The following is a 55,602-nucleotide window of genomic DNA, read 5'->3' as shown; positions in this document are numbered from 1 at the left end:
AATTAATTTAATATTCAGTCAATTTTGTTTTTCGGAAAATTCAACCCGCAAATAGTATCCTGAGACGGAAATATTGCCGATGAGAGCCGATGAAAGAGAAATATCTCCCCATGAAACCGTTTACACTCACTAATTGGCTCTTATAGGCATGACTTGCAGAAAAGCTGTTGATAAAGATTTTTCCAGTGTTATGATGGATAACGTCTTGCAAAGAGCGAACAAAAAAGCGAACAACAAAAATAAAAACGGGAGAGATGAACCCACATGATCAACAAAACGATTGCTTTTCTAGGTGCCGGCTCAATGGCAGAAGCGATGATTTCTGGAATGGCTGAATCAGGAACCATTGCAAAAGAAAACATCATCGTAACGAATAGAAGTAATCAAGATCGCCTCAATTCCATCCACGAAAAATACGGCGTACGCACAGTATTAAAAGATAATCTTGACTTTTCTGAAGTCGACCAGTTCATTCTGGCGATGAAGCCGAAAGATATCGACACGGTGCTAGCCGATCTCAAAGATAAAATCCAACCGAACCAAGTTCTTGTATCTGTATTGGCCGGAATTTCTACGTCCTATATGGAAGAACGCCTGAACGAAAACCAACAAGTGATTCGAGTGATGCCGAATACGTCCAGCATGCTGAGAGAATCAGCCACGGCCGTCTGCCCGGGTCGATATGCAGATATGGAGAAAGTGGAAGTAGCGAAAGAGCTTCTACAATCCATCGGAGAAGTATTCGTCATTGAAGAAGATAAAATGGATGTCTTCACGGGCATCGCTGGAAGCGGACCTGCTTATTTCTATTATTTAATGGAACACATCGAAGAAACAGGTCTTCAAGAAGGAATGGACAGCGAAACACTTCGCGAAATCGGAGCACAGACACTGCTGGGTGCAGCGAAGATGATGCTTGAGCGTGATGAAAGTCCAACAGAATTAAGAGAAAACGTAACGTCACCAAACGGTACAACGGCAGCAGGTCTTGACGCACTGAACGCAAACGGCGGAGGAAGAGCGATTTCCGAAGCAGTAAAAGGTGCAGCAAGCCGTTCGAAAGAATTAAGTAAAGAAATCGAAGGACTCCTCGTCGGAGCCAAATAAATAAATTAACGTCGCAAATATGTCTATTTCAGGAGTGATATGTTGACTAAAGAAACAAAACGAATCGTAATTAAAATTGGTAGTAGTTCCCTTACAAGCTTGCACGGTGAAATCAGCCGCCGTAAGCTCGAAAAACTAGTTGATGAAGTCGTCCGCTTGAAAGACGACGGCCACGAAGTTCTACTTGTATCCTCAGGAGCTGTCGCGGCTGGGTATCGTAAACTCGGATGCCTGGAACGCCCTAGCTCTCTTCCAGAAAAACAAGCCGCTGCATCCATCGGCCAAGGGCTGTTAATGGAGTCGTATTCCGACCTATTCCTGTCTCACGGTTACAATGGATCACAAATCCTAATCACACGCAGTGACTTTTCGGATGAAAATCGTTATAACAATGCTCGTAACACCATCAACGTATTACTTGAACGAGGCATTATTCCGATCGTAAACGAAAATGACACGATTACAATCGACCGTCTGAAGTTCGGAGACAACGATACCCTATCTGCTAAGGTAGCCGGTCTTGTTGACGCGGACCAGCTCATCATCCTTTCCGACATTGACGGACTATATGATGATGATCCACGTAAAAATCAAAATGCCGAGCTTCTTGAAACCGTTCATGACATCACACCAGAAATTGAAGCCGTTGCAGGTGAACCTGGAAGTGACGTCGGAACAGGCGGCATGAAGTCTAAAATCGACGCCTTCAAAATCACAATGGCATCCGGTATCTCTTCCTTCCTAGGTAAAGCCGGAGTCGAGGATATCGTATACGACGCCGTATACGGAGATGCGAGAGGAACGTACTTTGAAGCAAATCAAGATAGTGAAAACCTTGATCAGAAGAAACAGTGGATTGCCTTCAACTCTGGACCTGAAGGTGAGGTCATTATCGACCACCGTGCGAAAGAATCGGTCGTTGACATGAAGAAGAGCCTTCTGGCTATGAACATCCACCATGTGAAGGGGCGCTTCAAAAAAGGAGCGGTTGTACGCATCCATGACCTGCACGGAGAAGAAATCGGTCTAGGAGTCGTCAACTATTCTTCTGAACAACTGAAAGAAATGATTGAACTGACTGAACCTGAACTTGAATCGTATGAAAAAGCTGCAATCGACCGTAAAGATTTTGTTTGTCATTTAGAAGTTTCTATGCCCGTAGGTGTGTAAAACAATACTAACAGGAGGTCTTTGATGACTGTAAAAACAAATGTGAACGTTGAAGCACAAGCAATTGAAGCGAAGAAAGCATCTAAGAAACTGATGGTACTTTCCACAGAGGAACGAAACGAAGCACTTCTTCACCTTGCCGATGTACTTGAGCGTGAATACGAAACGATTTTAGCGGCAAACGAGAAGGACTTGGAGGCTGGACGTGAAAAAGGATTCACGGAAGCCTTCATGGACCGCTTGTCTCTATCCAAAGAGCGAATCTCAGACTTCGCTCAAGGACTGCGCGATGTATCCAAACTGGAAGATCCAACAGGTCAGGTACTGTCTGACTGGACATTAGAAAACGATCTTCGTGTAGAAAAAGTGACTGTACCACTCGGCGTAATCGGTATGATCTATGAAGCACGACCGAACGTAACGGTGGATGCAACAGGTCTTGCACTGAAATCAGGTAACGCCATTGTATTAAAAGGCGGATCCAACGCCATCAATTCAAACGCAGCAATCGTTGAAGTAATGCACAAAGGTCTGGCAGAGACGAAGGTGCCGAAAGAAGCGGTACAGTTCATTGCTTCGACAGACCGTGCAGCAACGAACGAACTATTTACAATGAAAGAACACATCGACGTCTTGATCCCACGTGGGGGCGGCAAACTGATCCAAGCCGTTGTGGAAAACGCAACAGTACCTGTGCTTGAAACAGGTGTCGGAAACTGCCACATCTATATCGACAAGGCAGCAGATGTTGAAAAAGCAATCAACATCCTGGTCAATGCGAAAACAGACCGCCCGGCTGTATGTAACGCAGCGGAAACGCTGATCGTGCACAAAGACTGGCTGGCAGAAAACCGCGAGGCTCTTGTCAAAGCCCTACAAGAAAACGATATCCAAGTTCACGGTGACGAGCACGTACTGGATGTCCTGCCAGGTTCTGTACCAGCTGGAGAAGAAGACTGGGCAAACGAATACTTGAGCACAGACATCGCTGTGAAGTCCGTTGACGATGTACTAGAAGCGATTGAACACATCGAAACGTACGGCACGAAGCACTCAGAAGCCATTGTTACGGAAGACGAAGAAGCAGCACAGAAATTCTTCGCACTTGTTGATGCGGCTGCCCTTTACCACAATGCTTCCACTCGTTTCACAGACGGTGGTGCACTAGGATTCGGAGCTGAGATTGGAATCTCCACTCAAAAGCTTCACGCACGTGGTCCTATGGGACTGCCTGCATTGACTACAATCAAGTTCCTTATGAAAGGTACTGGCCAAATCCGATAAAAGATACAAAAAAGGAAACTCTCTTTTGAGGGTTTCCTTTTCTGGCTGTTGAAAAAGTATTGAGAACGGTTCTGTTACAAATGGGGTGGGCAGCGGGGTGGAAAATAACTCGCTTTCCGCGGCGGACGCCGAGCTAACTCAGGCTATGCCTGAGTGGATCTCGCCGTGGTCCGTGCATCCCGCAGGAGTCTCGCCATTTTCCACCCCACTGTACGAAAGTAGTGGGAGCAGAACCGAACGAGGTTCTGGAAAGACAACGTTGTGCTGTGCAATCATCGCCTTTTCAGATGTTAAGAAAAAGAGGTTTCGCCACACTGCTTCTCTACTGAAAATGAACCGACATGACTTTCACCAAACAAAAAAGGAAACTCTCTTTTGAGGGTTTCCTTTTTTGGTTAAAGATGAATGGTAGACCCTTCTCGAAGTAGAAACAAAAAAACCCCTCGAAAATGAGGGGTTATTTGTTGTAGATTGGGTCTTGCGCGAAAGCGGTGGCTAATGTATTGGTAATCGAAATTCGCCCAAAGTCGATCCCAAGCTGAGTGGCCATCTGCGCCATTTCCGGGCGGATGCCTGACAGTGTGCTGGTAACTCCGATCAGTTCCAAGCCTTTTAGCAGTTGGAAGATTTGCTGAGCGACGAGCGTATCGACTAAATAGACACCCGATAGGTCGATGAACAAATGATCAATCGACTTGTTTGTGCACCCTTGCAGCGTATTTTCCAAAATGGCTTCCGCTCTTTCTGAACTAATGTCCCCGACCAAAGGAAGTAATGCACGACCTTCTGGTAAGAGGATAAGAGGAGAGCTCAATTCGTTAATGGTCTGCTGCTGTTTCTCGATTTGGTCGTTCAGTTCGTTCGATTTTTCCTCGACAACACGCATGGTTATGGTATCGATGGCTTCGACTAAAGCTCTGCGCCACTCTTTCGTAACCTCTGAACCTTCCGCGTGCGCATGATGCTCAATGTATTCCTCCAGAAAAGTTAAGTACTGTTCGCGTGTCCGGAAAAACTCTCTCATAATAAGGTGGGTAGGAGTTTCTAAATGTTCAGGGTCACTACCTACTTCATTGATCCATCCTTCAAATTGTTCATAGAAAGCCTCTCTGTCCATAACGAATATCTTGCAAAGGCGTCTGTGGAACTTGAAATTCTGACTCTTCAAGTTTTCAATGACGGCAGGATTTTTTGAGGCATACACCCCGGAACCGGTTTTATCCAGACTTTCATACCATTCTTCGGTGAGCTGCTCGGCTTTGTTTAATAGAAAATCATGTAAGGATTTATTGATCTGCATTGTAAAACTCCTCTCAAACTCCCTGTTTAACCGAATTTATGAAATTGTAAACCTATTTCCTGTGTCAAAATTCGAGCTTTGGGGTAATAGAAGAAAAGGGGTGAAAATCATGAGGCAATGGGTGCTGGAACAGTTTGCTGCAATATATGATCGTGATCAGTATTTTGCTTGTTTCTTAACAGCGGTCGATCAGCTTAATGACTACGAGGCGCACTTCAAGGCAGAGGTCGGGCAAGCCAACTCGATTGCAGAAATCATCCACCATCTGGATTTTTACAATGACCGTTTTTTGTCGAGGTTCAGAGGAGAAGAAGTAGCGTCTTTGCCAAGCTCATACAACACATTCATTCTCGAACATAAGGATTGGAGGAGAATGGTAAAGGAAGCAGACCAGACGTATCGGCAATTCCGGAATTCTCTCAGAACCTGCAGTGATGAAAAACTTCAGAAATGGACAGCCGATTTAGGTCAGTTATGGCTTCATAACGCTTATCATATCGGTCAGATTGTCCATGTTCGAAAAGAATTCGGTGCGTGGAGTAAACGTGCAGTGGTAAAAGGGTAGGAGTTGATTCGTTGAAGCAGTTGGGTTCCGCCGCGGCTGCACTAGCTGTTGTTCTATTGTGCAGCCTTTGGTTTGGCAGAGACGAAGTGAAAGAGTACGCATTGAACGAAGACCATCTGCAAAATACGGTATTGAAAAAAGGGGCGCAGGTCTACCCACTTGTTCCCGGCTTCAGTTGTGTGCGAGAAGCCTCCTGTGACTTGAATGGCTTTTTCAGAATGTCGGAGGACCGGGCTGAAGAATTGGGAGCACCGACCATCGATGTGGAACAAGGGGATCGGGTTCAGTTTGAATTCGATACAGAAACCCCTGGGAGCTTCACCTATTCAAAAATTGATTTGTTGGCTCTTGAGGGTGGAAGAATCGAGGATCCTAACGAATTCGAGATTGAAGGAGCACGAGGGACAACCATGTATTATACATTCAGAGCTACGTGGGAGAACAGTGCCGGGCTTCAGACGTATGTCATGTATCCTGTATTCTTTCAAATAAAATAAAGCCTGCGTCATCAGACACAGGCTAACTTATTACATATACGATTCAGATTCGTCTAGATCCGTGCGAGCCGCAGTCGGGCTGAACGGTTCTGGTGTGGTCGCATCGAGGCAAGTGATGCCGCAGAAGCAGCTGACATCGACAGTTGTGCAGATTCCAGTAGATTGGAAGCTTACTACATCGTCCAGTACGGAACAGACGCTCTTCTTGTCACATTTGTGCCAAGAGTGTCCGCCGTGGTGGTGGACAGGCTTCAGCAATTCCAGCTTCACACAGTTATCATCCACGAATTTTTTCGCTTTGAAGACTGGTGTTTCGATGCAGTGGTATCCGTGGGAGGAAGCTTTCTTTTTCAGTCCGCTTGCGAAGAAAGGTTTGCAGTCTTTGCAGTATAGAACGAATGGAACAGTTGTATTTCCGTTGCCTGTAGAAGGTGAGATCAAGTCGCGGATTGATTGTTCGCAGCTTGTGTCACAGCAGTGGTCGGCCACCTCATTTTGTGCACGAATAATCTCCTTAAGAATGTTTCTTACGCAATGGCTATCTTTCGAATGACATGAACCCATTTGTTATCCATCTCCTTTATTATTTGGTCATTCCATATCATTCTATGGAAATAGAAGAAAGAGGTCTGTATATCTGTCTATGTAGTATAAAAATAGGTTTTTAGATTATGTCCATCAGCCAATGCAAATGGCGGAGTTCATACATAAGATACACTATCTATAACAATAGCGTTATAGAACATGGCGGACCACACCATGAAATTTCCCTGCTTCGAACGACAGAAGGATGCAACATTTGGATAGAAGTTTTGTCAGAGAGGAACAGAGGGAGAGGGTTCTTTCACTTCTGTGAGTTGAACAACAGAATCAATTCTTCCAGATAGAAGAGCTGCCCCGTATGAACGCGGGCAGCTCTTTGTTTCGTATTACTTCTTCCGTTTGAACGTTTTATCCTTCAGGTTCCGGAACGTCTTCGATGAAGCATCTACTGTTTTTCCTATCGCTTCATTTCCTTTGTCCGAGATATTCTTCACGACCTTACCGGATGAGTCCACCGTTTTGCCAACGAGTCCGCCTTCTCCTGAAATGGACTTCACGATTTTCCCGGAAGCATCCACCGTGTTGTGGATGATGTTGTTCGCTTCCTTCGATACCCCTTTGACAAGACCTTCGTCTTTCGAGGAATCGTGTTGATCTTTTGCCATAGATGATCTCCTCCTTGTGTATGGTCACTCATATCATCTCTACGCAACAAAAAGAAAAAAATGACAAATGAATAATCGTTCATTTTTTATTGAATTTTCAGATAATCAGGGTTAAAATGTAAATTACATACTAACCGGTCGGTATGTTCGGCCGTGGAGGAGGTGCCCTGTGCATTTCGACAAGAGTGAAAAGGTGAAGCGCTTGGAGCAGCGTGTCATAGCGTTTATGGATGAACATGTCTATCCGAACGAAAGAGCATTCGAGCACCAGCTGAATCAGCAGGAAAGCCGCTGGTCTGAGGTTCCTTCCATCATGGAAGAGATGAAGGCGAAAGCGAAGGAAGAAGGATTGTGGAATTTATTCTTACCTGATGAGGAGTATGGCGCTGGATTGACGAACCTGGAATACGCTCCGTTGTGTGAATTGATGGGACGGTCGATGATCGGTCCTGAAGTGTTCAACTGCAATGCTCCTGATACAGGGAACATGGAACTGTTGGCGCGCTACGGAACAAAGAAGCAGAAGGAGGAGTGGCTCGTTCCCTTGTTGAATGGAGAGATCCGGTCCTGCTTCTCTATGACGGAACCTGAAGTGGCATCCTCCGATGCGACAAACATTGAGGGGGAGATTCGCAGGGAGGCTGATGAATATATCATCAACGGGACGAAGTGGTGGTCATCAGGAGCAGGGGATCCGAGGTGCAAGGTCGCCATCTTTATGGGAAAAACAGATCCTGATGCCCCACGGCATGAACAGCAGTCGATGATTTTAGTTCCGCTCGACACTCCAGGAGTACATATCAAGAGGATGCTGCCCGTATTCGGATATGACCATGCCCCGCATGGTCACGCCGAGATTGACTTTCGAAATGTCAGGGTGCCGGCAGATCACATCATCTGGGGCGAAGGAAAAGGGTTTGCCATTGCTCAAGGGCGCCTGGGTCCCGGGCGGATTCATCACTGTATGCGGCTGATTGGAGCAGCAGAGCGTGCGCTTGAAGATTTATGTAAGCGTGTTCAAAACAGAGAAGCCTTTCATCGTCCACTCGCCGAGCAGGGTGTGATCAGGGAATGGATTGCCGATTCGAGAATTGAAATCGAACAGGCCCGCCTGCTCACGCTAAAAGCAGCCTACATGATGGATACCGTAGGCAGCAAAATGGCGAAGACGGAAATTGCGATGATTAAAGTCGTCGCTCCGAATATAGCGCTCAAAGTCATTGACAGGGCCATCCAGGCTCATGGGGCGGCAGGAGTGAGTGATGACTTTACGCTGGCGGCCCAATGGGCGAACAGTCGAACGCTAAGGCTTGCGGATGGGCCGGATGAAGTTCACCGGAGGCAAGTGGCGAAGCTCGAACTATCAAAATATAAGGAGTGACAGCATGCACGTACAACAATTATTCGATCTGACCGGCAGGACCGCGATCATCACCGGAGGCGGAAGAGGACTGGGTGAGCAGATGGCCGAGGGACTGGCCGAAGCGGGGGCGAACCTCGTCCTTTGTTCAAGGAAAAAGGAAGCCTGCGAGGAAGTGGCGTTGAGGCTCAAGGAGGCACATGGGGTCAAAACGATGGCGTTAAGCTGTGATGTTACACAGGAGGAGCAGGTGGACGCCGTAGTAGAACAAGCGATGAATGCATTCGGGCAGATTGATATTTTGATTAATAACAGTGGAGCTACCTGGGGTGCGCCGACCCTGGAGATGCCGGTTGAAGCCTTTCAAAAGGTGATGAACGTCAATGTAACAGGCACCTTTCTCATGTCACAGAAGGTAGGGGCCGTCATGAACAAACAGAAGTCCGGAAAAATCATCAACATCGCTTCCGTGGCAGGACTTGGAGGGGCGGATCCTCGTTTTATGGAAACGGTCGGCTACAACGCAAGTAAAGGAGCCGTCATCACCCTTACGAAAGACCTGGCAGTGAAGTGGGGAGCGAACAATGTCCAAGTGAATGCTCTGGCTCCGGGCTTTTTCCCGACGAAAATGTCGAAGGTCGTGCTGGAAGAAGGAGGCGATTTCATCCTTGACCGCACGCCACTTGGGCGATTCGGAAGTGCAGAAGATCTGAAAGGGGCGGCTTTGTTCCTGGCATCCAGGGCGTCGGATTACGTGACGGGGGATGTGCTGGTTGTCGATGGGGGCATGCACGCATCCTGCTGAGGAGGATGTGGAATGAAGGAGAAGATTTTGACGACAAGTACAGAGCTGTTTGGAAGACACGGGTTTCCTGAAACCTCGATCCAGGATATCGTCTCGTCCAATGACCTGACAAAGGGCACCTTCTATTATTATTTCAAAAACAAAGAGGATGTCCTCGTCCAGATTCACGAGCAGTTTATCGATCTGCTGCTAGCGGGTCAGAGAGAGATTATGGAAAGCGGGCGGACGTATCGGGAACAGCTCGCGGGGATTGTAGGAATGTTGATTCAGAACATCCGCACCAATGCGAACAGTGCCATGGTGTTTTTCAGGGAAATGCGGCACTTGAGTGAAGAGAAAACGAAGACCATCCTGCCGAAGCGGCACGAATTTCAAAGGAACATAGCCCACGTCTTAGAAGAGGGGATGAAGGCAGGCGAGTTCAGATCCGATTTGAGGGCCGATATGCTTTCTTTCGGTGTCCTCGGCATCGCGAACTGGAGCTATTTCTGGTATGACCCGGACGGAGACGTATCGGAAGAAGAGTTGACGCACATTTTTATGGAATTGATATTCAAAGGAATCGAGGGGGATCATCATGACCGTTAAACGAATAGCAGTGGTCGGTGCAGGAGCGATGGGACATCAGATTGCGATGTTAAGTGCTCTCGCAGGGTATGAGACGTATTTACAGGATATCAGTGAGGATTCGCTTGAGGCAGCTGATCGTAAGCTTAAGGACATTTTGAACAGATGGATCGAGAAAGAAAAGCTGACGGCGGAAGCGTATGAAGAGGCTTTTCATCATCTCCACATGACGACGAGTCTCGAGGAAGCGGCAGGGCAGGCGGATCTTGTGGTTGAGGCGGTTGTGGAAAAGCTGGACCTGAAGCGGGAAGTGTTCTCCAAGTTGGATGAGATCACACCACGCCATGCGGTGCTTGCGACGAATTCCTCGACCATAGTCAGCTCCCTCATAGCGGATGCTACGACAAAGCCCGAGAAGGTGTGCAACATGCACTTCTTTTTCCCGGCGCTTGTGATGGATTGTGTCGAGGTCGTAAAAGGCGAGCATACTTCGGATGAGACAGCTCAGACGGTGATGGACGTCTGCCATCAGATGGGACGGACCGCCATTCTTCTTCATAAAGAAATTTCAGGTTTTGTCGCCAACAGGATTTTGTTTGCCATCCAAAAAGAAGCGATGCATCTGTATGAAGGAGGATACGCTGACTTTGAGGATATCGATAAGATTGTACGTAATGCGTTGAACCATCCGATTGGCCCGTTTGAATTGATGGATCTGTCAGGTCTTGATGTCGGGTATTACGTGATGGAGCAGCACTATCAGGAAACCGGAGATCCGGATGACCGGCCGTCCCAGACGCTTGTCGAAAAGGTAGAGGCTGGTGAACTCGGAAGAAAGACCGGCAAAGGGTTTTACACGTACGACCGTAAAGTGAAAAGTTGAATGGAGGAAAGCAGCATGCATGAAATAGAAGTGAACGTTCGGTTTTGTGAAACAGATTTACTTGGACACGTAAACAATAATAACTATTTTGTCTATATGGAGGATTCCAGGATTCAATTTTTCAATGAACTCGGGGTAGCGGGAGACAACTGGAGCTTCATTCTAGCCTCTACGTCCTGTGATTTCCTGAAGCAGGTCTATTTCAATCAAACGCTGATGATCAAAAGCCATGTCGTCAAAATCGGCAACTCAAGCTTTCATCTTGAGCAGGATATGTACGAAAAAGAATCCGGAGATCTCGTTGCAAAGGGGAAATCCGTTATTGTGCAGTTCGATTTTGAAGAGCAGAAGAGTAAACCGATGTCTGACGAAATGAAGCGAATACTTGAAAGTCACCAACTGACGGTCAAGGAGGGATAAGGGTGACCAAAACCGATACAAGGTCCGTCCGACAAGGGGAAGAACTTGATCTTCAGGTCATTGAACCTTTTCTGAGAAGCCATATGGAAGTTCCGGATGGAGCGATGCAGGTCCGTCAATTCGGAGCCGGCCACTCCAACCTGACGTATGAGCTGTCGGTTGGGGATTGGGAGGTGGTACTGAGAAGGCCGCCACTTGGACCAGTGGCTCCGAAAGCGCATGACATGCAAAGGGAATTCAAGGTATTACAAGCACTCCACCCGGTCTTCCCGTCAGCTCCGAACCCCCTTCTTGTAGAGGAGGGAGACTTGATCGGAGCCCCCTTTTTCATCATGGAGAGACGAGAGGGGCTGGTGTACGATACAGCCTTCCCGGAAGGTGTGGAGGAGACGGCGGAGCTTGGTCGGGCGCTCTCCGAAGAAATGGTCGACCGGTTAGTCGAGCTTCATGCAATAGATTACAAGGAGACTCCGTTGAAAGAAATGGTCCGACCTGATGGATTCATGGAGCGGCAGGTGCATGGGTGGATCCATCGATTTGACCGGGCGAGAACCGACGATGTCGTAAGCGGGGACCGGCTCAAGCGATGGCTGGTCGAACATATTCCAAAATCAAGGGATGCCTCCATCATCCACTACGATTATAAATTGAACAATGCGATGTTCAATGCCGAGAACCCACATGAGATGGTCGGGTTGTTCGACTGGGAAATGACGACCGTCGGCGACCCGCTCGCAGACCTCGGAGCGGCGATGAGCTATTGGATTCAAGCCGATGATCCCGAGATTTTGAAAAACGGGTTGGGTCAACCGCCTGTCACCGTTAAAGAAGGATTCTACACGAGAGAGGCATTCATCAGCCGTTATGCAGAGAAAAGTGGTCGTGACGTTTCAGACATCCACATCTACGTCACATTCGCTTATTTCAAACTTGCAGGCATTGTGCAGCAGATTTACGCCCGTTATAAAAAAGGGCAGACGAACGACCCACGCTTTGCTGGCATGCATGAATTTGTGAATCACTTGATTCAGCACGCAGAGGAAACCGCCGGCCTGTCTGATTGAAGAAAAATAAAGGAGTGGACAGATGAACCGACTCAAGCATTTTGTAGAAGGTGGAGACTTTCTCATTGAAGAAATTACGCCCGAAGCTGTATTCACACCGGAAGACCGGACAGATGAACATAAGATGATGGCGGACACCGCTCGACAATTTATTTCCCGGGAAATTCACCCGAATATCAAGCGGCTCGAAGAAGGAGATTTCTCCTTCGTAGCGGAGAAAATGAAAAAGGCGGGAAATTTGGGGCTGCTGGCGCACAGCATACCGGAACGATATGGCGGGCTTGGTCTAGACAAGATGAGTAAGGGGATTGTCGGGGAAGCGTTGGGGAATGCCAGTGGCTACAGTGTAGCGCATTCAAACCATACATGTATTGCGACCCTGCCGATTACGTACTTCGGCTCCCCTTTTCAGAAACAGAAATATCTGCCGAAACTCGCTTCCGGCGAATACTTAGGAGCATACTGCCTCACTGAACCGGAAGCGGGTTCCGATGCGCTTGCGGCTCAGACGACCGCAGCGCTCGATTCATCCGGAGAATTCTACCTGCTGAATGGTACGAAAATTTATATCACCAACGCCTCCTTTGCAGACACATTCATCGTCTACGCCAAAGTGGACGGACAGCACTTCACCGCTTTTATTGTGGAAAAAGATTTCCTGGGATTATCGATCGGACCGGAAGAAGACAAGCTCGGCATTAAGGGATCTTCGACGTGCTCTGTTCACATGGAAGACTGCCAGGTTCCAATCGAGAATGTCATTGGAGAGGTAGGAAAAGGTCACTTGATTGCCTTGAATGTGCTGAACCTCGGACGCTTCAACTTAGGGTTTGCCACAATCGGAGCGGCGAAGCACAGCTTTCAGCTCGCTCTTGAACACAGTACCGAACGGAAGCAGTTCAATAAGACCATCTCGGAATTCAACGCCAGCAAAGAGAAAATTGCGGACATGGCAGCGAAGCTATATGCTGCTGAATCGTTGGTATATCGAACGGCAGGGCACATTGAATCGGCGCTTGCGCCTTATGAAAACTCGGAAGATTTCATGTCTACCGCGAAGGCGATGAATGAGCATGCACTTGAGTCCGCCATTTGTAAGATCGTTGGTTCTGAGACATTGGATCAAGTCGTAGACGAGTCGCTTCAGCTTCACGGAGGAGCGGGCTACATCAAAGGGTATCCCGTCGAACTCGCTTACCGCGATGCCAGAATCAACCGAATCTTTGAAGGCACCAATGAAATCAACCGTCTCTTGATTCCCGGCGCCTTCTTCAAAAAGCTTGCCAAAGGATCATTTGATGCGGAAAGCCTGATTGAAAAAGCCCAGCAGTCCTTGCGGTCAGGCTCATTCAAGCAACAGACGGGTCCTCTGAAGGAGCTGAGGGAACCACTCGCTTTATATAAAGACTTATATCTCGTTTGTGCTGGGCTTGCTTTCAGTAAGTATGGAGACAAGATTAAGGACGAGCAGGAGATGCTGTTGAGGATGGCAGATCTGGCCATTGCAATTTATGCAGTGGAGTCCGTTATCGTTCGGACGGAGAAAGCGGGAGAACGGGAGTGGAAAGAGTCGTTAGCCTATACCTGCGTAGAACAAAGCGTGTTCGATGTCCAAAAAGCCGTTCTTCCGCTGTTGTCCAACCTGATGAATGGAGAAGAGAGGGCGAAGACATTGGGTCAGGTTTCACAGCTTCTGGCAGGGTACCATTGGCCGGATGCAGTAGAGCGGAAGCGGAATCTCGCAGACTATTATCGTGAGCGTAAACAATACCAATCATAAAGGGAGATGGAAAAATGCGTTTAGGAAATGAACATGTTGTTGTCCAAGTAAGTGGTCCTGTGATGTCCTGTGTACTGAACCGTCCTGATTCATTGAATGCCTTTTCGGATCAAATGATTCTCGGTCTGCACGAAGCGCTTGGTGAAGCAAAAAAGAACGATGACATTAAAGTTGTCATGCTTTCAGGAGCCGGAAGAGCCTTTTCCGCAGGTGGCGATGTGAAGAATATGGGAGAAGCATCCGCGCAGGATATTTATGACCATGTTGGCCTGCTGAACGAGCTGATTCTGATGATCAAGCAGCTTCCGAAACCCGTCATTGCCGTCGTTCATGGCTACGCAGCAGGAGCTGGATTCAACTTGGCTTTAGCCTGTGATCAGATTTTGGCAGGGGAAGAGAGTAAGTTCGTGTTGAGCTTCGCGCAAGTCGGGTTAGTCGCAGATGGCGGCGGTCACTATTTCTTAAGCCGTATGCTTGGACCGTACCGAGCGAAGGAGCTGTTGTTCCGTGCAGAGCCGATTCCTGTTGAAACGGCCGTCGAGTGGGGATTGATCAACCGCATTTTCCCATTGGATCGTTTGGAAGATGAAGCGATGAACTATGCCCTTTCCTTATCGAAAGGTCCCGGACGTGCAATGGGGATGATGAAGCGGATTGTCGATGAAGCGGAGAAGGCGGATCTCGCTGCCATCCTCGAGCAGGAACGAGTGACGCAGACGATGATGGTGACAACCAATGACCACCTGGAAGGCGTCCAAGCGTTCAAGGAAAAAAGAAAACCTGTGTTTGCAGGTAAATAAGGAGTGCCTAGAATGAGAGCGATTCAATTCAAACAGTACGGCGGTCCGAGTGTCTTGGAGGAAGTCGATGTAGAGAGGCCTTTTATAGAAGAGGATGAAACGTTAATTAAAGTGACCGCAATCGGCGTGAATTATGCCGATACGGCAAGGCGGGAAGGCGCCTACGTTGTGCCGACGCCTCTCCCTTTCATACCTGGTGCCGAAGTGGCAGGTATCGTCGAAGAGACAGGTGAAGACTCACGGTTTAAGAAAGGGGACCGCGTCGTTACGCTTGTCGGAGAAGGTGGCTACGCAGAATACGTAGCGGCCAAAACACAGACGCTTATTCCGATACCCGATCACATCGATGAGCAGACGGCCGTCTCCCTCCCTCTTCAAGGACTGACAGCCTATCACATCCTCTTGACGATGGGCCGTATGGAAAAAGGGGAAACCGTCCTCATCCATGCCGCGGCGGGTGGAGTCGGATCCCTAGCTGTACAATTGGCAAAGCACTACGGAGCAGGGACGATCATCGCGACAGCAAGTTCTAACGAAAAACTCGCCCTCGCGAAAGAATTAGGCGCCGATTATGCGATCAACTATACAGAAGAGCATTGGCGGGAAGCCGTGCTCGAAGCAAGCCAAGGAAGAGGAGTGGATGTTGCGCTTGAGATGGCGGGCGGTGATGTATTTAATGAGACCATCAAGTGTATGCGGTCGTTCGGACGCGTCGTCACTTATGGCGTCGCCAGCGGAGAACCGCCGACACTCCATGCCGCAGGCTTAATGAACCGCAACTTATCCGTCATCGGATTCTTTCTGCCGCAAATTATGAAGAAGCCGGTCCTTTTCGAAAAAAGTCTACAGGATCTACTTCTCCTTGTGAAAAACGGGGATTTGAAGCTGACGGTTGGCGGCGTGTATGGTCTGGAAAAAGCAGCCCACGTCCATGAGATCATGCAGGCTAGGAAAACAAAAGGGAAATTGGTGCTGACTCCCTGATTTTGCTTGTAACAGAGCTTCCTTATAGGAGGTTCTGTTTTTTATTGGGACTATACCCAAACAGGAGGCGGACATCAAGTCCCGATAAAATCGGATTGGGACAAGGTTGACTCGCACATAGAGTCTGAGAGTCCCAATAGAGGTAGGATTGGGACACAGGTGCATCTCAGGTAGAGTCCGTGAGTTCCATTAAAGGTTAATTGGAACACGGGGTGCTCGAAGGTAATGGCTGAGAGTCCCGATTAAAGAAAAATGGGACTCTCAGGTGGCCGGTAAGAAGATTACAGTCCCATAACGAGTCGAGCAGAAAAATAATGAAGAAGTCGTTGTCCAGGCAGGAATCGCTCTATTTTTTATGGAAAATGATAGAGTTCGACACTTATAGAGGAGGGACGAATTTTGTTTGTACATAAAGTAGATGAAGAAATTACGCTCAAAATCATAGGCATGGAGGATGCGGAAGAGCTTTATACTCTGGCCGATCAATCGAGGGAGCATTTAAGCACTTGGCTCCCCTGGATCCATTTTACGAATTCACCTGACGATACCAGACAGTTTATTAAGTCTGCGATGAAACGTTACGGGGAGGCGGATGGCCTGACCGTATGTATCCTTTATAAGGGGAAGGTTGCTGGAACCATCGACCTTCATGCGATCGACTGGAAAAATAAAAAGACGAGCATCGGGTACTGGATGGGGGCAGGGTTTAAAGGGAAAGGGCTGCTTACGCGTTCCTGCGACTCGCTGTTCACGTATGTTTTTGAAGAGATGGGCTTGAACCGGATTGAAATCAGAGCAGATGTAAACAACGTGAAAAGCCGGGCTGTACCGGAGCGTCTTGGATTTGTCCAGGAGGGCATCATTCGAGAAGCGGCGATGCTGTATGATCAACCATCCGACCATGCCGTGTACGGGATGCTTCGGAAAGAGTGGAAGCGTGATTAGAATAGAAACCTTGCAGCGGACATCTCCATACAAACGTGAATGTGAGGATGCACTCGTTATAAATGAGCGCGCTTCTGTCTACGCAGTACTCGATGGTGCGACGCCATTGGTTCCATTTAAAGATGAGGATGGTCATAACGGAGCTTATCTTGCCGCTAATCTGTTCAAGGAAACGCTCGGATCTATGTCGGAGAACGATACGTTGAAAGACACGATTCAAGAAGCAAACCAAGCGTTACACTGCCAAATGAAAGCATACAATGTCGATGTCTTAAAAGGGTATGAGCGCTGGACGACTTGCGTGGCTGCTGTTCAACTCGATGGGGACGATCTTCATTTTGCCCAGCTCGGAGATAGTATGATCGTCGTGACACATCATGACGATTCAGTTCAAATTCTCACGAAGGATACGGTAAAAGGGATAAACGTCAGAGCGAAAAAGAGGAGGGGAGAGGACCGGAAGAAGGGGATCTCCGTTCCGGATGAAGCGTATTTCGAAGACCGTCTGAATGCCCTTAAGTACAATCGGACGCTATCCAATGAAAAAGACGGCTACACGGTTGCGGATGGAAGACCGGAAGCCATCAAAAGGTTGCAGGTAGGGCGGATTCCAAAGGGTGACATCAAAGAAGTTATCATTTTGTCAGACGGCTTATTTCACCCGGAGTGGTCTCTTCACGATGTCATCCAGCACATTCAGAGTGTAGGACTCGCCTCTTACATCGAAGGGCTGACAGAGCTTTTACAAGAGAGCGGAGCTCATATTGACGACCGGACAGCCATAAGATTAAACATCTAAGAAACGCTTGATGGAATCATCCACCAAGCGTTTCCTCGCTATCTATTTGACTATCGCTAATAGAAAGCCGTCATATCCTTTGCTGCCGACCGTTTGAATAGCGGTGGCATCAAGGCTTTCATGACCAGAAAGAAAATCAAACATGCTTCTGATTCCCTGAACATCTGAATCGTCACTATTTTTTTCGAGGACTTTTCCGTCCCGAACGATGTTATCGACGACGATGCAGGTGCCGGGATGAGACAGCTTCAGGGCTTCTTTAATGTAATGAGGATTGTTCTTTTTGTCCGCATCGATAAACACAAAATCGAAGTCATGAAACCCCTTCTCCGGAAGCTTCGGAAACGAGTCGAGCGCTGGGCCTACAATGACATCCACTTTATCATGAAGACCGGTATTCTTGAGGTTTCTCCTTGCCACTTCAGCGTGCTTCTCAGAATACTCCAAAGAAACCAGCTGGCCGTCTTCCGGTAGCGCGCGAGATAGCCAAATCGTGCTGTAGCCACCCAGCGTGCCGATCTCCAAGATATTTTTGGCTCTGGAGAGTGAAGCGAGCAGATGAAGCATTTTTCCTTCTGCAGGGGAAACATCTATGGAAGGAAGTCCTTCCTCCGCGTTTGTTTTTAATACCTCGTTCAAAACAGGATCTTCTGAGAACAATTGGTCAAAAGCATACTGGTCGAATGCTTTCCATGTATGATCAGTGCTCAAGTGAATCTTCCTCCTTTTATGCTCGTTCTATTACTACTTATACACGGAGGAGTAGATTCCTGCATGATGAAGTGGAATGTGTTCTTTAGAAAAAAGCATCGGTATATAGAGGAAAGGAATGGTGACATGCTGACAGGTACGTTCATTATTTTGTTGCAGTGGGTATTGTTGTTCGCGGGGATTATGGTCTCTGCCCTTGGGTTATGGGAGTTTAGAAAAGGGACGGATAAGCGCCGCTTCCTTGCTTTTGTTGCAGGGGGAGCGCTGCTCATTATTACAAGTCAGGCCCTGCTTCAGTTCATCGGACTCGTAAGCTTTGGATCCTTTGGCGGACAGTGATCTACTAAAAACGTGTTTACTTGTGTAAGTTCTGCGGTAAATAATAACCAGGAATTTCAAATAGAGGAGTGAAGGAAATGCCCTGGGACACGAATGATTATCCAAGCTCGTTCAAAAACTTGGATACCGCTGTGCGAAAGAAAGCGATCGATATTGCGAATGCTATGATTGATGAAGGGTATGATGAAGGAAGTGCCATTCCCATTGCGACAGAGCAGGCAAAAGAGTGGTATGAAAATGCCGATCAAAAAGAAAGACGTGCCATGAAGCAGGCGGGAGATCAGCAGCTTCGTGACCATGAAGAGGACGAGTATGAAAGTCGCCCTGAACTGTTGGAAAAAGGGGAACATGTCGTGGCTCATGAAGACGGATGGGCTGTGAAAGCAGAAGACGCCAAGCAGCCTTCAGATGTAAAAGACAACAAGCAGGATGCAATTGAACGAGCAAAGGAAATCGCGAAGAATAAAGAAACCCAAGTGATCATTCATAAAAAAGATGGATCCATTCAGGATAAAAAAACGTACTCAGATTGATAAAAAAGTGGTTTGGTAAATTTATCCATGTGGTATATAGTAAGTAAATCTTAAAAGGAGGCATTACATTGGCACAAACTCGTAATCAGTCTGAACATGTTGTGGCGCACGAAGAAGGATGGGCAGTAAAGGCAGAGGGAGCCGATCAGCCGACAAAGGTTTACGAAAATAAGCAGGATGCGATTGACCGGGCTAAAGAAATTGCTGAGAACAAAGGGACGATTGCTGTCATTCATAAGAAAGACGGAAGCATTCAGAACCAGTTTTCTTATGAAAATTAAGTCGTCACGCACTTCTTCTCTACTTATGGTATGATGTGAGAAGAATTGAGGTGGACGTAGAATGGATGGACAAACACGAAAGAACATTCAATCTGGTCAGGAAGTCGATATTGTACTGAAAAAAGATCAGCGCACGGGCACGTTGACCCGTGGAACAGTAAAAGACATTTTGACCAAATCTCCTTCGCATCCTCACGGAATCAAAGTGAGACTTGAGGATGGACAGGTAGGCAGAGTGAAACATATCATTGAATAATGATCAGCCTGACGGGAATATCCGTCAGGCTTTTTTTATGCTAAAGGAAAACGTAAGGTGAAGGTTGTGCCAGATTCAGATGTTTCGGTGACGAGCAGCTCTCCCTCCTGCGCTTTAGCGAGGAGGGAACTGATGGAAAGCCCGAGCCCAAGTCCTCGTACCCTTAACTTTTTATTAGATCCTCTGTAGAAGCGTTCGAAAATAAAAGGGAGGTCCTGATCCGGAATACCCGATCCTTCGTCTTGTACATGAATGAGAGCCATTCCCTCTTTCGCTTCCAGCACAACCGTAATGCCACCATCATCATCCTTCATGGCCTGTTTCGCATTCAACAGTAAATTCATGAGGATTTGTTTCAGTCTGTTTTCGTCGACAGAAACGATGATCGAATCCTGCGGAAGGACTATGTTTAGAGGAGTAGATTCTTCCGTTCGTACCCATTGCTGTTCAATCTCTTTTAAGACATCATTCATCGCCTGCCGTTTAGGGTAGACGGGTAAAGAACCTGCAACGAACGTATTGAATGTCAACAAGTCTTGGATCATGATCTTCAGTCGCTCCGTCTCTTTCAAGGATAGATTCAGAAACTCCTGCGCTTCCTCCTCGGATACGACTTCATCGCGAATGGCTTGCAGTAACCCGCTGATTGACGTTACGGGTGTTTTTAAATCGTGGGTTACGCCAGCGAGTAATTCAGAGCGTACCCGCTCTAAATTTTGCAGCTTCTCAGCCATGTCTTGAAACGTTTCAGTCAGTTCAGCCAGTTCTTTTTCCTTAGGGTGCTGAGTAATCGTCACTTCGTATTCGCCTTTACTGACCTTCCTTGCAGCCTCAACGGTCTCTTTAAGGGGTTTTGTCAATTGTTTCGTCAGGTAGTAAATAACGAGCCACCCTAGGAGTCCGAGTGTGAGTAATAGGATAAAGAGGAGACGGTACTCCTGGTTGCTCTCAGCGAGAACCGATTTGTATTGTACAAGGACGACATAACCGACGGTCTCTTCATTATTCAAAATAGGCTCACTGATGATGAAAGCTGTCCGCCCATCGAGGCTTATGGTCGATTCCTTTTCTTCATAGAGAGAGGAGGGGACTTGCTCTCCTAGCCGTAGGTCTCTACCTGGTCTTCTGTTGCTTGTGAGGATTCTTCCTTCTGCATCCACTACGACAGCAGTCGGAGCCTCAGGGAAATTAAGAATCTGGCTGCGGTCGTTAAGAATGGTCTCGAATAGAGGTCCTTCCAGTATGCGTCCGTTACTGCTTACAATCCTGTCTGCTATTTCCTGTGCCACCAGATGCGTGATGTTGAGTCGGTTCTCTATTGTGGTCTGCCGAATCCATAGTGTTGAAACAGTTCCTATAATCACCAGACCAATAAGAAGGGTGAGTAAGTACCTTTGGGACCAGAATCTTAAAATGGAACGACGCTTCTTATTGCTCAACATGGAATTGATACCCCAATCCTCTGATCGTCTTGATTGCACCGTTAGGTAGGCCGTTCGCTTTTAGTGCTTTTCGAATACGTTTGACAGCCAAGTCGACAGCTCGGTCACTTCCTTCGTAGTCCATCCCCCATACATGATCTAGTAATTGGTCACGGGTGAAATTCTGGTTAGGGTGATGCCCTAAGAATAGAAGAAGGCTTTTGTCTTTCGGTGTAAGATCTATTTCTTTTCCATTCAGCGTAACGTAATGCGAGTTTGGGTATAGGTGTAGAGGGCCATATTTCAGAATATCTTCCTCTTGATACACGGTTTGAGGTCTTCTTAATACAGCTCTCACACGAGCCACTACCTCTTCCCCGATAAAGGGTTTCGTAATGTAATCATCTGCCCCGGTTTTGAAGCCTTTTAAGCGATGATCGACTTCACCTAGCGCTGTCAACATAATAACGGGACATGTGCTTTGTGAGCGTATCGTTTTTAAGATCGACCATCCATCAAGATCGGGCAGCATAATATCGAGGAGAACGAGATCGGGAGGGGACTGTGTGAAGGAGGAAAGAGCCTGTTCTCCGATTTCAGCTTCGGCTATAGCATATCCATTTTTAGTTAAGTAGGCCTTCAGAACACGCATAATGGTGGGTTCATCTTCTACGATCAGTATCTTTTTCATTGAAAGGCTCCTTCCATGAATCTCTGTCCATTATATAGGAAAATAGAGAAGAACCGCCATAGTGGATAGCGGTTCTTCTACTATTACAGATCCGTTTCGATGTCTGATTGCTCGCCTGTTTCGGTTGGAGCCTCAAAGTGATGTCTATGATGGTGATGTGGCCCTTTGAAGTTGATCCCCAGTTCTGTTAGTTGTTGTCTCGCTTCTTCTTTTGTCAGCTCTCCTGCTTCAACTTGGGAGCGGATCTCTTCCAATTGTTGTTTCTGTTCCTCAGTTAATTCCTCATGAAAGGGAGGTGGGGTGATTCCGATCTCTTCCATTTGTGTCTTTGCTTCCTCTACGGTTAATTCACCGTCTTCAACTTTTTGTTTGATTTCTTCAAGTTTCGTGCGTGTTTCCTCATCAAGATTAGCTGAATGACGATGAGGACCATGTTCCGGCCGCATATCACGAAATTTCTCTAACAGCTCGTCTGCTGTAAGGTCACCGTTTTTGAAGTCTTCCAGCAATTCGTAGCGTTTGTCCTGCAGTTCTTGTAGCTGATTTTGTACTGAGCTCTCTTCTGTTGTGGGTTCTGTAGAAGCAGCGAACGAGATGGTGGGGATGGCTAGTGCCATTGCCACAGCTCCTACAATCGTTTTCTTTGACCAAGTATTCATTTGCATGACCTCCTGTTATTGGTTGGTACATTTGTATCTTACAAAGGAAATGTGTCAGGCAAATGTCAAAAATAAAAAGCCCAGGCAGTAGTCTGGGCTTTTGGTTAATGCTGCTCTTTTTCTTCAACGTAGAAGCGGTATGGCATTTCAATGGTGAAGAACGGGCCATCAGCGTCGTTTGTTGCGCTTGCGATCGTGTATTCCGGACCGAAGATTTCCTCCATGGCATAGTCACCATTATCAAAGGGTTCGCGGTCAATAGAGAAGCCGGAATTTAGAATGAGGTGGCGCTGTTCCTCGTTCAATTTGCTGATTTCTCGAAGCTTGACCATAGGACGGATGATTTCAGCACCCGTAAAGTCTTCCATCTGATCGTAACTGATCTCGATGGTGACCAGGTCTTTCGCCTCTCCGAGCATCTCGACGACCAATTTCTCAAGTTCGGTAAAGTCTAGTAAAAATCGGACCTCTTCAGGTTCGATGCGTTGTAAGTAACGGGACATACAGGTTCCTCCTCTATTGCTTCTAAGACTTATATTACCATGATGAAGGGAGCCTAAACGTCTGATCCATTGAAAAAGCGAGTCGGACTAATCGTCCAACTCGCTTTTTATGAAGGGTTGTCTCACTGTATGTGGTTCATATTCGTGCCTTCTGTTCCACTGTTCTCTTGCGCAACCCTATGAACAAGAGAAGGGTTATATTCGTCGGAAACACTTGTTTCTTTATCAAGTGGGGGTTCTGATCCCCATTTTGCCGCGGTTCATTAAACTTCTACATGGTAGTTTTATCAACTTAAACGACGCAATCCCTACCTCTATTGCATCCTTACAGCTCCGAAGCTGATCCAGTGTGATTAAGTTGTATCAAAACGTAGCAGAATGCCAGTCTCATACAATCACTCTTTTCTTTTCCGATTACCTTCTAAAAGGCACAATAACTAATTATATCCCAAAAGTGTTAGTGAGTCAAGGTTTCATCCTGCTTATCCAAATTTCACAATCGTTCTTCCCCGCGTTTGTCCGGCAAGAATCTGATTCAGGGTTTCCGGTAATTCCTCTAAGCCAATGACGACTTTTATGTCATCGAATAGTTCCTTCGTCTTCAGGTCGTTGGCAAGTCGATGCCACACTTTCTTCCGCTCATCCATTGGAAACTGCACGGAATCGATGCCTATCAGACTGATTCCCCGCAATATGAACGGATAAACCTGTGTAGGTATGTTTGTTCCGCCTGTCAGTCCACTGACGGCGGCTGCACCATTGTACTGAAGTTGACTCAGGACAGAGGCAAGCTGTTCACCGCCTACTGGGTCGACTGCGGAAGCCCAGCGCGCACTTTTTACCGGTTTCAGATTCCCGTCATATACATCTTCGCGTGAAATGACGCTCTCCGCTCCTAACCGTTTTAAGAATTCGGTGTGTTCTGCGCTTCCGGTGCTCGCTTCAACGTGGTAACCTCTCTTGGCCAGCATAGCGACGGCCATACTTCCGACTCCGCCTGACGCTCCTGTAACGAGGACAGGACCATCCTCCGGCTTCAGCCCGTTCTGTTCTAAACGATGAATGGATAATCCTGCTGTGAAACCGGCTGTGCCGTAAATCATCGATTCTTCAAGGGTCAGACCATCAGGTAAAGGTACGACCCACTCAGCTGGCATTCTTGCGTACTCACTGAAGCCGCCGTGGTGATTGACTCCGATTTCATAGCTTGTCGCAATAACGCGATCTCCCTTTTTGAAAGAATCATGATCGGACTCCACGACTTCACCCGCAAGGTCAATCCCGGGAACAATCGGGTATTCCTTCACCATCGGGTTATCCGGCTGTGAAACGATTCCATCTTTAAAATTGACACTTGAGTAATGGACTTTGATCAGGACGTCGCCTTCTGGAAGGTCTTTAAAGGATAACGTTTCGATTCCGGCTTGCTGCTGACCCTCATTTTTATCGATTCGATAGGCTTGAAAAGTTGTCATCTTATCACCTCACTATGGTCGTAGGTCTTCGTCATACTGCTGTTCAGTCAACGAGTCATTTTTCGAATGGGTACCATCTTTCTGTTCTTTTTCTTCCTTACGAATTTCTGCGTCAGGCATGCCATCTTGTAACTTTTCTTTCTTTAACTTTTCTTCAAAGTCTTCTCGCTTCTTCTTTTCGTTACTCATCGATGCACCTCCCTGTCATACGTACAGGAGAAATATTCCTTTTTTTAATGCATCTTAAACACATGAATTTGCAGAAAAAAACCCTTTTCCGATGTGGAAAAGGGTTCAACGATTCAAACGCTGCTTCATTCTTTCAGCGATGGATGACTGAAGGAGGTAATCGACAGCTGTGCTGAGGATGAGTCCGTGCAGAATGACACCGAGGATGGTGAAAAGGACGATGATGACCTGTCCGACCGCTGTTTCAGGCTCGAATCCACTCCGTCCGAAAAACGTCAGAGAGAGGAGGGCGCTGATCCACGCTTCCCCGTAGGATTCCAATTCGGTCTCCGCAAGATGTAAAGGAATGATCAATAGGAAGACAAGCCCGAATGTTATGCCGGATACGAGGAGGAGGTGCTGTTTTTTCAAAAACCGGATGAACGGCATCGTATAGTACTTGGTCATCGACTTCAATCGCAGGAGGTGCAGGATACGTGCGACACGTGCGAATTGAAAGACGGCATCAAGCGGAATGGCTGCGATGACGATAAAGGGATTCTTCTTCACGAATTCCCACTTGCTTTCGCTTTGGAAAAGACGGTATAGGAAGTCGAGGAAAAAGATCGACCAGGTTCCCCAGACGATGTAGCTGTTGTATCCAGTTTGTTTCCATATCGTTGCGACAGAGAATCCTGCAAGTACAATCATCAGGATTTCATAGATCGTTCGGGTCGGTTTTTGTCGAAAGCGTCTCACTAGGTGCCACTCCAATTCTCTTAATCTATTCCTATTATATCATGCTGATAGGAAGAGAGTAGGAGTCCTTACCACAGTCCTTCGTCACTCTGCCTTTCTGACAGAGTGGAATAGACTCTTCAACCGGTGGATTTTATTGGATATGAGAATTTTCTTAGGTTTTACAAATCCGTCTCTGAATTGGTACGTTCGTCCCTCTTCTTCATAAATCCCCAGCACCTCAGACTTCACTTGCTGCTTCATATATTTTCGGAAAGGGAAGGAACGGTATTTTTTCGGCTGATACCACGAGTAAGAATGAAGGAAAGGATACTCGTATAGAGGCCCTTCATAAATCATCACTAAATCTTCGTGTCGCCTGAAGTCATCGGGTGTGACGAGGGCGCTGTTTTTTTCGAATAGACGAACCCCGCTCCGGTTCAACACCTCTGCAACGAATTGAGAACAGAAATAGCTTGCCGGCACATCGATCGGCTGATTCACAGGGACGCCGAGAAGGCCGATATAGTTGTAGAAAAGGGTTTTGTAATTACGGCTGAAAGCCTTGATGATTCTCTCGAGCTTTTGATACGTGCGTCTTGTTACCCTCAATTCATAGACAGCACACGTACTGTACGGGTACCAGCTGAACGTACCCTGGACAAAATCCTCCTCTACAAAGCCTCCCCAGAAAGGATTGGTCGGTCTGCGCCTGCCGAAACTGTAGATGCGTTTCATGTCTTGGTCAAGCGCAAGGGATGCATGGTTATAAGGAGCGGATGTGACAGCTTTTATGGCTCTGGTCGGTAAAGAACCGGTGTTTGATAATAGAATATAAATAGATTTCATAGAATCGCCTCAGTTTTTGTTGGTATATTTTACATTTTATAGGATGGATTTTTCAGTCACAACAATTTCTATCAATCTTTTTATATGGTATTCTTAATCATAGAGACTACATCATAGAAAGGACTGTGTGCGTGAGGATTCTCTCGAACATTGTAGCATTCGCCGTATTTATCGGCTGTGTAGCCTTGCTTCTATTATTCATGTTCCCCAGAATAGACCCGAACCCTGCACCCGTCGTTCAAACGAATACAGAGAACTCAGAAGAAACGCCCCTGCCGACGATGCTTCATCCGTTGGTGGAAAAATATAAAGATGACCTTGTCGCTCAAGCAGAGCAGAAGGGCATCGATGTCGTCATCACGGAAGGACATCGAACGGAAGAGAGACAGAAAAAATTGTATGCCCAGGGCAGATCGACAGAAGGAAATATCGTCACCTATGCGAAAGCGGGGGAGTCGTACCACAATTACGGACTTGCCATTGATTTTGCTTTAAGGACGGAGGGTGGCGACGTTGTGTGGGATACACAGCGGGATGATAATGGAAATGGAAAAGCCGATTGGCTCGAAGTCGCAAGAATCGCGAAAGATATGGGGTTTGAGTGGGGCGGAGACTGGACGAACTTCAAAGACTATCCGCACCTTCAAATGGACTTTGGTTTAACCATTCGTGATTTGAAAAGAGGCGAACGTCCTCAAATAAGTGAATATGCCGATGAATAAGCCATGCTGAAAGCTCAGCGTGGCTTTTTTAGGTTGTCGAGAAAGTCCTGTCGGTTCTTATAAAGCTTGAGGAGCGGCTTTGGCGAAACAACTCGCTTTCCATGGGCTACGCCCCGAGTCTCCTTGCTCCCTTCGGTCGCTGTGGGGTCTCATCTGTACTCTGCTCCCATAGGTCTCGCCATTTCGCCAAAACCTTTATGAAGTGGAGACGGAACCTCTTATGCTATCATCTAAAAAAGGCGATAAATGATATCAGGGGATAACGTCCAGCCTTACATATATAAGCTCGGTTCTGTTTCCACTACTTCCATCCCGCTGTTTTCCCCATTTGTAACAGAACCGTTCTCCATACTTGTTCAACAGTCTGAAAAGGAGCGCTACCGTTACAGTAGCGCTCCTTTTATTAGTTTCCGTATGCTTCGTAAGGTTTAATCATGCCGAGAATCGTTTCTGTGTAAGGCATGGAAAGATTAACTTCTTCAGCCAGACGGAGCGCTCCACCGTGCAGATGTTCGGACTCGAGCGGCAGCCCTTTGCGGCGATCCTGGTGCATGGAGGATGTCATCTCATGGTCGAACCCGCGCAGACGCTCAAAGGCTTGAGCGACATGTTCATCGGTCAAACTGATCTTATGGGCTACGGCCAAATCCTTCATTTCCTCCAGTACGCGCTCAGCGATTCGGAAGGTTTGAGGAAAACTTCTGACAACGCCGATCGGCTGATTGACCGCCGTTGTAATGCCGGAAAAGGCAGAGATGAACATGTACTTCTTCCACATATCCTCTAAAATATTCGGACTGAGTGAACTGTTCATGTTCGCTTGATTACATGCCAGCGCTAACTCCTCGCAGATACCCTGCTGAGAAGGGTGGAGAGGTCCGAATACAAGGTCGTGAAACTTGCTGGTGTGAACGACGTGTCCATTCTCATCAAGCGTTGCGATAATGTACGATAACCCGCCCATGACTGCTTCTTCTCCAAGCTCCTTCTGCAAAATAGAGATGTGCTCCATTCCGTTCAGAACCGGATAGACCTTAGCCCCTTTCTGAACGAGTGCTTTCAGCCAGTCCAACGTTCCGTGCAGGTGGTATCCTTTTACGGCAAGAAAGACGAGGTCCGGTTCCACAATTTGCTCGGGGCTTGTGGCGATGGTCAGTTCATCGACCGTATAGTCTCCCATTGCGCTATGTAACTGGAGGCCGTTCTTCTCCAACTGCTCCGCACGGCCGTCCCGAACTAAATTGATGACTTCATGCCCTGCCTGCTGCCATCGGGCTCCAAAGTACGCACCTAGTGCACCTGCTCCTAATACAACAATCTTCATCCATGACTCCTCCTTTTAATTTAGCTGCTCTGAGATTGGGGTTTCGGGTTTTTCGGTGTTGAAGGTGGAGGTGACGACTTTGTTCATTTCCACAATGTCTTTAATATGGTTGCTCAAATAGTGGATAATATCATTGAAGCCGATCGAGGCCATCACTTCATGGTAATGTTGTTCATCTTTGAACAAAGTCTGACCAAGCAACAGCTCTTCGTCTTCCTCCACTTCAATCAAGTTCAGCATGCCCATGGAACCTTGTCGACCTGTCGCTTCATGGGAAAAGAACATGTGGTGTTGAAGGGTTCCGTGAGACTCGAGTATTTCTCCAGACTGTCGTGCCATTTTCAAGAAAGAATCCAACTGGGAATCTTTCACGCGAAAAAAACAAATGACTGTAAACATAAATGCTTCCCCCTGGTAAAATAATGATCTCTAAGCGGTTTTGTCCAAGCGGGTCGAACGGCCGCCGTCAATCAGCAGTACGATGGCTGTGACGGTGTGCATGATCCAGCCGAGAATCGGGATGACAGCGATCACGCTTGTAATCAAACCGAGAATGCTTCCTGCAAATGATCGGTTATCACGAATGGACAGCACTAATGTAATGGCGTGGATGATGAACATGAATAATAGTGGTCCCCATCCGCTGCTCAGTACGAAAAGACCGCCTGCTACTGGGATCGCCAGTAACGCTTCACATATGCCTGTGATCCATTTCAGAATCGTAGATAGTTTCATAAGGGTTCTCCTTTTCCTGACAAATCTTCTATACGCCCACTGTGACGGGCTTCCACACGTCCTTATCCAGTGTATGGTTTAAGTTTAACAAACCAAGCCTGCTTAGGGTATTCCCTTCTATATTAGATTTCATTCGACAAAATAGGCTGAATCCCTGCCAAAGTATAAAGAATCATTTCGGACATATGTCCTTTTCTAACAAGTGGAAATGGGTTTCAATGGATAGAGGAAGAACAGGTAAAGGAGACGTATGAAATGAAAGGTGTACTTTTTTCGATTCTGGCAGGTCTGTGCATTACCTTGCAGGGAATCTTCAATTCAAACATGGGCACAGCTTTAAGCGGGTGGCATACAACAGTCGTTGTACACGTCGTAGCTTTCTCGTTGGCTCTGGTGGTTTATTTGAATAAGCGAGACGGAAGTATAGAGGGGTTGAAGCGCGTCCATCCCTTTTACTATGTTGGAGGATCTTTTGGTGTGCCGGTCGTATTCTCTGAGCTGACAGCGATTCAGCTGCTTGGACCAGCCGCAGCGATTTCAATCTTACTTGTGGCCCAGTTGGGACTAGCGTTCTTAGTCGAATGCAGAGGCTGGTTCGGAGAAGTGAAGCAGCGGATCCAGACCCACCAAATCATCGGGCTCGTAATGATCGTGTCAGGCGTCGTCATCTTCAAATGGTAAGGAAGGATACAGATGAAGGAAATCAAAGAAAGCAAAGTCAAGATAGAGGATTACGGGCTTGAGCGCGTGTTCACTCAGGCCACAATCGAGCGAATGAAATATTTTGAAGTGAAAAAAGGGGACATTCTCTGCGTGAAAGGCGATTCCCTCGAGCATATGTATTTTCTGTTAAGCGGAAAAATTAAAATCCATACCGTATCTCAAGAGGGAAAGGGACTGATTCTGCGGTTCAAAACACCGATGGCGATCATAGGCGATGTCGAGTACATCCAGGGGACAGAGGTGTTCCATACGGTAGAAGCGGTCACGGACGGGTATATGGTCGGCATCTCTTTCCAGGATCTCCGCATGTTTGAGCAGGAGAATACCCGCTTCCTACATTACCTGCTTGAGGTGATCAGCCACAAGTTTTATACAGAATCCCATGCTTCCACGCTGAATATGTTGTACCCGGTGGATGTCAGGCTTGCGAGTTACTTATTGTCCATCTCAGAAGATGGAAAAGGGTCGATGTTCCATGAAGAGATGAGGACGTCGAATTTGCAGGAGTTCGCTGATGTCATGGGAACGAGCTATCGACACCTGAATCGTATTCTTCTCAACTTTCACGAACAGGGGATCATTGAGCGAAAACGAGGCTCGATACGGATTAAGGACTTAGATTTATTGAGGGAAAAAGCGAAAGGAAACATCTACGAATAAGGAGGGATCAGGATGTTTGGCATTATACTTTCTGTCATTGCAGGTGTGTTGATCAGTATGCAGAACGTCTTTAACACACGCATCAGTGAAAAGGGCGGGTCCTGGGCGACGACGACAATCGTACTTGGAATCGGCTTGTTTGTGTCCATTCCGGTATTTTTCATCATGGACGGGGGGAACCTCTTCGATTTATCAGGCGTGAATCCGATTTACCTGCTCGGAGGCGTGTTCGGCGTGGGGATCGTCTTCGGGTTGATGCGCGGTATGCAGGAGCTCGGTCCTGCGTATGCTGTCAGTATCGTGATGGTGTCTCAGCTCGCCATGGCATCGATCGTCAACACATTCGGACTGTTCGGGTTTGAAGAAATGACTTTTACCGCTCAGAAAGGTCTGGGACTCGGGCTTCTCATTATCGGAGTGCTTGTATTCAAACTAGGAGGAAGGATAAGCCTTCTGAAAAAGAGCAAAGAAAAAACAAACGATGCCTTACGTGCGTAGGCATCGTTTGTTTTATGTTAAAACGTCTTATTTCGTTGCTTTCTGCAGTTTCTTCATCATCGACAGGGAGCGTCCTGTTCCGATTGCGACCGATTCCAAAGGGTTCGGCGCCATGTGGACCGGAACGAAGATCTCTTCTGAAAGCCAGTCCTGCATCCCTTTAAGGAGTGATCCGCCACCCGTTAAGATGACACCTCGATCTACAATATCCCCACTTAGTTCTGGAGGGCATTCCTCAAGCGTTGCGCGAATCGTCTCTAGAAGTTGTTCAAGCGATTCACGTAGAGCCGACTGAATTTCTTTTGATGAAAGTTCAATCGTTTTCGGAAGACCGTTCACCATATCACGGCCTCGTACTTCCATTTTTTCCTCAGGATGATCAATCAGCGCGTAACCAATCTCCATCTTGATTTGTTCGGAGGTTCGTTCACCAATCAATACGTTGTACTCTTTGCGGACGTATTTGATGATTTCTTCATCCATGACATCACCACCGGCGCGGATGGACTTGCACGAAACGACACCGCCGAATGAGATGATCGCGACCTCGCTTGTACCGCCTCCGATGTCTACAATGACATTCGCAATCGGTTCATCCACAGGCAGGTCTGCACCGATCGCTGCGGCAATCGGCTCTTCAATAAGTTGGACATCTTTAGCACCGTAACTTTTCACGGCATTGCGTATGGCACGCTGCTCGACGGATGTGGCACCAGATGGGATACATACGACGACATTCGGCTTACGCATGGAAATGCCGGATTTCTTGGACACTTTTTTCATCAGCTCTTTTAACATTTGAGCTGTCATATCATAGTCGGCAATGACTCCGTCCCTAAGTGGGCGCACAGGAATGACGTTACGAGGAGTCTTCCCGACCATTTCTTTCGCTTCTTTTCCGACGGCTACAACGTTTTTGGTTTCGGTGTTGTAAGCGACGACGGATGGTTCGTTAAGTAGAATTCCTTTAGACTTAGAATATATCAATATATTGGCAGTACCGAGATCGATACCAATTTCTGCACTAGAAAACATGAGACGTACCTCCATAGATGCTAGATTCTCTTATAAGACTTCTCTTATGATAGAAGGTTTCTGGGGGTTTCACAATAGGAAATTGGTGGTTACTCCACAGATTATGAAACAAGACCTAAGGATATGTATAATGATAGGTAACAATAAAATGCGGTCAGCCATCCAGTTTTCCCCTGTGGTGTTCCGACAGGTTTGATCGTAAGACAATATGATAAGATAAGGAGTTTTTCCTTGTGAAGACATTTTTGAATCACCAAGAAATCATAGATAAATGTGAAAAGATAAATGAGCAGTATGACATCGATCCAGGCGTTTTTGATGCGGTCGTCGATGATCTGCTTGAAAGTGAAGATCCTACGGAAGATGTGGTTCTTCGGGGGTTTCAGCGTCTTTTGGATGAAGTGGACCATGAAATAGGCCGGATGGAGTCTTTCGTCGACATGAAGCCGAACTGTTTTATGGGATGTGCATTCTGCTGTTATTTCCCGATTGTGTTGAGCCGAATGGAAGCCAAGATGATGTTCCGTTCGATTGAGCATTTTGATGAGCACAGAAAGCAGGAGATCTTTGCACATTGGGAGAATTATTTTGAACAGAATAAGACAAAGCTGTCAGAAGCCCTTCAAATGGATCCGGAAGATTCCGAAACGAAGCTCGCCTATAAACGTCTGAATCTCCCTTGCCCGATGCTCAACCCTGAAACACAGCTCTGTATGGCGTATGAAGTGCGCCCGATTCCTTGCCGTACGTACTTGAATTACAGCAATCCGACCGTATGCGCCGAGCAGCATATGCCGAAAGAACCGTTCAGCTATGAATTCCTATACACCTTTTATTTCGGAGCGATCAATGAATTGATACAAGTCCTGTATGAGAATGGAGAAGACGTGTTTGTAGACTATCCGAGTGATGCCTGGAGCTATGATTATCTTCCTGCATGGATTGCCAAGTGGAGAGAGGGGACCTTACATGAAGTATAAGCTGCTGTCGTTGAACGTCGGCCGGCCTGAAGTGTATGCAACGGAAAAAGGGGACTTGAAGAGTGCCTATCGAAAGACGCCTGTAAACGAAACGACGTTTTTGACGTATTTGAATTTCGAAGGGGATGAACAGGCGGATAAGAAAAATCATGGTGGACGTGATAAAGCGGTCTGCTTATACCCGGCCCAGCACTATCGCCATTGGGAAGAAACGTATAACAAGTCTTTTGCATTTCCCGCATTCGGTGAAAATATAACGGTCGAAGGCATTGATGAGCGCGATGTGTGCGTAGGCGATATTTTTCAGCTTGGGGATGCTTTGCTGCAAATATCAGAGCCGAGAAAGCCTTGTTACATTATCGCAAGAACACACGGCATTGACGATTTCCCTGCACGAGTGACCAAGGAAGGGTTTACCGGATTTTATTTGCGGGTCCTGCAGGAGGGGAGTGTGACACCCGGCGATATGATGAGTCTGGTGGAGCGGCACCCTGCAGAGGTTCCGGTTGCCGAAGTTAATGAGGTCCTTTATCATGACCGCAAAAATCATGAAAAGTTGAGGCGTATCCTTGAAGTCGACGCAGTAGCGGATGGTCTGAGGGGGACATTACAAAAAAGATTGGAGACGTGATCCTGTCATGCATGATGGGTTAGAAAGAGCTTTACAGCTGGCTGTTCGAAATGTCAAAGAAGGCGGACACCCATTCGGTGCTGTTCTGATGAAAAACGGTGCTGTGGTAGCAGAAGGGGTCAACACGCTCCATAAAAAGTCTGATGTTACCGGTCATGCTGAGATCGCTGTTCTAAGGAAATTGCAAGAAGAGTGGGGAACGACCGATTTGAGTGATTGTGTGATGTATGCAAGTGGTGAACCTTGCCCGATGTGCATGACGGCGATGTATTTCTCCGGCATCCAGACCGTGTATTATGCTCAGTCTGTGGAAGACGCGGCCGAAGTTGGATTAGGGTTATCTGGAGACGTGTATAAGGAACTGTCGAAGGACAAGCAGGACCGAAAGATCGAAATGATTCATCAGCCTGTAGAGTCGCAAGCTTTGAACGCCATGGCACAGTATCAAAACCGATCATAAGGGGATGAGTGTATGGGCTTTGAACATCTGATCGAAGAGAAGATTAAGCAATCGATGAAGAATGGAGATTTCGATAACCTGCCGGGCAAGGGAAAGCCCCTGCCTGAGGATGAATTCGCCCATGTCCCGGCTGAGCTTCGTAACAGCTATCGAATTTTGAAAAACGCCAACATGCTTCCGGAAGAAATGCGGCTCCAAAAAGAGATTGTTGAAATAGAGGAGCTTCTTCACACGATCAAAGATCCAGAAGAAAGACAGCCTTATGTGAAGCAACTGTCTGAGAAGAGGATTCGTTTCGATGTGTTGATGGAGAAGCGCAACATCTCACAGTCCAATGCGTTCAGGCAGTACGAGGGGAAAGTGAATCGCAAGCTCGGCTTCTGAATCGAATACGTTTAAATGAGGTGCTTTAAGGATAATGTTCCTTAAGTACCTTTTTTTGTACGCAAGTATCATCCTATCATAACAGAAAGCGTTTACTAGTATGGTGGATAGAAAGAGATATAGACAGGAGGATGAGCACCATGATGCGAGTATTCGTCTTACCTTTCTTACTTATAGTGGCTTCATTGTTGTCACCTTCAATCGAGGCAGGAGCGGAAGGAAGTCAACACCTCAGCAATTTACCCTCAGATCAAACAGAAACACTTCAGCAGCACTCATTGGAGCGGGTCAATGTGTACCGGGAACAGCTTGGACTTCCCCTCTTCAGGTCCCATGATTCTTTAAAGAAAATGGCTGAGAACCATGCCGGTTACTTGGAGCAATACCCGGATGACGGTCATTTTGAACAGCAGACGGAAAGTGAATTTTTTACGGGGTACAGTATGAAGCACCGCGCCGATCATGTGGACTATACAGGGGTTGTCGGTGAAGGGATTACGTACCACGAAGAGAGTGCGCTTACCTCGATCAATCACTTATTCGATGCCCCATATCACAGGCTGAGCCTGCTCGATCCAAGGTTTCAATTCATAGGAACAGCTCAGAATGCTTCAGGGGATTTCGTCGCCAACTACGGAGGAGAAGGGGTCTTGCAGGAACCCCGTACTGTCGTTTACCCAGCCCCGGATCAAGAACAGGTGAAGGTTTCGTGGTTTGCGAATGAATCACCGAATCCTCTCCGCTTCTTCGATGAAAACAGGATATGGACCGGATATCCGATCAGCTATCGACACTTCGGATTTCCGAACGATGAGTTGATCGTAGAGTCCGCTGAGTTACTGGATGAAGAAGGGGAACAGGTAGAAACCTATAACGTGACCCCATCGATAGAAGACCATGGAGACCGTCATCTGTTTCTTATTCCAAAAAAGAAGCTGCAACCTGGACAAAATTATCGTGTAGAGATAAAGGCAGAGGTCAAACATGCCGATGGTACTAGAAATGATGTCTCAAAATCCTGGGAGTTTTCGACAGCTGGACAATTGATGCTTGAGCATATGTATTTGAAGGATGAGCGACAAACGACGTTTTTGAAAACCGAATGGGCATCGGGGCAAGATCCGAATGCGCTCATTTCACTTCGTCAATCCGGAAAGACGCTGCTCGAGAAACAAGGGAATCAGCAATATACGTATCAAAAACTGGAACCCGGAACCTATCAAATGGAAATCGACAGCCCATGGTTCAATGAAACACAGAAGTACAGAGTAGTCATTGGAGAGGAGGAGGGACTTCTTCAAATCGAATCCTTTCAACGGGTAGAAACAGCCGCCGCAGCCTCTGTCGATTCAAGCAGTTATGACGAGATGGCTGGGATAAAAGAAGTTGATCCGGATAAGCTATGGACGATTACATTCAATGATACGATGAAGGAGTCACCGGGCTTTATTTATGTTGTTCGGGAAGATGGATCCAAGGTGGATGTGAAAGTGGAAGAGGGAAGTGAGTCTCATACCTTTCTCGTGCATCCTCCAGAGAGCGGGTACACGAACGGACGTTATCAGCTCATGATCGATCCCATGCAGAGTAATGCAGGACAGCAGATGACTACAGGGGTGAAAATGAACTTCTTTGTCAATTAATCCGAACAGGGGACGATAAACATGTGTGGAAGGTTTACGCTGACGGTTGACGACCACGAAATACGTAAAGAATTTGGAATTGAGACCATTTCTGAGGATATCGAGCCTCGTTTTAATGTTGCACCAGGACAGAAGGTGTGGACCATCATTCAGAATGGGGCGGAAAAACGAGCAGGACAGATGGATTGGGGGCTGATTCCCTCCTGGGCGAAAGATCCGAAGATCGGATACAAAATGATCAATGCAAGAAGTGAAACCGCCCACGAGAAGCCGAGCTTCAAGAGGCTGATGGCACAAAGAAGATGCTTGATCCTGGCAGACAGCTTCTATGAGTGGAAGAAGACGGATGAGGGCAAACAGCCGATGAGAATTTCATTAGCGAACCGGAATGTATTTGCCTTTGCAGGGCTGTGGGACCATTGGAAGACCGAAGAAGAGGATCGTTTTACGTGTACGATTCTGACAAGAGAATCCAATGAGTTCATGAACGACATCCACCACCGTATGCCTGTCATTCTGCCGAGGGATAAGCAGAATCAATGGATCGAACCGGTCAAATGGAGTGGGGAACAAGCCCATCAATTCGTAGAACAGCTGACCATCGAAGACTTCGATGCATATCCTGTGAGTTCTTACGTCAATTCTGCCAAAAACACAGGCGCTGCTTGTATTGAACCTCTGGCGTGAGAAGAATCTAATCGTAAACGAGGCTCTCTTTTTAGAAAAAATTGTATGCGGGGAATCCTATGAAAAATTTAATGAATCACTCAAAAATTGATATGGATACCATTTTCGATCTATACAATACGTTGAAGCGTCGTCATCTCGACGATGCTTCACGGCAGCTCGTGGACGAACTGGGGAGGCTACTCGTTCCTTATATACATACTCAACAGCACCTCCTCCGTTCTTTGAGCCATGTCCTGTCGGTGATGTTGATCGATAAGAATGGTACGATTTTGTACAGCGACGACTATTTTTCCGAGCTTGCGAACTATGAAAATAGTGAAATAGAAGGTAAGTCCTTTCATGAATTTCTAAGCTCTTCTGCAGATAATGACGTCTTTCATCATTACTGGATGGAACAGGAAGAGGTGTTTGACGGGGAGCTGGGCTTCATTGGTCAAGAAGATGTGCCGTTTTGGATGAGGACGGTCATTGTCCCTCTGTTAGATGAGCCCTCGTACATCGTGTTCGGTATGGACATTACAAGGCAGAAGCAGGGGGAAGCGAGGCAGCTGGAGAAGGCGCACAGCGATTATTCCAGAACGGTCCAGTCGCTTGTCAATCTTGTCTTTAAAGTGAAAAGAATAGAGAAAGGTGTCTTTCAGTATACCCTTTTTGAAGGAAAGCTGGCCGAAGACATCGGGCTTACGACAGATGTCGTCCAGGGACAGACGCTCGAAGACCTCTATGGACATTCAAAAGCACAATTCTATCAAAATAAATATGAACGGGGCTTCCAGGGAGAGGTACTGTCCTATAAACATAACTATAACGGCAGGTACTTTTATACGACGTTGTCCCCCATTCACCAAGGAGAGCGCGTCGTCGAGGTAATCGGAAGTTCGATTGAAATCACTTCCTACCAGGAGGCGGAGCATCGAATCCAGCATATGGCGTCCCATGACCCCTTGACGGACCTGCCGAACCGGAACAAGTTGCAGGAAGATCTGCCTGTTTTGATGGAGAAGTATGACAAAGTATCTCTTATGTTTTGTAATCTGGATCGCTTTAAATATATCAATGATGCCATGGGGTACATTGCAGGAGATCAAGTAATCAAATTAATGGGTGAAAGAATTGAAAGTGTGATTGAAAATGGAGATCGTGTGTACAGACTAGGTGGCGATGAATTCATCGTTTGTTTGTTGAATGATCAATCGAGCGAGGAGCTCACGAGACAGGGGCATTATATCTTGCAGAAGATCGTGCAGCCGATTCACATCATGGGAAAGGAAATCTTTATGACAGCACGAATTGGGACGGCGCGTTACCCTGTGGATTGTTCAACAGCCGATGAATTGATTAACTGTGCCAACATTTCCATGCAGTACTGCAAACGCAATGGCCGCCATAATTTCTTGTTCTATACACCGAATATGAATGAGTATCACGATTATCAAATTTCGATGGAAGGAAACCTTCGGGAGGCGATCAGCCGCAATGAGTTGTGCCTTCACTATCAACCGAAAGTGAACGTGGAAACAGGGTTCATAAGCGGAATGGAGGCGCTGGTCAGGTGGGAGCACGCAGAGAAAGGCTTTATCTCCCCGGGAGAATTCATCCCATTGGCAGAAGAGACGGGGTTGATCACCCAGCTCGACGAGTGGGTGCTGCAGGAAGCATGCAGACAGAATCAGCAGTGGATCGACGCAGGGTATGCGCCGGAGCGGGTTGCCGTCAACGTGTCGGCAAACGAAATTCAACAAACGGATTTTGCTGAAAAGGTGAAGAAGGTGCTAGATGAAACCGGACTCGATCCGAAATACCTTGAAATTGAAGTGACGGAAAACAGCGTGATGCAGAATACAGACCAATGTATCCGCACCATGCAGGATTTGAAAGCCCTCGGCGTTTCATTATCCATCGATGATTTTGGAACGGGCTATTCATCCTTGAGCTACTTGCGGAAGTTCCCGATCCATTATCTGAAGATCGATCAAGCCTTTATTAAAGGGGTCGATCATGATCCAAGTGATTCTGAGATTGTGAAGGTCATGATTCAACTGGCGGATGCGTTCAAGCTCCAGGTGGTCGCAGAAGGGGTGGAGAACGAGGAAGTGCTGCAGTTCTTACGTGAAAATCATTGTTCGTATTATCAGGGGTATTATTTCAGTAAGCCGCTTCCCCCTGAGGAGATGGAACAGTATTTAACCAAAAAGCAGACCTATTCTTAGATTGTGCAAAAGGTTTAGGGAGCGCCCTTTTTTGTAAAACAGAAAGAGAAGAAGCCGCAAAAAGAGCGCCCACGTTTCTAAGTGGGCGCTCTTTACTCTTTTCTTTTAGTTGTTGTAGCGGGCTTCTTTTTCTTCTTGTCGTTCTTTCTTGGCTACCTTCAGGAATTTGTTCGTTTCGGCAGCGACGACACCTGATAGGAGCAGGAGGCCGATTAAGTTCGGGAAGGCCATCAGTCCATTCATGATATCAGCAAGTCCCCAAACGACATCCAATTGGGCGACTGCTCCGACAAATACGAATCCGACGAATACGAGTTTGTAAATGCCGATTCCCTTCTGTCCAGTCAAATACCCGAAGCACTTCTCGCCGTAATAAGACCAACCGACAATAGTGGAGAAGGCGAAGAAAATAAGTCCGATCGTGACAATGTAAGCTCCGATGTCACCAAGGAAGATTTGGAAGGAAGCGGTCGTCAAGTCAGCACCATCCAAGTCTCCTTGATATTGACCGGCCATGACGATCGTCAGTCCAGTCATCGTACATACGAGAATCGTATCGATGAACACCTGCGTCATGGATACAAGGGCCTGACGCCCGGCGTAGTCTGTTCTCGCTGCAGCGGCCGCGATGGGTGCGGAACCGAGCCCAGCTTCGTTCGAGAAGACCCCTCGAGCGACACCATACCGGATAACCGTTCCTAAGATTCCGCCACCGACAGCTGAGGCCGTGAAGGCATCTGTGAAGATCGTTCCGAATGCGGGAAGAACCATTCCTGCGTTCGTAATAATGATGATTAGTGCGCCGATGATGTAGAAGACGGCCATAATCGGAACGAAAAAGGCGGTCACTCGACCAATTCCTTGGATACCGCCAAGAAGAACGAGTCCGGCGAATGCTGCAAGTAAAATGCCTGTAACCCACGTCGGAACGCTGAATGTTGATTCCATGACGTCCGATACGGAGTTGGACTGTACCATGTTTCCGATTCCGAATGCTGCGATCGAACCGAAGATGGCGAATAACAGTCCTAACGTTCTTCCGAGCCACTTCGTCTTCAAACCTCTTGATAAGTAATACATCGGTCCACCCGACATCTGACCATTTGGATCTTCTATACGATACTTAACGGCGAGAACCGCTTCCGCATATTTGGTCGCCATTCCGAATATGGCGGTGATCCACATCCAGAATACGGCTCCAGGTCCACCAAGGACAACGGCTGTCGCAACACCCGCGATGTTCCCGGTCCCGATTGTTGCGGCAAGAGCTGTGGTCAATGCCTGATAATGGGAGATATCCCCTTTTTCTTTTTCAGACTTCTTTTTCTTCGGTACAAACGCTAATCGTAAAGCGTAGGGCAGTGTTTTAAACTGCAGGAAACCGAGGCGTAACGTCAAATATACGCCTGTCCCAACGAGAAGGGTGAGCAATACAGGTCCCCATACGACGGAACTGATCTCCCCCAACACTTCTTCTAAATTCATGTCTGCCAACCCCCATTATAGAAAAATAGTAGTTCTATATACAATATTCAGAAAATTATTGACAAAAGTCAAGAAGATTTCGGATTATGGCGAGAGGAAATGTTTAGTGCGGTAATTTGGAGGAAAATATGCTATAAGGGATGTAGTGGAAAAGGGTTTCCTTATCCATTTATAGAAATAGAGAAAGATGAAATACTATGTATGGAGGAAGAAATGATGGTTCGAGTACTATTTGTCTGCTTAGGGAACATCTGTAGATCACCTATGGCAGAAGCGGTTTTTCGTGATATGGTCCAAAAGGATGGCCTATCTTCACAAATTGAGGTCGATTCGGCCGGAATCGGTCATTGGCATGTAGGATCAGACCCCCATGAGGGGACGAAGGGCATCCTTGATCAAAAGGGTCTCTCATACGAAGGGATATCGGCTAGGCAGGTGACGGAATCAGATTGGGACGATTTCGATTACTTGATCGCCATGGATGATCAAAATATGAGAGATTTGAAGGCCATCCGTGAAAAGAACGACGTCGTAGTCGGGAAGCTGCTCGATGAGATTCCTGGCGCCAAAGAATCGGATGTACCTGATCCGTATTTTACAGGGAATTTCGATTATGTTTATCAGCTTGTGAGTGAAGGGTGCTCACGATGGTTGGAAAGAATAAAAAATGAACATTCCTTAAAGGAGGAAGAATAATGGGAGAGCAGAAATTGTGGAAAGGCGTATTAGTCGGTGCAGCGATTGGAGGAGCCCTCATGCTCCTTGATAAGGATACGAGAAAATACGTAGGAGAAAAGAGCCGTTCTGCAGGAACGAAATGCAGCGGATATATCCAGCACCCATCGGAGGCTGTCCATGCGCTCAGAATGAATTATGAATATGTATCCAAGCAGGTGAATAAAGGTGTAGAAGAACTGCTTGCGATTTTGAATAAGGCAGAAGAACTGATCGATAAGATCGGGCAAATTAATCAGGAGGTGGAGGATCAACTGAAAGCTGTTGATTCCAAAGAAGCTTCTTAAAGTCTTGAGGTGAAGAAAGGTCATGAAGGAAGTCGTATCCATTGTTAAGGAACTGATCGAACGGTTTGGAAAAGATGATGTAGGGGGTATGGCGGCACAGCTCGCATACTTTTTTCTTCTTTCTCTATTTCCTTTCATGATTTTTCTTGTTACGCTGCTTGGTTTTATCAATGTGGATGAAGGGCGGGTCTTAGCCTTCATCAGTACATATGCACCGCCGGAAGCATTCGACTTGATCACAAATAATGTATCTTCATTATTGCAGAATGAAAATGGCGGCATTCTATCCATCGGAATTATCGGAACGTTATGGGCCGCTTCCAATGGTGTGAACGCCATCATCCGTGCTTTTAACCGCGCATACGAGGTGAAGGAGGATCGTCACTTCCTAATCACTCGATTAATTGCCATCGTTTTAACGATTTCGATGGTGATTGTGATCGGCATTGCCTTATTGCTGCCGGTCCTTGGACATAGTATCGGATTGTACCTGTTTTCCTATATCGGTTTATCAGACAGCTTCATCACAGCATGGGAGGCATTGAGGTGGATGATTTCTACCGTCATTTTCTTCATCGTCCTGTCTTTTCTGTTTGCCATGGCGCCGAACAAGAAAATCAAGTACAAAAACACCTCAATAGGTGCTCTTTTTTCCACAGTAAGCTGGCAGGGGACGTCTCTGCTTTTCTCCTTTTACGTAAGCAACTTAGGGAATTACTCAAGCGCCTATGGAAGCCTCGGAAGTGTCATTGTTCTGATGATCTGGTTTTACCTCACAGGGGTCATTATTATATTGGGAGGAGAAATCAATGCCATTATCTTCAGAAGAACCCACGGCATCGAATCCAAAGCTTAAGAGGATGGTCCTAGGGTTTCTTTCTTTACTGATGATATGTTCGCTGTTTCCAGGAGGGTGGATGGTAACGAAGGTCCATGCCTGTTCCTGTGTTCAACCTCCACCACCTTCTGAAGCGCTCGATCAAGCGGGGACGGTCTTTTCTGGAGAAGTCACAGCAATCAAAGAAAAGGGAATTGGAATCAAGCATAAGCAGGCGTTGATCGAAGTGGATCAGGTGTGGAAAGGGAAGAAGAACAGTGAGGTCATCGTGAAAACAGGAAGAGGTGGCGGGGACTGTGGATATGAATTTGAAACCGGGAAATCGTACATCGTCTATGCAAAAGACGGATGGGGAAAGCCTGAAGTTTCACTCTGCAGCCGAACCGATCAACTCCCTTCCGACGACCCTGAGCAGTTGGGTCAAGGAAGGGAACCGGTAAATACGGTAGACTTATCTTTGTCTAATCGATATCCACTCTACCTTTCCTTGATCGCCGCTGGCGGAGTGGCGGTATTGGGTTTGCGTAAAATCTATAAGAAAAAATAGGATTTCACGAAGTGAAAGACCCGAATGCTTCCACTCGGGTCTTTTACTTATATCTTATCCTCTGAGTAACCGTAATCCGTTCAAAATAACGAGGATGGTGCTGCCCTCGTGTCCGATAACGCCTAATGGAAGGTCCAGCAGTTGAAGGAAGTTACTGATGATCAACAAGGTAATGACGGCAATAGAGAACACCACATTTTGTTTCACTATCCTGTTCATGCGCTCAGACAGCTTCATCGCCTGGACGATCTTCGGCAGGTTATTCTTCATCAGAACGACATCTGCGGTTTCCAGAGCGACATCTGTTCCTTCTCCCATCGCAATGCCTAAATCAGCTGTTGCGAGGGCAGGGGCGTCATTGATGCCGTCACCGACCATGGCGACTTGACCGAAGTGCTGTTTCAGCTTTTTCACTTCTTCGACTTTCTGTTCCGGAAGACATTCTGCGATATAGGCGTCGATCCCGACCTCTTCGGCGATAGCGGCAGCGGTCGTTTTATTGTCCCCCGTCAGCATGATCGTGTAGACACCTCGTTTTTTAAGTCCTTTAACGGCTAGCTTCGTATCCTCTCGCACCGTATCTTTCAGTGCGAACAGTCCGACAATCTGTGGACCGCGTTTGGCGAAGATGACGGTTTTACCTTCTTCAGCCAGTTTTTCTGCGATGCCTTCCTCGAAGGCCTCTGCTTCCTCTTTGCCTACAAAGTCCGGTTTACCGATCTTCCATTCTTCCCCTTGAATCAGAGCTTTGACCCCATGACCGCTCATATCGTTCATCTCATCCACGGATACTAATTCAACGTCTTTTTCTTTTGCAAAAGCTACAAGAGCTTTCGCAAGCGGGTGATTGGATTCCTGCTCGATTGAAGCGCTGATTTTCAGGGTGTAGTCGTGGTCTGTTCCAGATGCGTAAATAGCATCGGTGATGACGGGCTGGCCGTTCGTCAACGTTCCGGTTTTATCAAAAGCGATGGCTTCAATGTGGGACAAGTTCTCGACATGGACGCCTCCTTTAAATAACAGTCCTGATTTGGCCCCGTTCGTAATGGCTGACAGCGTAGCCGGCATAATGGAAGCGACCAATGCACAGGGGGAAGCGACGACGAGTAGGATCATCGCGCGATAGATGGTGTCCATCCACGTCCAGCCGAATAGGAAGGGGGGAAGGACCATCATGAGAGCAACGACGAGCAGGACGACTTTGACATACGTCCCTTCAAACCTTTCAATGAAAAGCTGGGACGGAGACTTTTCGCTCTGAGCGGACTGTACCATTTGGATGATTTTTTGAAAGACGGTGTCACTTGAAGGCTTTGTGACGGTCACAGTCAGACTTCCGCTTATATTCACGGTACCTGCAAAAACATCTTCGTTCAGTCCCTTCGTAAGCGGAACAGATTCTCCCGTAATCGCACTTTCATCAATACTGGACGTGCCTTTTTGTATCGCACCGTCCGCCGGAATGCGTTCCCCCGCCTTGATCAAAATCTGATCTCCTAATCGGAGGGTGGAAACATGAACGGTTTCGTGACCATTTTCCGTGAGCAGGGTCGCTTCCTCCGGTTGAAGATCCATAAGGGATGAGATTTCCTTCTGGCTTCGATTCATCGTGTACGTTTCCAGGGCTCCGCTTAGAGCGAAGATGAAGATAAGGATCGCCCCCTCTGTCCAGTAGCCGATCGATGCCGATCCGATGGCTGCGAGAATCATCAACAGCTCGACATTCAATTCTTTCTCCTGAATCGTCTCTTCAATCCCTTCCTTCGCTTTAGCGAAGCCGCCAATCGTAAAGGCTATGAGATGAAGCGTAATATAAGTAGATGTTGACACACTGTCTGAAAGCAACCAAGCACACAATACAAGCGCTCCACTCAGTAATGCAGCAATAAGCTCCAGGTGTTCTTTCCAAGAATGGTCTGATAAAAAGGCTGGAAACCATGACGGATTCAATAGGGAGCGGGAATCTGTGGACATTGGATCAACTCCTTAAGTATTTGTAATTGAGAATGAGTAGCATTTAGATTATAATAATTATAATGTAGTACATATTATTATTTTAGCTTAAAAAAGTGCTTAGTCAAGTTTTTCTACTTCTTTTTTGTAATATTCAAACTTTAAAAAAGAGTGCGATACAGTTGATACGACAGCTGTCTACTTGCTATATTTAAGAGGTGTTAAATTTATTGAAAGGTGGACATACACATGCGTAAAGGACTTTTATTCATTCTTATGGTCTCTTTCACCGTTCTGTTGGCTGCTTGTGGGTCATCCAGTGACGAAAGTGAAGGAAATGCTGATAATAGCGAAGCGTCATCTGACGCGAAATGGACAGAGATACAGGAAAATGGAGAAATTGTAGTCGGAACATCCGGTACACTTTTCCCAGCTTCTTATTATCCTGAAGGATCAGACGAAATGACAGGATACGATGTTGAAGTAATGAGAGAGGTTGCGGACCGTCTTGGTCTGGAGCTGAAGTTTGAGGAGTACGGTGTCGACGGCTTGCTTGCAGCCATCAACAGCGGTCGTATCGATGCAGTCATCAATGACATGGAAGTTACGGAAGCACGTAAGGAACAGTTCACATTCACAGAGCCTTATAAGTATTCCTACTCTACGATGATTGTTCGTGAATCCGATCTTTCCGGTATTGAAACTCTTGAAGATCTAGAAGGGAAGAAGCACGGTGGTGGAGCGACAACCGTCTTCTCGGAAATTGCCGAACATTTCGGAGCGACAACGACGACATATGGTAACGTGACGAATGACGTTTATCTACGTGACGTGGAAAACGGACGTACGGACTTCATTATTAACGACTATTACTTACAGTCACTAGCACTACAGGCATTACCGGATATTGAAGTTCAGCTTCACCCGGACCTTCAATTCCATCCAACGAATTCAGCCATCGTCCTTCCTAAGGAAGCGTCAACGCTGAAAGAAGAAATCGATGCTGTACTTCAGGAAATGAGAGAAGATGGCACACTTACCGAGCTTTCTGAGGAATTCTTCGGAGGAAAAGACGCTTCTAAGAAGCCGGAAATGGACGTACGTGAAATCGAAGGCTTAGATTTGTAGGGGTTTCTTATGCTGGGAATAGAGATCGATTCCATTCAAATCGAAAAGTTGTTTAACGTCGAACGAGCATGGGACAACCTTCCTTTTATTTTGCAGGGAGTTCCGCTCACCATGCTTGTTGCTGTCATCGGAATGTTGATCGGCCTCATTCTTGGCTTCTTTCTTGCCCTTGCTCGAGGGTCGGATCATATTTATCTCCGGTGGCCGGCAAGGCTGTATATTTCATTCATGCGCGGAACGCCGATTCTGGTCTATCTATTCGTTCTATACTTTGGATTGCCAGTCGTTGGCATTGAGTTTCCGGCAACGGTAGCCGCTATCATCGGATTCGGGACAAACAGTGCCGCCTATATTGCGGAGATCAATCGTGCGTCCTTAAACAGTGTTGCTTACGGGCAGTGGGAATCGGCACGTGCACTAGGATTCTCTTATTGGCAGACGATCAGACGCATCATTATGCCTCAGGCGACGAGAATCGCCATTCCGCCGCTCGGAAATGTGTTTCTCGATTTGCTGAAAGCGACGTCGCTTGCTGCGATGATTTCGGTTCCGGAAATACTCAATAAAGCCCAGATTGCGGCGGGGCGTACAGTCGATTCCATGACGATGTATATTACAGCGGCACTGATCTACTGGCCGCTCACGATGATTTTTTCAGCTCTTCAAGATTATTTTGAAAAACGATACAATAGACATCTCTAACCAGAACCAGGGCGCATGTGCGCTCTGGTTTTTCATTGTTAGGATACATATCTGATATTTGATTCTTCCGTGTCTGTGGTTTATGATGGGGACAGGAATAATCCGTAATCATTATTATTTACAAAAGAGGGAACACGATGAAACAAAATGCAATTGTGGAGATGAAAGATCTCTCCTTTAAATATGAAAAAGAATGGGTCGTTAAAGATGTGAACCTTTCGATCTATGAAGGGCAGTTTCTTGGTCTGGTGGGGCCGAACGGTTCAGGTAAATCCACGTTGATCAAGCTGATGCTCGGCCTCTCGAAACCGGATGTCGGAAGCGTGCAGCTTTACGGAGAGTCGATTAAGAAGTTTGATAAGTGGGAAGAAATCGGCTTTGTTTCCCAGAAGGCGAACAGCTTCAATTCCGGCTTTCCGGCTACAGTGATCGAAGTCGTCAAAAGTGGTCTGGTTTCCCGAATGGGTACCTTCTCTTTCTTTAATCGAAAGCACAAAGAGAGAGCGATGGAGGCTCTTCGGACTGTTGAGATGGAAGAGTATGCCGACACAAATATCGGGGAATTATCCGGTGGACAGCAGCAGCGTGTCTTTATCGCAAGGGCGCTCGTCAGTGATCCTTCCCTCGTCATCCTGGATGAACCGACGGTAGGGGTCGATGCCAAGCACGTAACAGACTTTTACAACCTGCTTGGTAAGCTGAACAAGGAGAAGGGGATTACGCTCCTCATGGTCACCCATGATATTGGCACCATCACGGATCACGCGACTCATGTCGTGTGTATGAATAAGACGATTCACTTCCACGGTCATTCGGATGATTATAAGGAATTCAGCGAAGAGGACCTGAATCAGCTCTACGGTCATGCGGTTCAGCAGCTTTCACACAACCATGACCATAGTGGGGTGAGCCACTCATGATCGAAAGCTTGATGCAGTATCAATTTTTACAAAACGCCGTGATAACAGGGCTGTTGATCGGACTTGTCGCCCCGCTTCTCGGTGTGTTCATTGTCGTGAGAAGACTTTCCTTGATCGCAGATGCACTGTCACATATTACGCTTACAGGTATAGCGGCCAGCCTGCTGTTGGAGAAACGCGTCTCGGCCATTAACGATTGGAATCCGATTTATATGGGGATGGTCTTCTCGGTAGCAGGTGCGATTCTTATTGAGAGGCTTCGCAAGGTCTATAAACATTATGAAGAGTTGGCCATTCCGATTATTTTATCGGGTGGAATCGGCCTAGGGGTTATTCTCATTTCACTTGCGGATGGATTTAATACGGATTTATTCAGCTACTTATTCGGAAGTGTGACGGCGGTCGACCGCTCCAGTGTCTGGACGGTACTCTTCATTACGCTCGGAGTCATTGCGATTGTGATTCTCTTTTATAAAGAGCTGTTTGTTCTTTCGTTCGACGAAGAACACGCTTCGATATCAGGGGTAAGTGGACGATGGATCCATCTATTGTTCATTGTCATGGTGGCGCTGGTCATCGCATCCTCGATGCAGGTTGTCGGGATTCTGCTCGTTTCGGCATTGATGACTCTGCCTGTTGCGGCAGCGCTCCGTCTGTCCAGAAGCTTTAAACAGACAATCGGGCTTTCCATTGTATTCGGCGAGACTTCTGTCATCACAGGTCTCTATTCTGCTTACCACTTGAGCGTACCTCCAGGAGGAACCATCGTCATGACAGCCGTTCTCATTCTTATTATGACGATCATGTATAAGCGAATGCAGAAGCAATTTTTAGTAAAGGGTGAAGCATCTTGAAAATAGAAACGGCACTCGAGAAACTGAAGGCAAAAGGCTATAAGCGAACGAAACAGCGTGAAAGAATGCTTGAGATCTTCGTTAATCAGGATTCCTATATTGCAGCGAAGGAAATCATCAAGCAGTTTCAGAAGGACTTCCCTGGTGTGAGCTATGATACCGTCTATCGCAACTTGTATCTGCTGACGGATGAGGAGATCCTGGAGGCAACGGAGCTCGGAGGCGAGAAGCACTTCCGTTTAAGCTGCGATACGCACGGACACCATCATCACTTCATCTGCACCACATGCGGCAGGACGAAATCGATTGAATTCTGTCCAATGGAAAAAGTGGAGGATAACCTCCAAGGCTACGATATTGAAAATCACAAATTCGAAATATACGGGAAATGCCCGACCTGTGCTTGAGCCTGCTGATCAGCAGGCTCTTCTCTTTTCCGAAGAAAAAGAGGCTATGATGAATGTTCTAGCACTCTCGCTTGATACGAACGATTAATTTTCGGTTGGGTCTTATCGGTTCTCTGAGAAAAGGAGTAAAGGTGTTGGAGAAACGACTCGCTTTCCACCGGCGGTCGGTGAGCTTCCTCGCTCGCTTCGCTCACTGCGGGATCTCACGCTGTCCTCCAATCCGGTAGGAGTCTCCCCGTTTCTCCAACACCTTTACCTAAAGGGGACGGAACCTCTTATGCTACCATCCAAAAGAGCGATGATTGCACAACATAAAGTCCGGCTTTCCACGTCCCCACTCGTTTCTGTTCCCACTGCTTTCGTACAGTGGGGTGGAAAATGGTGAGACTCCTGCGGGATGCACGGACCTCGGCGAGATCCCCGAAGACGAAGTCTGAGTTCAAAATTGAACAAGGATGTTCGAACTAAAACCGCCACGTCCTGTGGCAACGTCGAACGACCCAACGTCCTGTTGGGCCGCGGAAAGCGAATTATTTTCCACCCCGCTGTCCACTCCATTTGTAACAGAACCTTTCTCCATACTTTTTTAACAGCTTGCCCGATCAGATATCTGCTAGGGCTTTACTATGTGGCAGGTGATTCGTGAGCTTTTCGTTCTTCTGGTCCCAAAGCCGTGGAGAGAAACACGACGACAAGCAGTCCGACGATGATGTAGAAGAAAGACAGCCCCGGGAACCAGTCGAGAAAGGCACCGGAGAAGAATGGTCCGAGAATACTGCCGACGCTGAAGGCCATTCCGCATAGGATGTTTCCTGCGGGCAGCAATTCTTTTGGTAATAAATCCGTCATATAGGAAATACCTAAAGAGAATAACGACCCGACACACAAGCCTGCAAAAGCAAACGTGGTAAACAGCCAGACGACGGAGTTCTCAAAGAATGCAGCAAATAGAAAGGCAACGACTCCTCCCGTCACAACGGTGAGGATGACTTTCTTTCGTCCGATGCGGTCACTAAGAGCGCCGAGCGGTATTTGGGATAACAGACTGGCAGCGGCAAAGCTTGGAATGATAAACGATAGAATATTCACATCGTGTCCGATTCTCATCCCGTAAACCGGAAAGATTCCGTGGAGGGTTGCCTCTAAGAATCCGTACGTCAATGGGGGTAGAAAAGCGACCCAGCTAAGTCGAAGCGCTTTTGCGAACCTTTTGATTGAACTTGTTCCATAGGCTGTGGTATGGTCTTTTTCGGGCATTTCGTTGCGGACGCGGAGCATGAACAACCACACGAACAAGCTGAGAGCGGATGAAACAAGGAATGGCGCATACAGGCTGATATCCAACAAGTTGGTCATCAGCGGTCCGAGTGTGAATCCAAGACTGAAGAACAGGCCGTAAAAGGCGATGCTTCTGCCCCGGGTTTCTTTGGCCGATGTAGCGGTAATCCAGGTCTGCGTGCCGAAGTGAAGAATCTGGTCTCCGATTCCGACCGTAACGCGAAGCATAAACCAGAACCAAAGCGCCTGCCAGAACGGGAATAGGGCAAGGGAAACAAAGACCAAGGCTCCACCAATCATAATCATCGGTTTAAAACCAAGCTTTTGCAGCGGCTTTTCCATGAACGGGGAAGAAATCAAGATCCCTATGTAAAGCCCCGTTGCATGCAGTCCATTTATCGATGAAGATGTTCCATTTTGTTCTAGAATCACGGCAATTAAAGGAAGGAGCATCCCTTGTGAAAAGCCGGAAATGGTGACAAGACCAATGAGAATCCAGAATCGTGTTTGTTTTGATACCATCAGGCTTCCTCCTTACTCACTAATCGTAAACGAACCAGATCCCACCGGGCAACTGTTTCTTTTTCGATTAAGGTTATTTCCCTGTTCAAAACGGTTATTATATGAATAAAGGCGCATCAATGACTAAAGGAGTGATTGACAATGGATTTTTATATTAAAGAGAACGGTGTCCGCACTTCATTTGAGTATGGGCAGATGAATATTTCCGGCGATGAGACGTACGGTTTCCGCCCCTTTCAATTGATGATTGCCTCCATTGCAGGATGCAGCATCGGAGTATTTCGTAAGATTCTCGATAAGCAGCGTATCGAATATGAAGATATTAAAGTAACTGCCGACATCAAACGAAACCCGGACGAGGCGAATCGTATTGAGAAAGTCAACCTGCACTTTGTCATCAAAGGCTATCGTTTGAACCAGGATAAGCTTATCAAAAACCTTGAAATTTCCAGTAAGAATTGCTCCATGGTACAATCTGTTAAAGGTAGTATAGAAGTGGAAGAAACGCTTGAGTGTATCGAGCTTAGCAAGTAAAATGAAAAGAGCGTACGTCCAAAATAAGGATGTACAGCTCTTTTTTTATGGTTTATGATAAGAAGAATTTGATTTACATGCGTTTTTAAATAAGAGGGTAGGGATGGAGATGAAGAAAGTAGCCATTAAGTCATTGTTCTTTATATTAGGACTAATCATCATAGCGCTTGGAATTACATTAACGATCAAGGCTGATTTAGGGGCTGGCGCTTGGGACGCGATGAATGTCGGACTGACGGAATCTGTTGGGCTCACGGTAGGGAACTGGGTCATGATTGTCGGTGCGGTGTTGATCGTCACGAACGCCTGGATTGCGAAAGAGAAGCCGGATCTGTTAGCTGTCGTTACGATTCTTGTGCTGGGACAGGTCATTGATTTCTGGATGCTGCGCGTATTTGATACGTTTGCTGTCGATGCTTTTCTTAGTCAGCTTATGACGTTGCTATCAGGGATCATCATCATTGCCTTTGGCGTTTCGCTCTATTTGCAGCCGAAGTTCTCTCTGAATCCGGTTGATGGGTTTATGGTCGCCCTGCAGAAGCGTTTTGGATTGAATCTGCAGATCGCGAAGACGCTGACCGAAGCCTTTGCTTTGGTGATTGCTTTCTTCCTGGGCGGTCCAATAGGACTTGGTACGGTGATCATCCTTGTTGCCATTGGTCCAGCCATTCAATTTTTCGATCCGAAAGCGAAGCACGTTATGGACAAAATGATTTCTTAAGGTATAGAGGCTGACCACTTTTCACATGATAAGTAAAAAGAAAGGTGGTTAAAGCTTTGAATAGAAAATGGCTTGTTCTCATTCCTTTCATTGTGTTTCTAACCGTTGTGAACGTGATGTCCACTTCGGCTGAGGATAAAGAACCAACTGAAAAAAATGCCATCCCGAATCATGTTTTGAATATTTCCAAGGACAACACGTATCCGAATTCAACAGACGATCAGGAGCTGCTTGAATCTGAAGAGATTACGAAAGAGTTGATGGAAGAATCGGATGTCCGTATTACGAATCCGCAGCTTATCGAGATGCTGAACGAAACGTCGTTAAAGCCTTCCCCGTTAGCCTTTGGTTACCGCGCGGAAATTTTTCTCGGTCGCTGGCCGCTGGCTTATGAGTCTAAAGAGACGAATGTGAACTGGGAATACCAGGAGATCAATACGAATGAAATTAATAACCAAGGTGGAGAGCTGACAGAGAAAATCAGCTATGTACAAAAAGAGGAGAGGGAAGTGAAGGGCGGTCTTACGTCCAGAATCAGTCACAGCGATCAAATGATGAAGCTGATTCTACTGGAAGCCCAGCAGAACACGAAACTGCCTCTTTCCTTTAACACCGTGATTGGGAAGGGAACGAAGCAGAACAATACGTATGCTGTTCCCATGAATAAAATCGGCCGTCTGCATGCTTACGCTCCTGCTGTCAATGAAAAAGGGGAGGTCGCCTTCGGTGATGTGTACATCAAGCTGAAGGGATCGAAGAAAATGCTATCTGTCAAAAACGTAACAAGACAAGGAATCGGAGCATGGATTCCTGTCCAGGATCACGTCAGCTTTTCCTTTGAATTAAAATAGGAGATTACTCTTCTTTAGAAGCCGAGTAATCGTTCAGTTCGACGCGCTGCTCCGCCATCGCGATGTTGTAATCATACATCGTCTCGGCGATGATCCGGCGCGTTTCTTTTGCTGCCGTCCAATAAACGAGGTCATGAACGACTCCTGTGACGGTGTATTGATACCCTCTATATTGATCGTTCAAGGACGTCATGCCATAGACCTGAAACGGTTCAATCGGCTCGTCCTTCAAATCCTTCTTCAAATACTCGCTACACTCTTCATTGAGCCTCTTACAGGCAGCCTCCAACGCTTCATGGACTTCTCTTGGGTCCTGTCTGAAGTTCGTTGTGACTTTTTCAATTACACGCATGAATTCGAAGTTATAATTCTCAATCGTCGTAATTTGTCCGTTGCTGATCGTCAGAAGACGTCCGCTCCACTCACGCAGCTTCAGAAAACGGAGACCGATATCTTCAACGGTTCCGTGGAACGTGTTGTTCAGCGTGATGAAGTCCCCTTTATGTAACTGCTTTTCATAAAGAAGGAACAATCCGGCGAAGAAATCCTTAATCAGGTTCTGTGCCCCGAAGCCGATGATGACCCCGATGACACCGGCACCAGCCAAGAGTCTATTAATGTCTGTGAATTGATTGATTAAGATTAAGATGAAAGCAATCACGGCCGTATAGCTGATGATTGAGTTCAGCATTGATTCTAATGTGCGTTCTTTTCGTTCTTCAATAAAATCGGTCCGTTTGAAGAAGGATCCGATCAGCTTTCTGGATAGCAAGACCATGACAAATAACAGAGCACCATAAAGCAGTAATCGCAGAGCAGAGAACTCTTCTTTTTCCAACCAGTTCAAAACAGGTGACATCCACTCCATATGCAAACCTCCTTACGTCCCTGTATTATAGCATGTTTGACATCTTCAGCCTCCATTAGACAACTCCAGTCAGTTATATTATCATTAGGCTAGTTAATTTTAACGAAAAGGGGTATGTCATCATGCAACAACAGGAAAAGCTTCAGGATCTGAAAGTGCGCCTATCTGAATTTGTAGACCGCATCGAAGCGCTTGATCCGGAAGAAACATCCGTAGAGGATATTGATCGCCTCATTTCTATGCTTGAAGATTTGGAAAACAAAATGTAATCCAGCAAAAGAGGTGACCGGATGGATACGGTACTCTACCTGATTTCTCCCATTGTCGGATTTGTTTTTATGCTGACCTTGATCATGTCATTTGTTCGAATGGCAGCAGGGCGGGCTGTTCCGAAACATATCGGGCAATTGTTGATCGGATCTTTTTCAGTGCTTGTGCTGATTCTCGTCTATGTCAACGTTGTGTGAAAATTGACTCTCTTTTTCTGAGGGTTGATTTTTTTCAACACCTGCTTTATCATGGTAAATCGTTAACGAGATAAATGATTGATGAAAAGAGAGGAGAATGCCTTATGGCTTGGGCGGTTGTTGTATCTGTCCTTGTGATGACGATTTTAAGTCTGCTTCGAGTGAACGTCATCATTGCCATTCTTGCTGCTGGACTCACTGCCGGCTTAATGAACGGCGAAACGCTGACCGGTTCATTAGAACTGTTGATTAACGGTATGGGCGGTCAGGCAAATGTGGCATTAAGCTATATATTATTAGGAGCGTTTGCCGTCACGATTACGTATTCCGGCATTACGTCGATTTTAGTGAATTTCCTGCTTGATGTACTGAAAGATATGAAGACATTACTAGTCCTTGTGATTGCGGGAATTGCGTCGCTTTCGCAAAACGTCGTACCCGTTCACATTGCTTTTATTCCTATTCTTATTCCACCGTTGCTGCACGTGTTTGATCGTATGAAACTGGACCGTCGTGCTGTTGCCGCGGCTCTGACGTTCGGTTTGAAAGCACCGTACGTGATGATTCCGGCTGGATTCGGTTTGATTTTCCACCAAACGATTCAGGATTCTTTGGAAGAGCAGGGAGTAAGCCTTGATGTCTTCTCCATCGCTGGATCACTGTTGATCCCTGGTTCAGGCATGATTCTAGGGTTGCTGATTGCTGTGTTCATTACGTACAGGAAGCCTCGTGAACCGAAGGAATCTGTACAGGAGAACGTGTTGGATGACATCGTGAAACCTGAGGCAGAGCGATTTTCATTCAAGCACTTCCTGACGATCATCGCGATTGTTGTCACGCTGGTCATCCAAGGTTTCTTTGGCAACTTGATTTTAGCGGCCCTCGCTGGTCTGATCTTAATGTTCGTATTCCGCATTGTTCCGTATCGCAAAGGAGACAAAGTGGTGAACGATGGAATCGCCATGATGGGATTCATCGCTTTCGTCCTTCTAACGGCTTCCGGACTTGCGAACGTATTGACCGAGACGGGATCGGTATCCGCACTTGTCGAAGCGAGCTCCGCGCTGCTTGAAGGTCAAAAGGCATTGATTTCCTTTGTCTTATTATTGGTAGGACTCGTTGTCACGATGGGAATCGGTTCCTCGTTCGCTACCGTACCGATATTAGCTGCTTTGTTCGTCCCGATCTGTTTAGCGGCGGGATACTCTCCGATGGCGATTGCAGCGCTCGTCGGTACAGCTGGAGCTTTAGGAGATGCAGGATCTCCGGCTTCTGATAGTACACTCGGACCGACGTCCGGTCTTAATGCAGACGGCAACCACAATCACATTTGGGATACATGTGTTCCGACATTCCTGCACTATAACATCCCGTTATTCGTATTTGGCTGGGTTGCTTCAATTTTTCTATAATGAGAAGGGTGGATAACATTTCCACCCTTTTTTTATTATGAGCATTCTTCACTCACACATACTAAGAAAAAAGTGAGTGATCGATATGCTGAAACGTGTAACAATCTTTATATGTCTCATGGCCATCTGTTTACCTGCAGCAGCTTCTGCAGAGGGCTGGGGTTATAAGAAGAGTACAGATGGAGAAGTGCCGGATGTTGGCAGGTACGGACCGATGATTGAGCAGTATGATGGGT

68 protein-coding genes (1 of these 68 cut by a window edge) are annotated in these 55,602 nt (G+C 46.9%); 47 read left to right on the top strand and 21 right to left on the bottom strand.

Annotated features, from left to right (window positions below):
• Positions 1-264 precede the first annotated feature (264 nt).
• The 3 genes from proC to LCM20_RS15310 are packed head-to-tail and all read left to right on the top strand — an operon-like array spanning position 265 to position 3,561.
• A complete protein-coding gene (gene proC / locus LCM20_RS15320; protein WP_225196358.1) occupies positions 265-1,107 on the top strand; it encodes a pyrroline-5-carboxylate reductase in 843 nt (280 codons plus the stop codon).
• 42 nt (positions 1,108-1,149) lie between these two features.
• Positions 1,150-2,277 carry a glutamate 5-kinase gene (gene proB, locus LCM20_RS15315; RefSeq protein ID WP_225196357.1) on the top strand — a complete coding sequence of 376 codons (1,128 nt, stop codon included), beginning with the start codon at positions 1,150-1,152 and terminating at the stop codon, positions 2,275-2,277.
• 24 nt (positions 2,278-2,301) lie between these two features.
• Complete coding sequence (locus LCM20_RS15310; protein WP_225196356.1) at positions 2,302-3,561, top strand: glutamate-5-semialdehyde dehydrogenase; 1,260 nt, start codon at positions 2,302-2,304, stop codon at positions 3,559-3,561.
• A 457-nt stretch (positions 3,562-4,018) separates the two neighbouring features.
• Here the strand turns inward: LCM20_RS15310 and LCM20_RS15305 are convergent, their stop codons facing one another.
• Positions 4,019-4,861 (bottom strand): STAS domain-containing protein, encoded by an 843-nt coding sequence (locus tag LCM20_RS15305; RefSeq protein ID WP_225196355.1) that lies wholly within the window; start codon positions 4,859-4,861, stop codon positions 4,019-4,021.
• Between the two features lie 109 nt (positions 4,862-4,970).
• Between LCM20_RS15305 and LCM20_RS15300 the strand changes: the two genes are divergently transcribed.
• Both LCM20_RS15300 and LCM20_RS15295 read left to right on the top strand, forming a co-directional pair.
• Positions 4,971-5,426, top strand: a complete 456-nt coding sequence (locus LCM20_RS15300; RefSeq protein WP_225196354.1) for a DinB family protein — start codon at positions 4,971-4,973, stop codon at positions 5,424-5,426.
• A gap of 11 nt (positions 5,427-5,437) precedes the next feature.
• Entirely contained in the window at positions 5,438-5,923 is a 486-nt protein-coding gene (locus tag LCM20_RS15295; RefSeq protein ID WP_225196353.1) for a hypothetical protein, read from the top strand.
• Positions 5,924-5,953: 30 nt separating this feature from the next.
• Here the strand turns inward: LCM20_RS15295 and LCM20_RS15290 are convergent, their stop codons facing one another.
• Complete coding sequence (locus tag LCM20_RS15290) at positions 5,954-6,487, bottom strand: CotY/CotZ family spore coat protein (RefSeq protein ID WP_225196352.1); 534 nt, start codon at positions 6,485-6,487, stop codon at positions 5,954-5,956.
• 365 nt (positions 6,488-6,852) lie between these two features.
• Entirely contained in the window at positions 6,853-7,131 is a 279-nt protein-coding gene (locus LCM20_RS15285; protein WP_225196351.1) for a hypothetical protein, read from the bottom strand.
• A gap of 169 nt (positions 7,132-7,300) precedes the next feature.
• Between LCM20_RS15285 and LCM20_RS15280 the strand changes: the two genes are divergently transcribed.
• The 11 genes from LCM20_RS15280 (at position 7,301) to LCM20_RS15230 (ending at position 17,538) form a co-directional block, all read left to right on the top strand.
• On the top strand, positions 7,301-8,512 hold the full coding sequence (locus tag LCM20_RS15280; protein WP_225196350.1) for an acyl-CoA dehydrogenase family protein: 1,212 nt from the start codon (positions 7,301-7,303) through the stop codon (positions 8,510-8,512).
• A gap of 4 nt (positions 8,513-8,516) precedes the next feature.
• Positions 8,517-9,296 carry an SDR family oxidoreductase gene (locus LCM20_RS15275; RefSeq protein WP_225196349.1) on the top strand — a complete coding sequence of 260 codons (780 nt, stop codon included), beginning with the start codon at positions 8,517-8,519 and terminating at the stop codon, positions 9,294-9,296.
• A gap of 12 nt (positions 9,297-9,308) precedes the next feature.
• Positions 9,309-9,884, top strand: a complete 576-nt coding sequence (locus LCM20_RS15270; protein WP_225196348.1) for a TetR/AcrR family transcriptional regulator — start codon at positions 9,309-9,311, stop codon at positions 9,882-9,884.
• On the top strand, positions 9,874-10,746 hold the full coding sequence (locus tag LCM20_RS15265; protein ID WP_225196347.1) for a 3-hydroxyacyl-CoA dehydrogenase family protein: 873 nt from the start codon (positions 9,874-9,876) through the stop codon (positions 10,744-10,746). The genes LCM20_RS15270 and LCM20_RS15265 overlap by 11 nt, the downstream gene beginning before the upstream one ends.
• Before the next feature lie 15 nt (positions 10,747-10,761).
• The gene (locus tag LCM20_RS15260; RefSeq protein WP_225196346.1) at positions 10,762-11,166 is read left to right on the top strand and encodes an acyl-CoA thioesterase; all 405 of its coding nucleotides are present in this window, start codon (positions 10,762-10,764) and stop codon (positions 11,164-11,166) included.
• A gap of 2 nt (positions 11,167-11,168) precedes the next feature.
• A complete protein-coding gene (locus LCM20_RS15255; protein ID WP_225196345.1) occupies positions 11,169-12,230 on the top strand; it encodes a phosphotransferase family protein in 1,062 nt (353 codons plus the stop codon).
• Positions 12,231-12,252: 22 nt separating this feature from the next.
• Positions 12,253-14,010 carry an acyl-CoA dehydrogenase family protein gene (locus LCM20_RS15250; RefSeq protein ID WP_225196344.1) on the top strand — a complete coding sequence of 586 codons (1,758 nt, stop codon included), beginning with the start codon at positions 12,253-12,255 and terminating at the stop codon, positions 14,008-14,010.
• A gap of 14 nt (positions 14,011-14,024) precedes the next feature.
• Positions 14,025-14,810 carry an enoyl-CoA hydratase/isomerase family protein gene (locus LCM20_RS15245; protein WP_225196343.1) on the top strand — a complete coding sequence of 262 codons (786 nt, stop codon included), beginning with the start codon at positions 14,025-14,027 and terminating at the stop codon, positions 14,808-14,810.
• 12 nt (positions 14,811-14,822) lie between these two features.
• Complete coding sequence (locus LCM20_RS15240; protein ID WP_225196342.1) at positions 14,823-15,794, top strand: quinone oxidoreductase family protein; 972 nt, start codon at positions 14,823-14,825, stop codon at positions 15,792-15,794.
• 399 nt (positions 15,795-16,193) lie between these two features.
• Entirely contained in the window at positions 16,194-16,739 is a 546-nt protein-coding gene (locus LCM20_RS15235; RefSeq protein ID WP_225196341.1) for a GNAT family N-acetyltransferase, read from the top strand.
• Positions 16,732-17,538: a protein phosphatase 2C domain-containing protein gene (locus LCM20_RS15230; protein ID WP_225196340.1), complete on the top strand. Its 807-nt coding sequence runs from the start codon at positions 16,732-16,734 to the stop codon at positions 17,536-17,538. Before LCM20_RS15235 ends, LCM20_RS15230 begins: the two co-directional genes overlap by 8 nt.
• A gap of 42 nt (positions 17,539-17,580) precedes the next feature.
• Here the strand turns inward: LCM20_RS15230 and LCM20_RS15225 are convergent, their stop codons facing one another.
• Positions 17,581-18,249, bottom strand: a complete 669-nt coding sequence (locus LCM20_RS15225) for an O-methyltransferase (RefSeq protein ID WP_225196339.1) — start codon at positions 18,247-18,249, stop codon at positions 17,581-17,583.
• Positions 18,250-18,312: 63 nt separating this feature from the next.
• Here LCM20_RS15225 and LCM20_RS15220 point away from each other — a divergent pair, with 63 nt between their 5' ends.
• The 4 genes from LCM20_RS15220 (at position 18,313) to LCM20_RS15205 (ending at position 19,658) form a co-directional block, all read left to right on the top strand.
• Positions 18,313-18,588: a hypothetical protein gene (locus tag LCM20_RS15220; protein ID WP_225196338.1), complete on the top strand. Its 276-nt coding sequence runs from the start codon at positions 18,313-18,315 to the stop codon at positions 18,586-18,588.
• Between the two features lie 77 nt (positions 18,589-18,665).
• Positions 18,666-19,121 carry a DUF2188 domain-containing protein gene (locus LCM20_RS15215; protein WP_225196337.1) on the top strand — a complete coding sequence of 152 codons (456 nt, stop codon included), beginning with the start codon at positions 18,666-18,668 and terminating at the stop codon, positions 19,119-19,121.
• 68 nt (positions 19,122-19,189) lie between these two features.
• Positions 19,190-19,402 (top strand): DUF2188 domain-containing protein, encoded by a 213-nt coding sequence (locus LCM20_RS15210; RefSeq protein WP_225196336.1) that lies wholly within the window; start codon positions 19,190-19,192, stop codon positions 19,400-19,402.
• 61 nt (positions 19,403-19,463) lie between these two features.
• Positions 19,464-19,658 carry a YwbE family protein gene (locus LCM20_RS15205; protein WP_225196335.1) on the top strand — a complete coding sequence of 65 codons (195 nt, stop codon included), beginning with the start codon at positions 19,464-19,466 and terminating at the stop codon, positions 19,656-19,658.
• Between the two features lie 35 nt (positions 19,659-19,693).
• Here the strand turns inward: LCM20_RS15205 and LCM20_RS15200 are convergent, their stop codons facing one another.
• The 8 genes from LCM20_RS15200 to LCM20_RS15165 all read right to left on the bottom strand — a co-directional run bounded on the left by LCM20_RS15200 (position 19,694) and on the right by LCM20_RS15165 (position 26,162).
• Entirely contained in the window at positions 19,694-21,100 is a 1,407-nt protein-coding gene (locus LCM20_RS15200; protein WP_225196334.1) for an ATP-binding protein, read from the bottom strand.
• Positions 21,087-21,770, bottom strand: a complete 684-nt coding sequence (locus tag LCM20_RS15195) for a response regulator transcription factor (protein WP_225196333.1) — start codon at positions 21,768-21,770, stop codon at positions 21,087-21,089. Before LCM20_RS15195 ends, LCM20_RS15200 begins: the two co-directional genes overlap by 14 nt.
• An 83-nt stretch (positions 21,771-21,853) precedes the next feature.
• On the bottom strand, positions 21,854-22,429 hold the full coding sequence (locus tag LCM20_RS15190; RefSeq protein ID WP_225196332.1) for a hypothetical protein: 576 nt from the start codon (positions 22,427-22,429) through the stop codon (positions 21,854-21,856).
• Between the two features lie 104 nt (positions 22,430-22,533).
• A complete protein-coding gene (locus tag LCM20_RS15185; protein WP_225196331.1) occupies positions 22,534-22,932 on the bottom strand; it encodes a hypothetical protein in 399 nt (132 codons plus the stop codon).
• A 482-nt stretch (positions 22,933-23,414) separates the two neighbouring features.
• The gene (locus LCM20_RS15180; protein ID WP_225196330.1) at positions 23,415-24,407 is read right to left on the bottom strand and encodes an acryloyl-CoA reductase; all 993 of its coding nucleotides are present in this window, start codon (positions 24,405-24,407) and stop codon (positions 23,415-23,417) included.
• Between the two features lie 12 nt (positions 24,408-24,419).
• Positions 24,420-24,596 (bottom strand): hypothetical protein, encoded by a 177-nt coding sequence (locus LCM20_RS15175; RefSeq protein ID WP_225196329.1) that lies wholly within the window; start codon positions 24,594-24,596, stop codon positions 24,420-24,422.
• Between the two features lie 105 nt (positions 24,597-24,701).
• Positions 24,702-25,334: a hypothetical protein gene (locus LCM20_RS15170; RefSeq protein ID WP_225196328.1), complete on the bottom strand. Its 633-nt coding sequence runs from the start codon at positions 25,332-25,334 to the stop codon at positions 24,702-24,704.
• Positions 25,335-25,418: 84 nt separating this feature from the next.
• Entirely contained in the window at positions 25,419-26,162 is a 744-nt protein-coding gene (locus LCM20_RS15165; RefSeq protein WP_318247321.1) for a hypothetical protein, read from the bottom strand.
• Between the two features lie 200 nt (positions 26,163-26,362).
• Here LCM20_RS15165 and LCM20_RS15160 point away from each other — a divergent pair, with 200 nt between their 5' ends.
• Positions 26,363-26,884 (top strand): M15 family metallopeptidase, encoded by a 522-nt coding sequence (locus tag LCM20_RS15160; RefSeq protein WP_225196496.1) that lies wholly within the window; start codon positions 26,363-26,365, stop codon positions 26,882-26,884.
• 403 nt (positions 26,885-27,287) lie between these two features.
• Here LCM20_RS15160 and LCM20_RS15155 read toward each other — a convergent pair whose 3' ends face one another.
• Genes LCM20_RS15155 through LCM20_RS15145 form a run of 3 tightly spaced genes read right to left on the bottom strand, consistent with a single transcriptional unit; the run spans position 27,288 to position 28,943 of the window.
• Positions 27,288-28,208 carry a ketopantoate reductase family protein gene (locus tag LCM20_RS15155; RefSeq protein WP_225196327.1) on the bottom strand — a complete coding sequence of 307 codons (921 nt, stop codon included), beginning with the start codon at positions 28,206-28,208 and terminating at the stop codon, positions 27,288-27,290.
• A 15-nt stretch (positions 28,209-28,223) separates the two neighbouring features.
• On the bottom strand, positions 28,224-28,607 hold the full coding sequence (locus tag LCM20_RS15150) for a DUF1428 family protein (protein ID WP_225196326.1): 384 nt from the start codon (positions 28,605-28,607) through the stop codon (positions 28,224-28,226).
• Positions 28,608-28,637: 30 nt separating this feature from the next.
• Positions 28,638-28,943 (bottom strand): hypothetical protein, encoded by a 306-nt coding sequence (locus LCM20_RS15145; RefSeq protein ID WP_225196325.1) that lies wholly within the window; start codon positions 28,941-28,943, stop codon positions 28,638-28,640.
• Between the two features lie 255 nt (positions 28,944-29,198).
• Here LCM20_RS15145 and LCM20_RS15140 point away from each other — a divergent pair, with 255 nt between their 5' ends.
• From LCM20_RS15140 to LCM20_RS15130, 3 genes are read left to right on the top strand one after another with little or no spacing between them, the layout of a single operon-like run.
• Entirely contained in the window at positions 29,199-29,624 is a 426-nt protein-coding gene (locus LCM20_RS15140) for a DMT family transporter (protein ID WP_225196324.1), read from the top strand.
• A gap of 12 nt (positions 29,625-29,636) precedes the next feature.
• A complete protein-coding gene (locus LCM20_RS15135; protein ID WP_225196323.1) occupies positions 29,637-30,326 on the top strand; it encodes a Crp/Fnr family transcriptional regulator in 690 nt (229 codons plus the stop codon).
• Positions 30,327-30,338: 12 nt separating this feature from the next.
• Positions 30,339-30,824: a DMT family transporter gene (locus tag LCM20_RS15130; RefSeq protein ID WP_225196322.1), complete on the top strand. Its 486-nt coding sequence runs from the start codon at positions 30,339-30,341 to the stop codon at positions 30,822-30,824.
• Between the two features lie 27 nt (positions 30,825-30,851).
• On the opposite strand, the gene mreBH is transcribed toward LCM20_RS15130, so the two are convergent.
• Positions 30,852-31,859: a rod-share determining protein MreBH gene (gene mreBH, locus LCM20_RS15125; RefSeq protein WP_225196321.1), complete on the bottom strand. Its 1,008-nt coding sequence runs from the start codon at positions 31,857-31,859 to the stop codon at positions 30,852-30,854.
• Positions 31,860-32,092: 233 nt separating this feature from the next.
• On the opposite strand from mreBH, the gene LCM20_RS15120 reads away from it, so the two are divergent.
• The 7 genes from LCM20_RS15120 (at position 32,093) to LCM20_RS15090 (ending at position 38,857) form a co-directional block, all read left to right on the top strand.
• Positions 32,093-32,839: a YkgJ family cysteine cluster protein gene (locus LCM20_RS15120; RefSeq protein WP_225196320.1), complete on the top strand. Its 747-nt coding sequence runs from the start codon at positions 32,093-32,095 to the stop codon at positions 32,837-32,839.
• Positions 32,829-33,470 carry an MOSC domain-containing protein gene (locus LCM20_RS15115; protein ID WP_225196319.1) on the top strand — a complete coding sequence of 214 codons (642 nt, stop codon included), beginning with the start codon at positions 32,829-32,831 and terminating at the stop codon, positions 33,468-33,470. The genes LCM20_RS15120 and LCM20_RS15115 overlap by 11 nt, the downstream gene beginning before the upstream one ends.
• 7 nt (positions 33,471-33,477) lie before the next feature.
• Positions 33,478-33,930, top strand: coding sequence for a nucleoside deaminase (locus LCM20_RS15110; RefSeq protein WP_225196318.1), 453 nt, complete (start codon positions 33,478-33,480; stop codon positions 33,928-33,930).
• Positions 33,931-33,942: 12 nt separating this feature from the next.
• Positions 33,943-34,314 (top strand): DUF1992 domain-containing protein, encoded by a 372-nt coding sequence (locus tag LCM20_RS15105; protein ID WP_225196317.1) that lies wholly within the window; start codon positions 33,943-33,945, stop codon positions 34,312-34,314.
• A gap of 140 nt (positions 34,315-34,454) precedes the next feature.
• On the top strand, positions 34,455-35,957 hold the full coding sequence (locus LCM20_RS15100; RefSeq protein ID WP_225196316.1) for a CAP domain-containing protein: 1,503 nt from the start codon (positions 34,455-34,457) through the stop codon (positions 35,955-35,957).
• 21 nt (positions 35,958-35,978) lie between these two features.
• A complete protein-coding gene (locus LCM20_RS15095) occupies positions 35,979-36,644 on the top strand; it encodes an SOS response-associated peptidase (RefSeq protein ID WP_225196315.1) in 666 nt (221 codons plus the stop codon).
• 71 nt (positions 36,645-36,715) lie between these two features.
• Positions 36,716-38,857 (top strand): GGDEF and EAL domain-containing protein, encoded by a 2,142-nt coding sequence (locus LCM20_RS15090; protein ID WP_225196314.1) that lies wholly within the window; start codon positions 36,716-36,718, stop codon positions 38,855-38,857.
• Between the two features lie 105 nt (positions 38,858-38,962).
• Here the strand turns inward: LCM20_RS15090 and LCM20_RS15085 are convergent, their stop codons facing one another.
• A complete protein-coding gene (locus LCM20_RS15085) occupies positions 38,963-40,342 on the bottom strand; it encodes an alanine/glycine:cation symporter family protein (RefSeq protein WP_225196313.1) in 1,380 nt (459 codons plus the stop codon).
• 216 nt (positions 40,343-40,558) lie between these two features.
• Here LCM20_RS15085 and LCM20_RS15080 point away from each other — a divergent pair, with 216 nt between their 5' ends.
• From LCM20_RS15080 to LCM20_RS15065, 4 genes are all read left to right on the top strand, one after another.
• Complete coding sequence (locus LCM20_RS15080) at positions 40,559-41,038, top strand: low molecular weight protein-tyrosine-phosphatase (RefSeq protein WP_225196312.1); 480 nt, start codon at positions 40,559-40,561, stop codon at positions 41,036-41,038.
• Positions 41,038-41,364 (top strand): YtxH domain-containing protein, encoded by a 327-nt coding sequence (locus LCM20_RS15075; RefSeq protein WP_225196311.1) that lies wholly within the window; start codon positions 41,038-41,040, stop codon positions 41,362-41,364. The genes LCM20_RS15080 and LCM20_RS15075 overlap by 1 nt, the downstream gene beginning before the upstream one ends.
• 22 nt (positions 41,365-41,386) lie before the next feature.
• The gene (locus LCM20_RS15070; RefSeq protein WP_225196310.1) at positions 41,387-42,220 is read left to right on the top strand and encodes a YihY/virulence factor BrkB family protein; all 834 of its coding nucleotides are present in this window, start codon (positions 41,387-41,389) and stop codon (positions 42,218-42,220) included.
• 61 nt (positions 42,221-42,281) lie between these two features.
• Positions 42,282-42,749 (top strand): hypothetical protein, encoded by a 468-nt coding sequence (locus LCM20_RS15065; RefSeq protein WP_225196309.1) that lies wholly within the window; start codon positions 42,282-42,284, stop codon positions 42,747-42,749.
• Positions 42,750-42,803: 54 nt separating this feature from the next.
• Here the strand turns inward: LCM20_RS15065 and LCM20_RS15060 are convergent, their stop codons facing one another.
• Positions 42,804-44,723, bottom strand: coding sequence for a heavy metal translocating P-type ATPase (locus LCM20_RS15060; protein WP_225196308.1), 1,920 nt, complete (start codon positions 44,721-44,723; stop codon positions 42,804-42,806).
• Between the two features lie 228 nt (positions 44,724-44,951).
• Here LCM20_RS15060 and LCM20_RS15055 point away from each other — a divergent pair, with 228 nt between their 5' ends.
• From LCM20_RS15055 to LCM20_RS15035, 5 genes are all read left to right on the top strand, one after another.
• A complete protein-coding gene (locus tag LCM20_RS15055; RefSeq protein WP_225196307.1) occupies positions 44,952-45,830 on the top strand; it encodes a transporter substrate-binding domain-containing protein in 879 nt (292 codons plus the stop codon).
• A gap of 9 nt (positions 45,831-45,839) precedes the next feature.
• Complete coding sequence (locus LCM20_RS15050; protein WP_225196306.1) at positions 45,840-46,532, top strand: amino acid ABC transporter permease; 693 nt, start codon at positions 45,840-45,842, stop codon at positions 46,530-46,532.
• Between the two features lie 137 nt (positions 46,533-46,669).
• The gene (locus LCM20_RS15045; RefSeq protein WP_225196305.1) at positions 46,670-47,452 is read left to right on the top strand and encodes a metal ABC transporter ATP-binding protein; all 783 of its coding nucleotides are present in this window, start codon (positions 46,670-46,672) and stop codon (positions 47,450-47,452) included.
• The gene (locus tag LCM20_RS15040) at positions 47,449-48,306 is read left to right on the top strand and encodes a metal ABC transporter permease (protein ID WP_225196304.1); all 858 of its coding nucleotides are present in this window, start codon (positions 47,449-47,451) and stop codon (positions 48,304-48,306) included. The genes LCM20_RS15045 and LCM20_RS15040 overlap by 4 nt, the downstream gene beginning before the upstream one ends.
• Complete coding sequence (locus LCM20_RS15035) at positions 48,303-48,713, top strand: Fur family transcriptional regulator (RefSeq protein WP_225196303.1); 411 nt, start codon at positions 48,303-48,305, stop codon at positions 48,711-48,713. The genes LCM20_RS15040 and LCM20_RS15035 overlap by 4 nt, the downstream gene beginning before the upstream one ends.
• Before the next feature lie 275 nt (positions 48,714-48,988).
• Here LCM20_RS15035 and LCM20_RS15030 read toward each other — a convergent pair whose 3' ends face one another.
• On the bottom strand, positions 48,989-49,156 hold the full coding sequence (locus LCM20_RS15030) for a hypothetical protein (protein WP_225196302.1): 168 nt from the start codon (positions 49,154-49,156) through the stop codon (positions 48,989-48,991).
• A 181-nt stretch (positions 49,157-49,337) separates the two neighbouring features.
• On the bottom strand, positions 49,338-50,513 hold the full coding sequence (locus LCM20_RS15025) for an MFS transporter (protein WP_225196301.1): 1,176 nt from the start codon (positions 50,511-50,513) through the stop codon (positions 49,338-49,340).
• Positions 50,514-50,654: 141 nt separating this feature from the next.
• Here LCM20_RS15025 and LCM20_RS15020 point away from each other — a divergent pair, with 141 nt between their 5' ends.
• The 3 genes from LCM20_RS15020 (at position 50,655) to LCM20_RS15010 (ending at position 52,619) form a co-directional block, all read left to right on the top strand.
• On the top strand, positions 50,655-51,047 hold the full coding sequence (locus tag LCM20_RS15020) for an OsmC family protein (RefSeq protein ID WP_225196300.1): 393 nt from the start codon (positions 50,655-50,657) through the stop codon (positions 51,045-51,047).
• 103 nt (positions 51,048-51,150) lie between these two features.
• A complete protein-coding gene (locus LCM20_RS15015) occupies positions 51,151-51,768 on the top strand; it encodes a membrane protein (RefSeq protein WP_318247320.1) in 618 nt (205 codons plus the stop codon).
• Positions 51,769-51,824: 56 nt separating this feature from the next.
• Entirely contained in the window at positions 51,825-52,619 is a 795-nt protein-coding gene (locus LCM20_RS15010) for a YfkD famly protein (RefSeq protein WP_225196299.1), read from the top strand.
• Positions 52,620-52,623: 4 nt separating this feature from the next.
• On the opposite strand, the gene LCM20_RS15005 is transcribed toward LCM20_RS15010, so the two are convergent.
• On the bottom strand, positions 52,624-53,487 hold the full coding sequence (locus LCM20_RS15005) for a mechanosensitive ion channel family protein (protein ID WP_318247319.1): 864 nt from the start codon (positions 53,485-53,487) through the stop codon (positions 52,624-52,626).
• 122 nt (positions 53,488-53,609) lie between these two features.
• Between LCM20_RS15005 and LCM20_RS15000 the strand changes: the two genes are divergently transcribed.
• The 4 genes from LCM20_RS15000 to pdaA form a co-directional block, all read left to right on the top strand.
• Complete coding sequence (locus LCM20_RS15000) at positions 53,610-53,756, top strand: SE1561 family protein (RefSeq protein WP_225196298.1); 147 nt, start codon at positions 53,610-53,612, stop codon at positions 53,754-53,756.
• A gap of 21 nt (positions 53,757-53,777) precedes the next feature.
• Positions 53,778-53,954 (top strand): hypothetical protein, encoded by a 177-nt coding sequence (locus LCM20_RS14995; protein WP_225196297.1) that lies wholly within the window; start codon positions 53,778-53,780, stop codon positions 53,952-53,954.
• A gap of 104 nt (positions 53,955-54,058) precedes the next feature.
• Positions 54,059-55,366, top strand: coding sequence for a Na+/H+ antiporter family protein (locus LCM20_RS14990; RefSeq protein ID WP_225196296.1), 1,308 nt, complete (start codon positions 54,059-54,061; stop codon positions 55,364-55,366).
• Between the two features lie 85 nt (positions 55,367-55,451).
• Positions 55,452-55,602 carry the 5' portion of a delta-lactam-biosynthetic de-N-acetylase gene (gene pdaA, locus LCM20_RS14985; RefSeq protein WP_225196295.1) on the top strand. It continues 626 nt past the right edge of the window, so 151 of the gene's 777 nt are visible here — the first part of the coding sequence; its start codon is at positions 55,452-55,454; the stop codon falls past the right edge of the window.

The organism is Halobacillus litoralis (assembly GCF_020171725.1).
Taxonomy (GTDB): Bacteria; Bacillota; Bacilli; order Bacillales; family Halobacillaceae; genus Halobacillus; species Halobacillus litoralis_F.
This window is presented reverse-complemented; position numbering and strand designations above follow the sequence as displayed.

Coding starts and splice junctions, on each gene's coding strand:
- LCM20_RS15265 (WP_225196347.1), top strand. CDS start 9,874: ATGACCGTTAAACGAATAGCAGTGGTCGGTGCAGGAGCGATGGGACAT.
- LCM20_RS15150 (WP_225196326.1), bottom strand. CDS start 28,607: ATGTTTACAGTCATTTGTTTTTTTCGCGTGAAAGATTCCCAGTTGGAT.
- LCM20_RS15205 (WP_225196335.1), top strand. CDS start 19,464: ATGGATGGACAAACACGAAAGAACATTCAATCTGGTCAGGAAGTCGAT.
- LCM20_RS15165 (WP_318247321.1), bottom strand. CDS start 26,162: ATGAAATCTATTTATATTCTATTATCAAACACCGGTTCTTTACCGACC.
- LCM20_RS15100 (WP_225196316.1), top strand. CDS start 34,455: ATGATGCGAGTATTCGTCTTACCTTTCTTACTTATAGTGGCTTCATTG.
- LCM20_RS15065 (WP_225196309.1), top strand. CDS start 42,282: ATGGTAACGAAGGTCCATGCCTGTTCCTGTGTTCAACCTCCACCACCT.
- LCM20_RS15215 (WP_225196337.1), top strand. CDS start 18,666: ATGCCCTGGGACACGAATGATTATCCAAGCTCGTTCAAAAACTTGGAT.
- LCM20_RS15095 (WP_225196315.1), top strand. CDS start 35,979: ATGTGTGGAAGGTTTACGCTGACGGTTGACGACCACGAAATACGTAAA.
- LCM20_RS15220 (WP_225196338.1), top strand. CDS start 18,313: ATGATGAAGTGGAATGTGTTCTTTAGAAAAAAGCATCGGTATATAGAG.
- mreBH (WP_225196321.1), bottom strand. CDS start 31,859: ATGTTTTCTAGTGCAGAAATTGGTATCGATCTCGGTACTGCCAATATA.
- LCM20_RS15180 (WP_225196330.1), bottom strand. CDS start 24,407: ATGACAACTTTTCAAGCCTATCGAATCGATAAAAATGAGGGTCAGCAG.
- LCM20_RS15105 (WP_225196317.1), top strand. CDS start 33,943: ATGGGCTTTGAACATCTGATCGAAGAGAAGATTAAGCAATCGATGAAG.
- LCM20_RS15060 (WP_225196308.1), bottom strand. CDS start 44,723: ATGTCCACAGATTCCCGCTCCCTATTGAATCCGTCATGGTTTCCAGCC.
- LCM20_RS15175 (WP_225196329.1), bottom strand. CDS start 24,596: ATGAGTAACGAAAAGAAGAAGCGAGAAGACTTTGAAGAAAAGTTAAAG.
- LCM20_RS15090 (WP_225196314.1), top strand. CDS start 36,716: ATGAATCACTCAAAAATTGATATGGATACCATTTTCGATCTATACAAT.
- LCM20_RS15085 (WP_225196313.1), bottom strand. CDS start 40,342: ATGAATTTAGAAGAAGTGTTGGGGGAGATCAGTTCCGTCGTATGGGGA.
- LCM20_RS15020 (WP_225196300.1), top strand. CDS start 50,655: ATGGATTTTTATATTAAAGAGAACGGTGTCCGCACTTCATTTGAGTAT.
- LCM20_RS15050 (WP_225196306.1), top strand. CDS start 45,840: ATGCTGGGAATAGAGATCGATTCCATTCAAATCGAAAAGTTGTTTAAC.
- LCM20_RS15145 (WP_225196325.1), bottom strand. CDS start 28,943: ATGAAACTATCTACGATTCTGAAATGGATCACAGGCATATGTGAAGCG.
- LCM20_RS15070 (WP_225196310.1), top strand. CDS start 41,387: ATGAAGGAAGTCGTATCCATTGTTAAGGAACTGATCGAACGGTTTGGA.
- LCM20_RS15140 (WP_225196324.1), top strand. CDS start 29,199: ATGAAAGGTGTACTTTTTTCGATTCTGGCAGGTCTGTGCATTACCTTG.
- LCM20_RS15285 (WP_225196351.1), bottom strand. CDS start 7,131: ATGGCAAAAGATCAACACGATTCCTCGAAAGACGAAGGTCTTGTCAAA.
- LCM20_RS15190 (WP_225196332.1), bottom strand. CDS start 22,429: ATGAATACTTGGTCAAAGAAAACGATTGTAGGAGCTGTGGCAATGGCA.
- LCM20_RS15260 (WP_225196346.1), top strand. CDS start 10,762: ATGCATGAAATAGAAGTGAACGTTCGGTTTTGTGAAACAGATTTACTT.
- LCM20_RS15240 (WP_225196342.1), top strand. CDS start 14,823: ATGAGAGCGATTCAATTCAAACAGTACGGCGGTCCGAGTGTCTTGGAG.
- LCM20_RS15015 (WP_318247320.1), top strand. CDS start 51,151: ATGGAGATGAAGAAAGTAGCCATTAAGTCATTGTTCTTTATATTAGGA.
- LCM20_RS14995 (WP_225196297.1), top strand. CDS start 53,778: ATGGATACGGTACTCTACCTGATTTCTCCCATTGTCGGATTTGTTTTT.
- LCM20_RS15025 (WP_225196301.1), bottom strand. CDS start 50,513: ATGGTATCAAAACAAACACGATTCTGGATTCTCATTGGTCTTGTCACC.
- LCM20_RS15200 (WP_225196334.1), bottom strand. CDS start 21,100: ATGTTGAGCAATAAGAAGCGTCGTTCCATTTTAAGATTCTGGTCCCAA.
- LCM20_RS15160 (WP_225196496.1), top strand. CDS start 26,363: ATGTTCCCCAGAATAGACCCGAACCCTGCACCCGTCGTTCAAACGAAT.
- LCM20_RS15310 (WP_225196356.1), top strand. CDS start 2,302: ATGACTGTAAAAACAAATGTGAACGTTGAAGCACAAGCAATTGAAGCG.
- LCM20_RS15155 (WP_225196327.1), bottom strand. CDS start 28,208: ATGAAGATTGTTGTATTAGGAGCAGGTGCACTAGGTGCGTACTTTGGA.
- LCM20_RS15005 (WP_318247319.1), bottom strand. CDS start 53,487: ATGGAGTGGATGTCACCTGTTTTGAACTGGTTGGAAAAAGAAGAGTTC.
- LCM20_RS15135 (WP_225196323.1), top strand. CDS start 29,637: ATGAAGGAAATCAAAGAAAGCAAAGTCAAGATAGAGGATTACGGGCTT.
- LCM20_RS15250 (WP_225196344.1), top strand. CDS start 12,253: ATGAACCGACTCAAGCATTTTGTAGAAGGTGGAGACTTTCTCATTGAA.
- LCM20_RS15115 (WP_225196319.1), top strand. CDS start 32,829: ATGAAGTATAAGCTGCTGTCGTTGAACGTCGGCCGGCCTGAAGTGTAT.
- LCM20_RS15270 (WP_225196348.1), top strand. CDS start 9,309: ATGAAGGAGAAGATTTTGACGACAAGTACAGAGCTGTTTGGAAGACAC.
- LCM20_RS15075 (WP_225196311.1), top strand. CDS start 41,038: ATGGGAGAGCAGAAATTGTGGAAAGGCGTATTAGTCGGTGCAGCGATT.
- LCM20_RS15195 (WP_225196333.1), bottom strand. CDS start 21,770: ATGAAAAAGATACTGATCGTAGAAGATGAACCCACCATTATGCGTGTT.
- LCM20_RS15290 (WP_225196352.1), bottom strand. CDS start 6,487: ATGGGTTCATGTCATTCGAAAGATAGCCATTGCGTAAGAAACATTCTT.
- LCM20_RS15185 (WP_225196331.1), bottom strand. CDS start 22,932: ATGTCCCGTTACTTACAACGCATCGAACCTGAAGAGGTCCGATTTTTA.
- LCM20_RS15045 (WP_225196305.1), top strand. CDS start 46,670: ATGAAACAAAATGCAATTGTGGAGATGAAAGATCTCTCCTTTAAATAT.
- LCM20_RS15305 (WP_225196355.1), bottom strand. CDS start 4,861: ATGCAGATCAATAAATCCTTACATGATTTTCTATTAAACAAAGCCGAG.
- proC (WP_225196358.1), top strand. CDS start 265: ATGATCAACAAAACGATTGCTTTTCTAGGTGCCGGCTCAATGGCAGAA.
- LCM20_RS15275 (WP_225196349.1), top strand. CDS start 8,517: ATGCACGTACAACAATTATTCGATCTGACCGGCAGGACCGCGATCATC.
- LCM20_RS15080 (WP_225196312.1), top strand. CDS start 40,559: ATGGTTCGAGTACTATTTGTCTGCTTAGGGAACATCTGTAGATCACCT.
- LCM20_RS15040 (WP_225196304.1), top strand. CDS start 47,449: ATGATCGAAAGCTTGATGCAGTATCAATTTTTACAAAACGCCGTGATA.
- LCM20_RS15245 (WP_225196343.1), top strand. CDS start 14,025: ATGCGTTTAGGAAATGAACATGTTGTTGTCCAAGTAAGTGGTCCTGTG.
- LCM20_RS15130 (WP_225196322.1), top strand. CDS start 30,339: ATGTTTGGCATTATACTTTCTGTCATTGCAGGTGTGTTGATCAGTATG.
- LCM20_RS15055 (WP_225196307.1), top strand. CDS start 44,952: ATGCGTAAAGGACTTTTATTCATTCTTATGGTCTCTTTCACCGTTCTG.
- LCM20_RS15000 (WP_225196298.1), top strand. CDS start 53,610: ATGCAACAACAGGAAAAGCTTCAGGATCTGAAAGTGCGCCTATCTGAA.
- LCM20_RS15300 (WP_225196354.1), top strand. CDS start 4,971: ATGAGGCAATGGGTGCTGGAACAGTTTGCTGCAATATATGATCGTGAT.
- LCM20_RS15110 (WP_225196318.1), top strand. CDS start 33,478: ATGCATGATGGGTTAGAAAGAGCTTTACAGCTGGCTGTTCGAAATGTC.
- LCM20_RS14990 (WP_225196296.1), top strand. CDS start 54,059: ATGGCTTGGGCGGTTGTTGTATCTGTCCTTGTGATGACGATTTTAAGT.